The following is a 57671-nucleotide window of genomic DNA, read 5'->3' on the forward strand; positions in this document are numbered from 1 at the left end:
GACCCCGTCTACGGCTACCAGGTCACCAACGTCGAGGCCTCCATGTCCTCCCCGTCCAGCCTCCTGCACTGGACCCGCCGCATGATCGAGATCCGTAAACAGAACCCCGCCTTCGGACTCGGCTCCTACACCGAACTCCAGTCCTCCAACCCGGCGGTGATCGCGTTCCTACGGGAGTACGAGGACGACCTGGTCCTGTGTGTGCACAACTTCTCCCGCTTCGCACAGCCGACCGAACTCGACCTGCGGCGGTTCAACGGCAGGCACCCGGTCGAGCTGTTCGGCGGGGTGCGCTTCCCGGCGATCGGCGAACTGCCGTATCTGCTGACCCTGGCGGGGCACGGCTTCTACTGGTTCCGGCTCCGCAGGGAAACCGCATAGTCCACTCCCGGGTGGAGCGGTTTCCCCTGCCCCACCCGGGGCACCCATCAGTCACACCCCGACGCCCCGGGGAAAGGACGCGCCGCCATGGCGGAAACGGTCACACCTTCCGGCACGACAAGTCCCGGCCACCTCCTCGCGTCACTCGATCCACTGCTGCGCGAGTGGCTGCCGAGGCAGCGGTGGTTCGCGGGCAAGGGGCGCCCGGTCACCGGCTTCTCCCTGGTCTCGGCCACCGAACTGCTGCCCTCCGACGGCAGGCTGGGCCTGCACCATCTGCTCGTCCGTGCCCATCAGCCACCCGTCCTGGGCGCCGCGGTCCACCCCGGCGACTGCTACCAGCTCCTGATAGGCGTGCGCGAGGCGCTGCCGCCCCGGCTCGCGCCCGCGCTGATCGGACACGTGGAGGAAGGGCCGCTCGCCGGACGCACGGTGTACGACGCCCTGTACGACCCCCGGCCCGCCGAGGTGCTCCTGGAGGCCCTGCGCACCCAGGCCCGCATCGGCGGGCTGCGCTTCGAGCGGGACGGACGCCAGGAGATACGCGACGGCCTGGTGGCCCGCATGATGACCGCGGAACAGTCCAACTCCTCGGTCGTCTACGGCGATACGTTCATACTGAAGCTGCTGCGCCGGGTCGTCCCCGGCGACAACCCCGACCTGGAGATACCGCTGGTCCTGGCCCGCAAGGGCTGCGCCCGCGTGCCCGCGCCGACGGCATGGCTGATGGCCGACACCGGCGAGCCCGCCCAGGAGTCCTACGTCCTCGCCGTGCTCCAGCCGTTCGTTCGGGGCGCGACGGACGGCTGGGAGCTGGCGCTGCGCGAGCTGGCCAAGGGCGAGGACTTCACCGCCGAGGCCCGGGCGCTGGGCCGGGCCACCGCCGAGGTGCACACGGCACTCGCCCACGCGCTCCCCACGACCACCCTGGGCCATGTCCAGCTGCGGCGCCTGGTGGACGGCATGGTCGAGCGGCTGGAGGCGGCCGTACAGGCGGTGCCGACACTGGGCCCGTACGAGCCGGGGCTGCGCTCCGCCTACGAGGCCCTGGCCGAGCTGGCCGCCGAGGGCCGCATCTGGACCGCCCAGCGCATCCACGGCGATCTGCACCTCGGCCAGTGTCTGCGCTCGCCCTCCGGGCAGTGGTCGCTGATCGACTTCGAGGGCGAACCGGCCCGCCCGCTGGCCGAGCGGCGTATGCCGCAGCCGACGGTGCGGGACATCGCGGGGATGCTCCGCTCCTTCGACTACGCGGCACACTCGGCGACCCCGCCGGCCCCGGGCTGGGCGGCCGCGTGCCGGGCCGCGTACTGCTCCGGGTACGCCGAGGTCGCCGGGCGCGATCCGCGCACGGATCCCGTTCTGCTGCGGGCCTACGAGACCGACAAGGCGGTCTACGAGGTCGTCTACGAAGCCCGCCACCGCCCCGACTGGCTCCCCGTACCGATGTCGGCGGTACACCGCCTCGCCCTGTCCGACCAGCTCTGACCTCACCCTCGCCCAGGAGGCTCGTCCGTGACCCCCAGCCCCCCGTCCAGCGGTTCGGATCCGAAGAATCCAAAGAAGACGGCGGCCAAGAAGACAGCGAAGAAAACAGCCGAGACGTCGGCCGAGGCGGCCGGGAAGGCAACGGCCGGAAAGCCTGCGGCCGGAAAGGCAGCGGCCAAGAAGACGGCCGGCGCGAAGAAGGCGGCCACGAAGGCCATAGCCAAGAAGGCCGGGGTCAAGAAGGCCGCAGTCAAGGAAGCCCCGGCGAAGAAAGCCTCCGCCAAGAAGCCCTCCCCGAAGAAGGCGGTCACGAAGAAGGCGGTCACGAAGAAGGCGGTCACGAAGACGGCCCCCGCTCCCGCCGAAACCGCCGTGTCCCCCGCCCTGGACGCCGCCGACCGCGAGCGGCTGCTGCACGGCACGCACCACGACCCGCACTCCGTCCTCGGCGCCCACCCGGTGCCCGGCGGGATCGCCGTCCGGGCCCTGCGCCCGTACGCCCGGTCCGTCACGGTGGTGTCGGGCCGTCTGCGGGCCGAACTGCACGACGACGGCGACGGCTTCTTCTCCGGGCTGCTGCCCCTGATCGGGGTCCCGGAGTACCGGCTACTGGTGGCGTACGACGAGACGGTGCGGGAGACCGAGGACGCGTACCGCTTCCTGCCCACGCTCGGTGACCTCGATCTGCATCTGATCGGCGAGGGCCGGCACGAGCAGCTGTGGCAGGCGCTGGGCGCCGAGCCGATGACGCACCAGGGCGTGACCGGCACCCGCTTCACGGTGTGGGCGCCGAACGCGCGGGGCGTACGGCTGGCCGGTGGCTTCAACTTCTGGGACGGCACGGGCCACCCCATGCGGTCGCTGGGCTCCTCGGGGGTGTGGGAGCTGTTCGTGCCGGGCATCGGCGAGGGCGAGCTGTACAAGTTCGAGATCACCCGCCCGGACGGCTCCCGGACCCTGCGCGCCGACCCGCTGGCCCGTCGCACCGAGGCCCCGCCGAACACCTCCTCCATCGTGCACGCCTCGCAGTACGAGTGGGGCGACACGGAGTGGATGGCGCACCGAGCGGACACGCCGGTGCACGAGGCACCGTTCTCGGTGTACGAGATCCACCTCGCCTCCTGGCGCCCCGGCCTGACCTACCGCCAACTGGCCGAGCAGCTCCCCGGGTACGTCAAGGATCTCGGCTTCACCCACGTCGAGCTGATGCCGGTCGCCGAGCACCCCTTCGGCGGCTCCTGGGGCTACCAGGTCACCGGCTTCTACGCCCCCACCGCCCGGCTGGGCACCCCCGACGACTTCAAGTACCTGGTCGACGCCCTGCACCGGGCGGGCATCGGTGTGCTGATGGACTGGGTGCCGGCCCATTTCCCGCGGGACGACTGGGCGTTGGCGGAGTTCGACGGGCGTCCGCTGTACGAGCACGAGGACCCGTTGCGGGCCGCGCATCCCGACTGGGGCACGCTGGAGTTCGACTTCGGCCGGCGCGAGGTGCGCAACTTCCTGGTGGCGAACGCCGTGTTCTGGTGCGAGGAGTTCCACATAGACGGGCTGCGGGTGGACGCGGTCGCCTCGATGCTCTACCTCGACTACTCACGTGAGCCGGGCCAGTGGTCGCCGAACGAGCACGGGGGCCGGGAGAACCTGGACGCGGTGGCGTTCCTGCAGGAGATGAACGCCACCGTCTACCGCCGCAACCCGGGCGTGGTGACGATCGCGGAGGAGTCGACCGCCTGGGACGGCGTGACGCGCCCCACGCACCACAGGGGCCCGAGCGGCTTCGGTGGTCTGGGCTTCGGGCTGAAGTGGAACATGGGGTGGATGCACGACTCGCTGGAGTACATGCAGCACGAGCCGGTGCACCGCAAGTTCCACCACCACGAGATGACCTTCTCGATGGTGTACGCCTACAGCGAGAACTACGTCCTGCCCATCTCCCACGACGAGGTCGTCCACGGCAAGCGTTCACTGGTGTCGAAGATGCCGGGCGACTGGTGGCAGCAGCGGGCCAACCACCGTGCGTACCTGGGCTTCATGTGGGCCCACCCGGGCAAGCAACTCCTCTTCATGGGACAGGAGTTCGCCCAGGGCGCCGAATGGTCCGAGGCCCACGGCCCCGACTGGTGGCTGCTGGACCCGGCATACGGCGCCGAGTCCGACCACCGCGGCATCCGCGACCTGGTCCGCGACCTCAACGCCGTCTACCGTACGACCCCCGCCCTGTGGCAGCGGGACACCGACCCGGCCGGCTTCCAGTGGATCGTCGGCGACGCGGCGGACGACAACGTCTTCGCCTTCCTGAGACTGGACGCCGAGGGCAACCCCCTCCTGTCGGTCTCGAACCTCGCCCCGGTCGTCCGCCACGACTACCGCCTCGGCGTCCCCGAGGACGTCCCCGCCTGGCACGAGACCCTCAACACGGACATCGGGAGGTACGGCGGCGGCGACGTCACCAACCCCGACCCGGTCAAACCGGAGCCGCAAGGGGCACATGGCCGACCCGCGAGCATCCGGCTGACCCTGCCGCCACTGGCTACGGTGTGGCTGCGGCCTGCCTGAGCCCCTCGGGCAGCGCGCCCTTGTGCAGCACACCGAGCCGCTGTGTCGCTCGGGTCAGGGCCACGTACAGGTCGCTGGTTCCATAGCTGCCCGGCTCCACCACCAGGACGGAGTCGAACTCCAGGCCCTTGGCCTGACGCGGATCGAGAAGGACGACGGTCCGCGTCAGGTCGGGCTCGGCGCCCGCCGTCACCCCGTCCAGCCGTGCGGCCAGCTTGCGGTGCAGATGGCGCGGGGCGATGACGGCGAGCCGGCCCTCGTCGGGGGTCAGCTCCTTCACCGCCTCGGCCACGGCGCCCGGCAGGTCGTCGGTCGCGCGCACCCACGGCCGTACGCCCGTCGACCGCACCGAACTCGGCGGCTCGAAGCCGGGGTCCTCGGCGCGCACCACGGCCGCCGCGACGTCCATGATCTCTGCCGGGGTCCGGTAGTTGACGCCCAGGCGGGTGTGCTCCCAGCGGTCCTCGACGTACGGGGAGAGGATGTCCGCCCACGAGCCGACGCCCGCCGCCTCCGCGGTCTGCACCGGGTCGCCGACCAGGGTCATCGAGCGGGTCGGGCTGCGTCGCATCAGCAGCCGCCATGCCATCGGCGACAGCTCCTGCGCCTCGTCGACGATGATGTGCCCGAACGCCCAGGTCCGGTCGGCCGCCGCGCGCTCGGCGGCGCTGCGGTGGTCCTCCTCCTCATGGCGCTCGGCGAACCGTTCGGCGTCGATGATGTCGTGCGCGGACAGGACCTCCGAGCCGTCGGGATCACTGTCCTCCTTGTCCTCGAACTCGTACGTCCGCGAGGCGTACGAGACGTCGAGGACGCCCTGGGCATAGGCCACCTGGGTCTCCCGTTCCCGCTCCGCCCGCGCCCGCGCCAACCGCTCGTCGACCCCGAGCAGTTCGGCGGCCTCGTCGAGCAGCGGTACGTCCGCCACCGTCCACGCCCGTGTGGTCGGGCGGCGGACCGCGGCCGCGTCCTCGTCCGAGAGGTGACCCACGGGGTCGGCGAGGAAGTCCGCGACCAGGCGCTGCGGCGTCAGGCGCGGCCACAACTGGTCGACGGCGGCCCACACCTCGGGGTTCTCGGCGAGTTCGTCGCGGATCTGGGTGATGTCGCTGGGGTCGAGCAGATTCGTGCCGTCGTACGGGTCGGTGCCGATGCGTTCGGCCACCATGTCGGTGAGCGTGTTGAGGATGTGACCCTCGAAGTGCTCGCGGGCGACGTTGTGCGGCAGCCGGGCGGCACGGGTGCGCTCACGGGCCACCTTCACCAGGCCGTCGTCGAGCATCAGGATCTCGCGGTCGTGCTCGATCGCGATCACCGGGTCCGGCAGCGACTGCCAGTCCCGTACGACCTCGGCGAGCACGTCCGCCATATCGGCACGGCCCTTGATCGCGGCCGCCTCGCGGCTGTCGGTCGCCGTCGCCTTCACGCCCGGGAAGAGTTCGCCGACCGTGGCCAGCAGCACGCCGGTCTCGCCGAGCGAGGGCAGCACCTCGCCGATGTAGCCGAGGAACGCCGGGTTGGGGCCGACGATCAGGACGGCCCGCTTGGCGAGCAGTTCCCGGTGCTCGTAGAGGAGATACGCGGCGCGGTGCAGCGCGACCGCCGTCTTGCCGGTGCCGGGTCCGCCCTCCACCACCAGCACCCCGCGGTGCGGCGCCCGGATGATCTCGTCCTGCTCGGCCTGGATGGTCTGCACGATGTCGTTCATCCGGCCGGTGCGCGCGGAGTTGAGCGCGGCGAGCAGCACGGCGTCCCCGGTGGGGTCCTCGTGACCGGTGCGGGTGGCGTCGCCGAGGTCGAGGATCTCGTCGTGCAGGGAGGTGACGCGGCGCCCGTCGGTGGCGATGTGCCGGCGCCGGCGCAGCCCCAGCGGGGTGTGCCCGGTGGCCAGATAGAAGGGGCGGGCGACATCGGCCCGCCAGTCGATGAGGACGGGGGTGCGCTCGGCGTCGTCGGTGCGCAGGCCGATACGGCCGATGTGGTGGCTGGTACCGGATGGGAGTCCCCCCTGCTCGAACGAAGTTGAGAGCTTGGGGGACAGGTCGATGCGGCCGAAGCAGAGCGAGCCGTCCACGGCGTTCAGCGCGGCGAGCAGCCCGGAGCGCTCGGCGACCAGGATGTCCCGCTCCAGCCGGGCCTGCATGGGCTTGTCACCCTGCGCGAGGGCGTCCGCGACGGAGACCTCGGTGTCGCCGCGGAGGGCATCGACGTGCGCGTACAGTCCGTCGATGAATTCCTGCTCGTGTCGCAATTCATCGTCCGGAAATTCGGTGTTTGACAATTCCGCTCCCGCCCGGATATACTGTGCTCACTGAACTTCACCGCGCCTCAATTCACTTGAAGTCGCGAACCATTGAATATACGCACAGAAATCCCCCGAGCGCAATTGCTCGGGGGATTTTTTGCGGGCCCGTCGCTTTACCAGACGTCGGAAAGCTCCTCCAGAAGCCTGCGCCTGGGGCGCGCCCCGACCATCGCCTTCACGGGTTCACCGGCGCGGAACACCATGAACGTCGGCATCGACAGCACCTTGTACGCGTTGGTGGTCAACGGATTGGTGTCCACGTCCAGCTGCACGACCTTCAGCCGCTCGCTCGTCTCTTGGGCCAGCGCCGTGAGCACCGGCCCCATCTGCCGGCACGGCGGGCACCAGTCGGCGGTGAACTCCACCAGTACGGGCAGCTCCGAGCCGAGCACCTCCGCCGCGAAGTCCGCGTCCGTCACCTCGGTCACACCGTCCGCCTTGATCAACGCTCCTGCCCTCCCAGTTCGCACAGCGGCTCCGGACCTCCCGGAACCAGCGCTTCGGCGGCCAGTTCGGCCCGCGCCCGCTCGGCCCGGACCAACTGCCCGGCGACCGTCTCCCGCACCGCCCGCAGCTCCCCGATGAGCGCGTCCAGCTCGTCCAGCTTGCGCCGGTAGACCGCGAGCGAGGCGGGGCACGAGTCGCCCTCCGGGTGCCCGGCCCGCAGACACTCCACGAACGGCCGCGTCTCCTCCAGGTCGAACCCGAAGTCCCGCAGCGTCCGTATCTGGGTGAGCAGCCGCAGGTCGGCCTCGTCGTACGACCGGTGCCCCTTGTCGTCGCGCCGCGCGGGCAGCAGCCCCCGCGACTCGTAGTACCGCAGCGCCCGCGTGGTGGTTCCGGCCCGTGCTGCCAGCTCGCCGATTCGCATGGGTACGACCGTAGGCGTTGACGTCGGCGTCAGGGCAAGGCCGGCGGGAGCAGCGGTTTGCGCGGCACCGGTCGGCGTTCCTCGTCCTCGTCGCCGTCCCGCACCCCGAGCAGCCGGCGGGTCAGGTGGTCGCGGTCGGAGAGGAGCTCGTCGAGGGCCTCGCGGACGTCGTCCGGCTCGGTGCGGGGCGACTCGCGCTCCGCCGCGATCAGCACGGACCGCCGTACCAGCTCCTTGGTGAAGGAGGCTGTCGTGCCCTCCGTACGGGCCACCACCTCGTCGGCGATGTCCTTGCCGAGGCCGAGTCCCGCGCCGTACAGGCCGAGCAGGGCCGCGCGGCCCTCCGCGTCCGGCAGCGGGATCTCCACGGCGAGGTCGACGCGGCCGGGGCGCTGCACGAGGGCCGGTTCCAGCAGGTCGGCACGGTTGGTGGTGAGCAGGAAGGCGACGTCGGCGTCGTCGCCGAGGCCGTCCATCTCGTTCAGCACCTGGAAGAGCAGGGGTTGTTCGCCGCCGCCGTAGTCGCGGGACTCGGCGATCAGGTCGCAGTCCTCCAGGACGACGAGCGCGGGCTGGAGCATCCGGGCCAGGGCGCACGCCGGGCCGATGGCCTGAATGCTCTCGCCGGACAGGATCACGACCGTGAACTGCGGGAGGTGGGACAGGAGATAGCGGATCGTATGGGTCTTGCCGGTGCCGGGCGGGCCGTACAGCAGGAGGCCCCGGCGCAGATGCTGGCCCGCCGCGCGCAGCTGCTCACGGCGCCGGGCCACGCCCACGACCTGGCGTTCCACCCGATCCAGGAGTCCGGCCGGCAGCACGACGTCGTCGCGGGTCAGGCCGGGGCGGCGGTGGAAGCGGAACGGGCCGAGACCGTGCCCGAACTCGGAGCCCTCGAAGGAGAGCACCTGCCCGCGGAAGACGTTGTTCTCGCGCATGAGCGCGTCGATCCCGGCGAGCAGCCGGTCCGCGAACTCCTTGTCCCCGGCGAGGACTTCGACCTCGACCTTGTTGCGCCCGTACTCGTCCTGCGGGCCGCGCAGGAGTACGGCGAACCGCTCGTCGCCCTCCGCCCCGAGGTAGAACCCGCAGGAGACGCAGGCCAGTTCCTCGTCGGGTGAGATCGGCAGATGGGCGTAGTCGACGGCGCCGACCACGAAGCGGTCGTAGCGGTCGGCGGCGTCGATGATGTCGCCGAGGGTGAGGTCGCCGTGGTGCTGGGCGCCACGCATACCGATCAGTTCGTACGAGCGGCCGTCCGCGGCGAACCAGCGCTCCAGGGCGAGGTGGACGTTGGGCAGGTCGAAGGAGGCGTAGGCGGCCTTCACCACCGGGCGGTCCGTCGGCGCCGACCCCAGGTGGTCGCGCAGCCGCTTGGCGAGGTCGCGGCTGCCGTCGGTGTCCGGACGCTTGGGGCGGGCGACCGCCATGAGGAACTCGGAGAACAACTCGTTGACCTGCTCCAACGAGAGCGGTGACGGCTCCCTCTCCGGTCCGTATCGGGCCTCGTACTCCTGCGAGCTGACGATCTCCACCCTGCCCGGCTCCCCCATGTCCACCTCCGTGCGTCGCGTGCGCTGCGAGGCCTTCAAGCCTGGGCCGAACGGGTGGGCGCGTCAAAGGATTTGGCGCGGGATCAGACAGCCACCCCCGCCGACTCCTCCACCTCCATCAGCGAAGCGCTGTGCCGCTCCTCGTCGAAGGCCTTCCGTCCGCCCCGCAGCCCGAACAGCCGCTTGGTGATGGCGATGTAGAGGACCGCGAGGATGTTGAGGACGAGGGTTGAGATCTTCAACCAGCTGATGTGCTCGGTGAGTTCGTAGATCTCCAGCGGGAGGAACGCTGCGGTGGCGACCACCGTGAGGTACTCGGCCCAGCGCTTGGCGTACCAGAGGCCGACCGCCTCGACGAGTTCGATCACCGCGTAGGCCAGCAGCAGGGCCGCCACCAGCAGCAGCGTGGAGTGCTTGTAGCCGAAGACCTTCTGGATGGAGCCGACGACCGGTGAGTGGTCGAGGTCGTAGTGGAAGTGCCTGAAGACAGGGCGGAAGACGTCGAGGTTCTCGTTGAAGAGCCGCCGTACCGCGTCCTGGCTGTTGCTGAACTTCCACACCGCCACCGCGACCAGCACGATGAACACGCCCCGCACGGCCCGCTCGATCGACAGGAACCGCAGGATGAACAGGTCCCGCAGCACCTTCCCGCGCGGCACCAGCGGCGCGTCGTCGGCCGGCCCCGAGCCGTGCGGCTCGCCGAGCACGAAGTCGCCGCAGCGCAGACAGCGCCACACGTCCCCGAGCGCGGTCTCGGCGTGCAGCCGCACCCGGAGCCTCGGGTCGTCCGGCGCGTAGGTCACATGCCCCTTGCGCGCGCAGTGCCGACGGTCCCAGTCGATCTTCATCCCCCGTGCCTCCATACGTACTCACGGACACGCGCGAAAGCAAACGTGCCGTTCCGGTTGATCCGGCACGGCACGTTAGCGGATGCGGGTGAGAAGGGGTCGAGACGGGTCAGCGGACGCCGCTGTCCACCAGCTCTTTCTCCTCCGCGGGTTCCTCCGGTTCCGGTGTGGCGGCCGCGCGGCCCGGCAGCAGCAGTGCCACCAGGAGCGTGCCGATACCCAGGACCACCGCGCCGACCAGGCTCGTGTGGGCCACCGCGTCCGAGAAGGCGGAGCCGACCGCGTCGGCCATCTGGCGTGCTCCCGTGGCCAGTTGGGCCGACTGTTCCTTGAGCTTCGCGGCCTGTTGCGGGTCCGTCGTCCGGGCCGCCTGCGCCCCGAGTTGGCGCGCCTTCTCCCCGATGCCCTGCGCGACCGCGTAGCCGGCGCCGACCGAGTCCTGCGCGGTGGTCAGGGCGTCCGCCGGGAGCTTGCTGCCCGCGGTGGCGTCGGTGAGGTGGTTGCCGTACGACGTCGACAGCAGCGAGCCGAGGATCGCGATGCCGAGCGAGCCGCCGAGCTCCAGCGAGGTGTCGTTCACCGCGCCGCCGACGCCGAGTTCGGACTCCGGGAAGGCGCCCATGATCGCGTCCGTGCAGGGCGAGAGGGCGAGCCCGATGGCCAGGCCGAGGACGATGAGCGGGGCGACGAAATCGCCGTACGACGAAGCCGCGTCCACCCGGGTCAGCAGGGCCAGCGCGGTCGTGCCGCCGACCATGCCCGCGGTCACCGTCCACTTCATGCCGACGCGCGGGGTGAGCCAGCCGGTGAGCGCCGAGCCGACGAAGACGGCGCCCGCGAGCGGGAGCATGCGCAGACCGGTGCCGAGCGCGTCGTATCCGAGCACGAACTGGAGGTGCTGGGTGAGGTAGTAGAACGCGCCGAAGACGGCCAGGAAGAACAGGGCGACCGCGAGGTTGGAGCCCGCGAACCGGCGGTCGGCGAAGCGGCGCACGTCCAGCACCGGACGCGGGTGGCGCAGCTCCCACAGGACGAAGGCCACCAGGCCGACGCCCGCGACGACCGCGGCGCTCACGGCCTTCACGCCCCAGCCGAAGTGCGGCCCCTCGATGATCATGTAGACCAGCGAGCCGATCCACAGCACCGACAGCAGCCCGCCGACGTAGTCGATCCGGTCGTGGTGACCGGCCTTGGACGGCGGCACGAGGACGAAGGCACCGACGATCGCGACCGCGGCGACGGGCACATTGATCAGGAACGTCGACGACCAGCCGTGGTCGCGCAGCAGCGCGCCCGCGACGACCGGACCGGCCGCGATGGCGAGTCCCGCGGTCGCCGTCCACAGGGTGATGGCCTTGGCCCGCTCGGCGCGCGGGAAGGTCGCGGCGAGCAAAGAGAGCGTGGCGGGCATGATCAGCGCGGCGCCGACGCCCATGACCGCACGGGCCGCGATGACGGCGGTGGCGCTGTCGGCGAGGTAACCGGAGACGGCCCCGCCCCCGAAGACCACGAGCCCGAGGACCAGCGCGCCGCGCCGGCTGTACTTGTCGCCGATCGCGCCGAGCAGCAGCATCAGCGCGGCGTACGGGACCGTGTAGCCGTCGATCACCCACTGCAGGTCGGCGCTGGACAGACCGAGGTCCTCGGTCATGTCGGGGGCCGCGACCGTGAGGGCGGTGTTGGCCATCACGATGATCAGCAGGCTCAGGCAGAGCACCAGCAGGGCCCACCAGCGCCGGGCGTAGGGGCGGTCCGTCCTTTCGACCGGTTCGTTCATGACGAGTCGCATGGGCAGGGGTCGCCTTCCTCACAGATGCACACGACGGGGCAGATGCACACCACCGAACTTGCACAGTGGCGTGCAATTGCACAACGATGTGCAATGTACGACTACTGCACAGTGCTGTGCAAATGAAGGAGGTGAAGCCCATGCGGAAGGACCGTGAGGCCCTCCACGGGGCAGGCAGAATGGCAGCCATGACCACGGGTAACAGCTCTCGCGCGGACGCCAACCGGCGCCGCATCCTCGACATCGCCCTCGCCGAGCTGCTGCGCGACCCCGACGCCTCCATGGACCAGATCGCGCGCGCCGCGGGGGTCGTACGGCGGACGGTGTACGGGCACTTCCCCAGCCGTGAGGCGTTGATCGGCACGCTGATCGACGAAGCGGTGGAGGCGCTGGCGGCCGCGCACGCGGCGGGACGCGAGGGGGTCGACGACCCGGCGGAGGCGGTGGCCCGGTCGGTGCTCGCGGTCTGGGAGATCGCCGACCGCTACCGGCTGCTGGTCGCGCTGGCCCAGCGCACGGTCACCGTGCAGGGCATCCGCGAGCGCCTCACGCCGGTCCGCGAAGCCTGCGCCGAGGTGCTGCGACAGGGCCTGGAACAGGGGACGTTCAGCTCGCCGCTGCCGGCTCCGGCACTGGCGTACGTGCATGAACAGATGCTGTTCGCGGTGATGGAGGCGGTGAACGACGACCTGCTGGCAGCACCGGAGGCGGGCCGCTCCGCCGCGGCCGCCGTGCTGGCCGCGTCGGGCGTGCCCGCCTCCCTGGCCACCGCGCTGGTGGCGAAGCTGAGCGAGTAGAGGCCGGAGAGGGCGAGTAGACACCGGAATGGGCAGACAGAAGCCGGGCGGCTGAGCTTCGGGGGGAGGCTCAGCCGCCCGGGGCGGTGGACCGGGCGCCCGGCCCGGGTTCAGGCAGGGCCGGGCGCCCGGCCCGGGTTCAGGCAGGGCCGGGCGCCCGGCGGTCAAAAGGGGCGTTGGAAGGGGCCCCGATCAGGCCTTCGCGAGTTCCTTCTCGCCGTCCTCGGTCGGCTCGGGGGCCACGGCGGCCTCGCCCTCGTCCAGCAGGGTCGTCTCGTCGAACGGCAGCTCGCCGGCGAGCACCTGCTTGACGCGGTCCTTGTCGATCTCCTTGGTCCACGTGCCGATCAGCACCGTCGCGACGGAGTTGCCCGCGAAGTTCGTCAGGGCGCGGGCCTCGCTCATGAAGCGGTCGATGCCGACGATCAGGCCCACGCCGTCGACCAGTGCGGGCTTGTGCGACTGCAGACCACCGGCCAGGGTCGCAAGCCCCGCGCCGCTGACGCCCGCCGCGCCCTTGGAGGCGAGGAGCAGGAAGAGCAGCAGCGGGATCTGCTCGCCGATCGACATCGGCGTACCGAGCGCGTCGGCGATGTAGAGCGACGCCATGGTCATGTAGATCATGGTGCCGTCGAGGTTGAAGGAGTAGCCGGTCGGCACGGTGATGCCGACGACGGCCTTGCTGACGCCCAGGTGCTCCATCTTCGCGATGAGCCGCGGCAGCGCGGACTCGGAGGAGGAGGTGGACAGGATCAGCAGGAACTCCCGGCCCAGGTACTTGAACAGCGAGAAGATGTTCAGCCCGGAGACGGCACGCAGCAGCGCGGCCAGCACGATGAAGACGAACAGGAAGCAGGTCACGTAGAAGCCGAGCATCAGCACGGCGAGGCTCTTGAGCGCGTCCAGACCGGCGGAGCCGACCACCGCCGCGATGGCACCGAAGGCACCGATCGGGGCGGCCCACATCACCATGGCGAGGATGCGGAACACGAGCCGCTGGATGTGCTCGATACCGCGCAGCACCGGCTGGCCGACCGGGCCCATGGCCTGCAGCGCGAACCCGGTGAGCAGCGCCACGAGCAGGGTCTGCAGGACCTGGCCCTCGGTGAACGCCGAGACGAAGGTCACCGGGATGATCGACAGCACGAACTCGACGGGCGGCAGCGCGTCCGCGGACACCTGGTCGTGCCCGGTCGCCTTGAGCGCGTCGGTCAGATGCAGCCCGTCGCCCGGGTGCAGCACGTTGCCGACGACGAGCCCGATGCTCAGCGCGACCAGCGACATGACGAGGAAGTAGCCGAGGGCGATACCGCCGACGGCGCCGACCTTGGCGGCCTTGCGGACGGACCCGATCCCGAGCACGATCGTGCAGAAGATGATCGGCGAGATCATCATCTTGATCAGGTTCACAAAGCCCGTACCGAGGGGCTTGAGCTCGACCCCGAGGTCGGGCCAGATGAGCCCCACGGCGATACCGAGCGCGACCGCCGCGATGACGGCGATGTACAGATAGTGGGTACGGTCCCGCTTCACAGCGGGTGCGGCTGGAGCCGTATCGGGGGTACTGGCGGCCACGGCTGCCCTCCTTGACGTCTTCGTCGGCAACACACCGGCGTGCGGCTCACGTCCGGGGGTTATGGGGAATGCCGTGACTATCTCCCGCCCTGTGAGGGCGGTCACCCTTCCGTTCATTTAGTTCACGCTTAACCGCAGAGGCACACTGACGACATGCGCTTCCCGTCCGTCGCCCGTCCCCGCAGCCTGGCCGGCCAGCTCTTCGCCATGCAGGCCGTGCTGATAGCGGTGCTCGTGGCCGGGTACGCGCTGTTCACCTACGTCAGCGACCAGCGGCAGGCCGAGGACGCGGCGGCCCGTCACGCCACCGCCGTGGCCCGCTCGATCGCGGACTCCCCCTCGGTCCGCTCGGCCATCCACACCGCCGACCCCACCCTCCGGCTGCAGCCCTACGCCCTCCAGGTGATGCGGGACGCGGACGTCGACTTCGTGACGATCATGAACCCCTCCGGCATCCGCTGGACGCATCCCGAGGAAAAGCAGATCGGCAGGCACTTCCTCGGCCGTATCGGCCCCGCCCAGCACGGCCACACCTTCACCGAGACGTACACCGGCACACTCGGCCCGTCCGTCCGCGCGGTCACGCCCGTGGAGGAGAACGGCCGCGTCATCGGCCTGGTCAGCGCCGGCATCAAGGTCGAGGCGATCAGCAAGCGGGTGCAGGGCCAGGTCACGGCGCTGCTCGCGGTGGCCGGCGGCGCCCTGCTGCTGGGCGCGGTCGGTACGTACGTCGTCAACGCCCGGCTGCGCCGCCACACCCACGGCATGAACGCAACCGAGCTGAGCCAGGTGCACGACTACCACGAGGCCACGCTGCACGCGGTGCGCGAGGGGCTGCTGATGCTGGACGGCCAGTACCGGGTGGCGCTGATCAACGACGGCGGCCGGGAACTGCTGGGCGTGCCGGCCGAGGCGGACGTGATCGGCACGTCGGTGGCGGGACTCGGCCTGCCCGCCCCGCTGACGGGTGCCCTGCTCGCCTCCGAACCCCGGGTGGACGAGGTCCATCTGACGGCGGACCGGGTGCTGGTCGTGAACACCTCGCCGGTGTCGGGCGGCGAGCGCCGCGGAACGGTCGTGACGCTCCGGGACGTGACCGAACTCCAGTCCCTGATGGGCGAGCTGGACTCCGAGCGCGGTTTCACGCAGGCGCTGCGCTCGCAGGCGCACGAGGCGGCGAACCGTCTGCACACGGTCGTCTCGCTGATCGAACTGGGCCGCGCTCAGGAGGCGGTCGACTTCGCCACGGCGGAACTGGAACTGGCGCAGGCGCTGACGGACCAGGTGGTGGCGGCGGTGAGCGAGCCGGTCCTGGCCGCCCTGCTGCTCGGCAAGACGGCGCAGTCGAACGAGCGGGGCGTGGAGCTGATCCTCTCCGAGGACAGCCGACTGGACGACGGGGTCCTCCCACCCGGCCTCCCGGCCCGCGATCTGGTGACCATCCTGGGCAATCTGATCGACAACGCGGTGGACGCGGCGCAGGGCAGCGTCGGGGCGCGGGTGACGGTGACCGCATACGCGGAAGGCGGGGCGGGCGCGGAAGGCGGGAAGGGCGGGGAACTCGTCCTGCGGGTGGCGGACACCGGCAGCGGTGTGGATCCGGCCCATGCGGAACTGGTATTCCAGCGGGGGTTCACCACCAAGCCGGCGGGACCGGGCGGGCGCGGGCTCGGCCTGGCCCTGGTCCGGCAGGCCGTACACCGTCAGCAGGGGACGTTGACGGTGGCGGAGGCCGACGGTGGTGGGGCGGAGTTCGAGGTGCGGTTGCCGTTGCACACGGCGGTCGGGCCGTCCCCGGTGTCTGGAGGCGACGTATGACGAACGAGCAGTCCATCCGCGTGCTGGTGGTGGAGGACGACCCGGTGGCGGCGGACGCGCATGTGATGTACGTCGGCCGGGTACCGGGGTTCGTCGCCGTGGGCAAGGCGCACACGGGGGCGGAGGCACGGCGCCTCCTGGACCGTACGCCGGTGGACCTGCTGCTGCTCGATCTGCATCTGCCGGATGTGCACGGCCTGCAGTTCGCGCGCTCCCTGCGGGCGGCCGGGCATCACGCCGATGTCATCGCGGTGACCTCGGCGCGGGATCTGACCGTGGTCCGGGAAGGGGTCTCGCTCGGAGTCGTGCAGTACGTCCTGAAGCCGTTCACGTTCGCGACGTTGCGGGACCGGCTGGTGCGGTACGCCGAGTTCCGTGCGGCGGTGGGCGAGGCGAGCGGTCAGGACGAGGTGGACCGGGCACTGGCCCAACTCCGGGCGCCCGGGCCCGCGGCACTGCCGAAGGGGCTGAGCGGGCCGACGCTGGAGCGGGTCACGGTGACCCTGCGGGACTGCGCGGAGGGTCTCACGGCCGCCGGTGTCGCCGAGGCGGTCGGCATCTCCCGCATCACGGCCCGCCGCTATCTGGAGCACCTGGTGGACGCGGGGCGGGCGGCGCGCAGTCCGCAGTACGGGACCGTGGGGCGGCCGGAGTTGCAGTACCGGTGGGTCAGGGGGCAGTGAGCCGCCCCGTCACCCGGAGGTGTTCGCCCCGGCGTACGACACGACCTGCGCGCCGAGACCGACCACGGCCAGGGCTTCCACGACGGACACCACGAGGAGGCCGCCGCTGCCCTGCCCGCCGGTCCAGTAGACGGTGAGCCCGGCGAGCGGCACGAGGCAGAAGGCGAGCAGGTCGATGACGCACTGCACGGCCTTGCGCGACCGGCGACGCCGGTCGCCGCGATGAGCACGCTCCCACACAAAGACCTCCTCGACCTCGCCGGCCTCTTCGGTCCGGGCGAGCCGCGCGAGCCGGGGACCCAGGTCCTCGCGAACGTACCGGCCGATCGCCGAGATCTTCTGGTCGTTGACGAGATAGGTCCAGCCGAGGACCACACAGACCGGCGGGAGCGCGAGCAGCATGGCGGGCTGTCCGGCCTGCGCCGACGCCGCGATGACGGCGGCGACGACGGTGAGCGTGACATAGAGGAGGTTGTCCCGGAACCCGATCCTCGTCTTCTGCTCGTCCTTGACGGTCTGGTACTCGATGAGCAGCAACCGCCCCACGGTGACGTCTCGTTCCGGCACTACGACCCCTTCCCCCGGCAGTACCTTGAGAGTGTGCCGGAGACACAGCCCACCGTTCTGGTCCTGACCGCACTCGCTCTGGAGTACTCCGCCGTCCGCGCCCATGTCGAGGACCGGCAGGATCTCGTCCACCCCGGCAATGGCACCCGGCTCGAACGCGGACGGCTGCCCGGCACCCCCTGGCACGTGGCGATCGGCGAGCTGGGCGAGGGCGCCAGGGCCACCGCGGCGCTCACCGCGTCACTCATCGACTGGCTCCGTCCGCGGGCGGTCCTCTTCGTCGGTGTCGCGGGCGGCCTCAAGGACGACATCGGCATCGGCGACGTCGTCGTGGGAACCAAGGTGTACGGCATCCACGGCGGCAAGCAGACCGCCGAGGGCCTGCTCGTCCGCCCGGAGGCCTGGTACGGCTCCAACGCACTGGTGCAGGCCGCGCGTTCGGCCGTACGGGACATGACGGACGTACGGGCCCACTTCAAGCCGATCGCCACCGGTGACGTCGTCCTGGCCGACGCCGGGTCCGAGATCGCCCGTCACCTGCGGGAGCACTACAACGACGCGGCCGCGGTCGAGATGGAGGGGTCCGGCGCGGCCCACGCGGCGCAGCTGAGCGGGCAGGTTGACGCCCTGGTCGTCCGGGGCATCAGCGACCGCGCCGACGCGCGGAAGTCCGAGGCGGACGCCGGGGGTTCACAGCAGCGGGCGGCCACGCGGGCGGCATCGGTGGCGATGGCGGTACTGCGCAAGCACCGGCCCGGAGGCGACGATGCTTCCGCGCACTCCGAGGAAGGGCCCCGAGCCGTCTACGGGGGCGACCACATCGACTTCCGGGGCGGGACCTTCTACGGACCCGTGACCGGGAAGCAAGGCGAACGGCGGTAGGGGCAGCACCCCCACGGCCCGGTCCCGCGCGCGAGTGCCACGCCGCGTCCCGCCCTTCGAGGGGCGTGAAGTGAAGGCCTTCAACTGGTTCGCGACAGACGAAGCCGACGGCTCAGCAGCGTGCTTGACGGACAGGCCAACGTGGTCGGGCATCACCTCAAGCGCCACGATCTCCCACCTCCGTTCGTTGACCTTCTGGCGGATCGTCCAGGCGCGACCCCGCCACGGAGGACCGGACGGCGGACACTTCGGGCACCACGCCACGTGCAACCCGACACGCCGCCGGGGAACCGGCACACCTTGCCGGGAGCACCGGCTACGCCGGAACCATACGTTCCTACAATCCGTGATCCTGGCCGAACAGACCGTAGTCATCGCCCCCGCGCACCCGTACGTTGTCCGCTGTGCGCCGACCACCAGACCCACGGAACCAGCCAGGTCCCCCCTTCAACGCCCCCGCCGCCCGCAAACTCCGTGCCGCTCTCGGCATGACACCCGAACACGTCGCCCACGGCATGCGTGCCTCGTACGGGTTGCCGTACGTCACCGCTGACCTGGTCGCCACCTGGGAGCGGGGCCTCGCCACGCCCAGCAGTCCCGAACTCACCGCTCTCGCCGGGGTGTTGTGGTGTTCGCCGGGGGAGCTGATCGGGCGGCCGCGCAGTCTGCGCGAGCACCGCGTCGCCCGTGGGCTGGCGGCGGAGGACGTCGCCCTCGCCGTCGGGGTCGAACTCCTCGCCTATCTGCGGATGGAGGAGCACGACGAGTGGCGCGGCACCGAGCGGCAGTCCGCCGCCCTCGCCGAGCTGCTCGCGTTGTCCCTGCCCGACTTCGTGACCGTCAGCGGCCGCGACGGGAAGCTGGCCGAGTTGCTGCGCAGTGCGGTCACCACGCGGTGGCGGGCCTATGTGCGACCGGTGGGCCGGATGGTGCCGCTGGACCGCCGACTCCTGGAGGGCGCCCTCCAGGAGCTGCACCAGGACTACCAGGGGCAGATGGTGGCCACGCTGAGCTGGGGCGGCACCAGTGCCGCGGAGGACTCCAGCGGCAACGGCCGTGACTTCCTCGACCGGATCGTGGAGCACTTCTGGTCGAGGGTGGAGGCCAGTACGGCCTGATACCAACAGGGCCTGGCAGGAACCAGTAAGACCCGGCAGGACCGCGCAGCGCCTGGACGGTCCTAGAAGACCGACTCCGTCTCGTCCATCCGGTCCTTCGGGACCGTCTTCAGCTCGGTGACCGCCTCCGCGAGCGGCACCATCACGATGTCGGTGCCGCGCAGCGCCGTCATCCGGCCGAACTCGCCCCGGTGCGCGGCCTCCACCGCGTGCCAGCCGAAGCGGGTGGCGAGGATGCGGTCGTACGCGGTCGGGGTGCCGCCGCGCTGGACGTGGCCGAGGATGACGGGCTTGGCCTCCTTGCCGAGGCGCCGCTCCAGCTCGTACGCCAGTGCCGTGCCGATGCCCTGGAAGCGCTCGTGACCGAACTGGTCGATCTCGCCCTTGCTGTAGTCCATGGTGCCCTCGGCGGGGTGGGCGCCCTCGGCGACGCAGATGACGGCGAACTTCTTGCCGCGGGAGAACCGCTCCTCGACCATCTTGACCAGGTCGGCCGGGGCGAAGGGGCGTTCGGGCAGGCAGATGCCGTGGGCGCCGCCGGCCATGCCGGACTCCAGGGCGATCCAGCCCGCGTGACGGCCCATGACCTCGACGACCATCACGCGCTGGTGGGACTCGGCGGTGGTCTTGAGGCGGTCCATGGCCTCCGTGGCCACGCCGACGGCGGTGTCGAAGCCGAAGGTGCGGTCCGTGGAGGAGATGTCGTTGTCGATCGTCTTCGGCACGCCCACGACCGGCAGCCCGGCGTCGGAGAGCATCCGGGCGGCGGTCAGCGTGCCTTCGCCGCCGATCGGGATCAGCGCGTCGATGCCGAACTCGCCGACCATGTCGGTGGCCCGCTCACAGGCCTCGCGCAGCCGGTCGCGCTCCAGTCGGGAGGAGCCGAGGATGGTGCCGCCGCGGGCCAGGATGCCGCTGACCGCGTCCAGGTCGAGGGTGCGGTAGTGGCCGTCGAGCAGTCCCCGGTAGCCGTCCTCGAAGCCGATGACCTCGTCGCCGTACTGCGCCACGGCCCGGTGCACGACAGACCGGATCACTGCGTTCAGGCCGGGGCAGTCGCCGCCTGCGGTGAGAACTCCGATGCGCATCGTGCTGTGTCTCCTGGTCGCTGTTGGTACCGGTGAGCAAGTCCGATTGTTTCACGTCCGTCAGGGGGCCGATGCCCTGACGGGCGCCTTATCTAGCGCCAGGGGTATTGTCAAGAGGGATCTGCTCACCTTGGTGGGCGATTTTTATGCGGAGACGTGAGAGACGAAACGGAGTGCCCACGTGACGCGCAGCGTGTACGTGACCGGGATCGACCGCGGCGACGGCCGCCAGGTCGTCGAGCTGGGAGTCATGGAGTTGCTGACCCGGCAGGTCGACCGGGTGGGGGTGTTCCGGCCGCTCGTCCACCACAGCCCCGATCGCCTGTTCGAGCTACTGCGCGCCCGGTACCGGCTGTCCCAGGACCCGGCGACCGTCTACGGCATGGACTACCACGAGGCGTCCGCGCTGCAGGCCGAACAGGGAACGGACGAACTGGTGTCCACCCTCGTCGACCGGTTCCACCTGGTCGCGCGGGACTACGACGTCGTCCTGGTCCTCGGCACCGACTTCGCCGACACCCAGCTCCCGGACGAGCTGTCCCTGAACGCCCGGCTCGCCAATGAGTTCGCCGCGTCCGTGATCCCGGTCGTGGGCGGCCGCCGGCAGACCGCCGAGTCCGTGCGCGCCGAGACGCGCAACGCGTTCCGGGCGTACGACAGTCTCGGCTGCGACGTCCTCGCCATGGTCGCCAACCGGGTGGCCCGCGAGGACCGCGACGAGATCGCCGAGCGGCTCGGAAACCGGCTGCCGGTCCCCTGCTGGGTGCTGCCCGACGAGCCAGCGCTGTCCGCGCCGACGGTCTCCCAGATCACCCAGGCCCTGGGCGGCACCGTGCTGCTCGGGGACGACTCGGGGCTGGCCCGGGACGCGCTCGGCTTCGTCTTCGGCGGCGCCATGCTGCCGAACCTGCTCAGCGCCCTGACCCCCGGCTGCCTGGTGGTGACCCCGGGCGACCGCGCCGACCTGGTGATCGGCTCGCTCGCCGCGCACAGCGCCGGCACCCCGCCGATAGCCGGCCTGCTGCTCACCCTGAACGAGCGGCCCTCCGAGGAGATCCTCACCCTCGCCGCCCGGCTCGCCCCGGGCACCCCGGTGGTCTCGGTGCCCGGCAACAGCTTCCCCACCGCCGAGCAGCTGTTCTCCCTGGAGGGCAAGCTGAGCGCGGTCACCCCGCGCAAGGCGGAGACCGCGCTCGGTCTGTTCGAGCGGTACGTCGACACCAGCGATCTGCTCAAGCGGGTCTCCGCGCCGAGCAGTGACCGGGTCACCCCGATGATGTTCGAGCACAAGCTGCTCGAACAGGCCCGCTCCGACAAGCGCCGTGTCGTCCTGCCGGAGGGCTCCGAGGAGCGTGTGCTGCACGCCGCCGAGGTGCTGCTGCGCCGGGGCGTGTGCGAGCTGACCCTGCTCGGTCCCGTCGACCTGATCCGCAAGAAGGCCGCCGACCTCGGCATCGACCTCGGCGACGCCCAGCTGATCGACCCGGCCGCCTCCGAGCTGCGCGACGCCTTCGCCCAGACGTACGCCGGGCTGCGGGCCCACCGGGGCGTGACGGTGGAGCTGGCCTACGACGTCGTCTCCGACGTGAACTACTTCGGCACCCTGATGGTCCAGGAGGGTCTCGCCGACGGCATGGTCTCCGGGTCCGTGCACTCCACGGCCGCCACCATCCGGCCCGCCTTCGAGATCATCAAGACCACCCCGGAGTCGTCCATCGTCTCCTCCGTGTTCTTCATGTGCCTGGCCGACAAGGTGCTGGTCTACGGCGACTGCGCGGTCAACCCGGACCCGAACGCCGAGCAACTGGCCGACATCGCCATCCAGTCGGCCGCCACCGCGCAGCAGTTCGGCGTGGAGCCGCGGATCGCGATGCTGTCGTACTCCACGGGTACGTCCGGTTCGGGCGCCGACGTCGACAAGGTGCGCGAGGCGACCAAGCTGGCGCGCTCACGGCGGCCCGACCTGAAGATCGAGGGGCCGATCCAGTACGACGCGGCCGTGGAGCCGTCGGTCGCGGCCACCAAGCTGCCCGGCTCCGAGGTCGCCGGACAGGCCAGCGTGCTGATCTTCCCCGACCTCAACACCGGCAACAACACGTACAAGGCCGTGCAGCGCTCGGCCGGCGCGATCGCCGTCGGCCCGGTCCTGCAGGGTCTGCGCAAGCCGGTCAACGACCTGTCCCGGGGCGCCCTGGTCCAGGACATCGTCAACACCGTCGCCATCACGGCCATCCAGGCCCAGACCTCCAGCGAGAAGGCAACCGCCCAGTGACCGCCACCCGCGTCCTCGTCCTCAACTCCGGTTCCTCGTCGGTGAAGTACCAGCTGCTGGACATGCGCGACAGCAGCCGGCTGGCGGCGGGTCTCGTCGAGCGCATCGGCGAGCAGACCTCCCGGCTGAAGCACACCTGTCTCGCCTCGGGCGCCACCCGTGAGGAGAACGGGCCGATCGCCGACCACGACGCCGCCCTCAAGGCCGTGGCCGAGGAGCTGGCCAAGGACGGTCTCGGCCTGGACTCGCCGGAACTGGCCGCGATCGGGCACCGTGTGGTGCACGGCGGCATGTTCTTCACCGAGCCGACCGTCATCGACGACGCCGTGCTCACCGAGATCGAGCGGCTGATCCCCGTCGCGCCGCTGCACAACCCGGCCAACCTCACCGGCATCCGCACGGCCCTGGCGCTGCGCCCCGACCTGCCCCAGGTCGCGGTCTTCGACACGGCGTTCCACACGACCATGCCGGAGTCCGCGGCGCGCTACGCGATCGACCCGAAGCTGGCGGACCGGTACCGCATCCGGCGCTACGGCTTCCACGGGACCTCGCACGCCTACGTCTCCCGGGCGACCGCGAAGCTGCTCGGGAAGGCGCCGGAGGAGGTCAATGTCATCGTGCTGCACCTGGGCAACGGGGCGTCCGCCTCCGCGGTGCGCGGAGGCCGGTGCGTGGACACCTCGATGGGGCTCACCCCGCTGGAGGGGCTTGTGATGGGGACGCGCTCCGGCGACCTGGATCCGGCCGTCATCTTCCATTTGCAGCGTGTTGGCGGAATGTCCATGGACGAGATCGACACTCTTCTCAACAAGAGAAGCGGTCTGTTCGGGCTGTGCGGTGACAACGACATGCGGGAGATCCGCCGTCGGATCGACGAGGGCGACGAACGGGCGCGTCTCGCCTTCGACATCTACATTCACCGCCTGAAGAAGTACATAGGCGCCTATTACGCGGTGCTCGGACGGGTGGACGCGGTCGCTTTCACAGCGGGAGTCGGGGAAAACGCGAGTCCCGTGCGAGAGGCTGCCGTGGCGGGCCTGGAGGAGCTGGGCCTGGCGGTGGACGGCGAGCTGAACGCCGTACGCGGCGACGGGCCACGGCTGATCTCGCCCGAGCACGCGAGGGTGGCCGTCGCCGTGGTGCCCACCGACGAGGAACTGGAGATCGCCACACAGACCTACGCACTGGTCGGAAAGAACAGCTGAGCGAACAGCTGAGCATTTAGGCGAACAGCTGAGCAATTACACGGCGGTAACACGACTGAGCGCACGTCCGCCCATTTGCATCTTCCACCAGACGGAATATTCCGTAGCGAAACAAACCGATAGGATCGCCCCATGCGCCGTTCGAAAATCGTCTGTACTCTCGGCCCCGCGGTCGACTCCCACGAGATGCTCGTCTCCATGATCGAGGCCGGCATGAATGTGGCTCGGTTCAACTTCAGCCACGGCACCCACTCCGAGCACCAGGCGCGGTACGACCGCGTCCGGGCCGCCTCCAAGGAGACCGGCCGCGCCATCGGCGTCCTCGCCGATCTGCAGGGCCCCAAGATCCGTCTGGAGACCTTCGCCGAGGGGCCGGTCGAACTGGAGCGTGGTGACGAGTTCGTCATCACGACCGAGGACGTGCCGGGTGACAAGCAGATCTGCGGCACGACGTACAAGGGCCTGACGGGCGATGTCGCACGGGGCGACCAGATCCTGATCAACGACGGCAACGTCGAGCTGAAGGTGGTGGACGTCGAGGGCCCGCGGGTGCGGACGATCGTCATCGAGGGCGGTGTCGTCTCCGACCACAAGGGCATCAACCTGCCCGGCGCGGCCGTCAACGTGCCCGCGCTGAGCAACAAGGACATCGAGGACCTGCGGTTCGCGCTGCGCATGGGCTGCGACATGGTCGCGCTGTCCTTCGTGCGGGACGCCAAGGACGTCAACGACGTCCACCGGGTGATGGACGAGGAGGGCCGCCGGGTCCCCGTCATCGCCAAGGTGGAGAAGCCGCAGGCGGTCGACAACATGGAGGGCGTCGTGCTGGCGTTCGACGCCGTGATGGTCGCCCGTGGCGACCTCGCCGTCGAGTACCCGCTCGAGAAGGTCCCCATGGTGCAGAAGCGCCTGATCGAGCTGTGCCGGCGCAACGCCAAGCCGGTGATCGTGGCTACCCAGATGATGGAGTCGATGATCACCAACTCCCGCCCGACCCGCGCCGAGGCCTCCGACGTGGCCAACGCCATCCTGGACGGCGCCGACGCGGTCATGCTGTCGGCCGAGTCGAGCGTGGGCGCGTATCCGGTCGAGACGGTCAAGACGATGTCAAAGATCGTCACCGCGGCCGAGGGGGAGCTGCTCTCCAAGGGCCTGCAGCCGCTCGTCCCCGGCAAGAAGCCCCGGACGCAGGGTGGTTCGGTCGCACGTGCCGCGTGCGAGATCGCGGACTTCCTGGGCGGCAAGGGCCTGATCGCCTTCACCAAGTCCGGTGACACCGCCCGCAGGCTGTCCCGCTACCGCGCGGCCCAGCCGATCCTGGCCTTCACCACGGACGAGGGCACCCGCAACCAGCTGACGCTCAGCTGGGGTGTGGAGTCGCACATCGTTCCGTTCGTGAACAGCACGGACGAAATGGTCGACATGGTCGACCAGGAGCTGGCCAAGCTCAACCGCTTCACCCCGGGCGACACGGTCATCATCACCGCCGGCTCGCCCCCCGGCGTCCCCGGCACCACCAACATGGTCCGTGTCCACCACGTCGGCGGCGACGGCAAGTGACGCCCCACTGAAGGGCCTTGTACGACGCTGAGGGCGCCCCCTGTGGCAGGGGGCGCCCTCAGGCGTTTCACGCCGGGTCAGTCGACGGTTCCCGACTCCACGGGGAAGTCCGGGGGCCAGGGCTGGGAGGCGTCGTACAGGGCCTCGCGGTCGCCCATCAGCTCGTACTCGGCCTCGCGCCAGCTCGGCCTTCCACCGATCACGAAGCTGTCACCGTCGGGGTCCAGCATCCAGGTGTACCCGGCGTCGCCCGGGTCGAGCTTGTGCCGATCCCGCAGCACGGCGAACTCCTCGGGAGTGGCCCGTCGGATGTGCAGACCGTCGCGGTAGTACGGCTTGAGCAGCATGAGTTCCACGTGGCCGAAGTAGACCTCGACGTGCGTGGTGGTACGGTCCACGGCGAGTGCCTCGCTGGCAAGGAACAACTGCCGGTGCGAGGGGTTGAATCCGACCACCCGGAACAGCCGTCCTTGACGGATGAAATCTGCCATCTGCGTATCCTCTCCCTAATCCGGCACCGGCTCGCCGTTGGGGAATGTGAAGCGCTTGGGGAAGGCCGGCTTGCCGGCCCAGTACCAGTCGATCGACTTCCAGCCCCGGTCTCCCAACCGGACCGACTTCCGGAGCTGGGTCATCTCCCAGGCAGTGCCGTACCCGTTGCCTCGCACGGTCTCCCAGTCGCCAGGTTTGATCGTCTCCCCTCGCTTCAAGAGCCATTCGAGAGCCTCGTCCGCCGTTTTGGCACCTTCGACTCCGTCCAGCGACACGGACAGTGTGACGTTCGGGTTCTTGACGGCCCGTTCCACGCCGACCGTCCAGACCGGTCGCACGCCCATCCCCATCGCCTCGGGCAGTTCGTCGGCGAACGCCCTGCCGTTGAACGTACGACCGCCCAGGCTCTTGGCGAGGTCGTCACTGAAGGGATTCATCCCGAGGATGATGTGATCTCCGTCGTTCGCCAGGTCCTTGAGGATCGCCTCGATGCATTCGTTGTGCACCAGGACCGGCTGCGAACCCGCGTACACGTAGTACGTGTGGTTCTTCTCGACCTCGAAGTTGAAGACCCGGACGGGTCCCTCGACCACAGAAGTGCCGAGGACCTGCGTGGAACCGCCGTCCCGGGTCTCGAAGGTGTCTCCGGCGCGCAGCTCACCCGCCTCGACCCAGCCGCGCTCGCGTACCCAGAAGCGGTGGGTGCCGGTTGCCTTGACTTCGCCATCGGCGGTTCTGATCCGGACCAGGGACGCCACGGTCCGGTGGAACAGCTTCAGCACCCGCTGCAGGGACTTCTTGCCGGTCGCCTGGTCCTGGGACCAGACACGATCACCGACCTTGATGTCCTCGATGGGTTTGGGTCCTTCGGCCGTCGCGACCTTGGTCCCCGCGGGGAAGCACTTGGACAGCAGGGCCTTGCCGCCGAGCTTCTCCAGTTGGGCGATCGCGGACGCGGCCAGTCCCGAGCCGCGCAGCCCCCACAGTGCCGTACTGATCCGGGTGCCGTCCCGCAGTGCCATGCGCACCGCAAGCGCCGCCTCGACAGCCTTCCCAAGCAGGCTGGGCAGCACGATGCTCCCCGCGAGCCACAGGCAACTGCTGATCCTGCCCTTCCAGCAGCCGGTGATGTCGCTGACCGCGGCCATGGCCACGGACTTGAGGATCTCCGCGGTGAGCTTGTAGCCGTTGATGTGGACTTTCTTCTCTTCGAACTTCACATCGAGCGGCACGCTCGTCAGGTAGTCCCGCTTGAGACCGGCGCCGCACTTGCTGCGGTCGACCCCGGGCAGCGAGCAGGTCTCCAGATAGAAGTCCATCTCGCCGTAGACGTGGTACTTGAGGTCGATGTCGCAACCCGCGTCGGGACCCGATCCGGTGCCCACGCAGTCGCTCTGGGGATCGATGTCGACCAGCGTGTCGCCGCTGGGCCGCATCACGACCCCTTCGATGCCGGTGCCGCCGCCGTCGGCCGTACGACCCCGCTCCTCCGAGTCCTCGAAGTTGGCCTGCTGGGTGCGGATGGCGTCCTGGGCGGCCTCGACGGCGAGCTCGCGGGCCTTCGCTGCCGCCGCCTCCGCGGTGGCCGCGTCCTTCTCCGCCTTGTCGGCGACGTCCCGCGCACTGGCGGCGTCGCCCTCCGCGGCACTCGCCGCACTGCGCGCGCTCGCCGCGTCCCGCTCGGCGTCGTCGGCCTCGGAGTCGGCCTGGGTGGCGTATTCGTCGGCCGAGGTCGCGGCCTTCTGTGCCGCCTCCGCGTCCTCCTTGGCTTGTTTGTCGTACTCGACGGTGTTGGCCTCGGACAGCTTCGCCGCCTTCGCGGACGCGTCCGCAGCGTCCGCCGACGCCTGGGCGTCCGCCGCGGAGTCTGCGGCCTTCGCCGCGTAGTCGGCCGCGTTCGCCGCGGCCTCCGCCGCCGCCTTGGCGTCGGCGTCCGCCTTCGCGGCCTGCGCCTTGGCCTCTGCCGCCGCCTTGGCCGCCTGCGCCGCCTTGGCCTTGGCCAGCGCCGCCTGCTGCTGCGCGGCCGTCTTCGCGGCCTGACCCGTCAGCACGGCGAGGCCCGCCGAGGAGTCGGTCTCCGCGTACGGGGAGCCGAGTTCGATGGCGTCGTTGGCGGGCTTGACCACCTGGGCCGCGGAGTCGCGGGCTGCCGCCGCGGCCTGCGCGGTGGCGTAGGCGTGGCCTGCGGCCCGGATCGAGTCGGCACCTGCCAGGTTGGCCTCGGAGCGGGCCACCGTGGCGTCGCCCTTGGCCTTGGTGGCCGCCTTCTGCGCGGTCTCCGCCTCCGCCTTGGCGGCGATGGCGTTCCACTTGGCGGCGGCGGAGGCGGCGATGGCGTCGGCGGCGGCCGCGTGGGCCTTCTTCACCGATGCCTCGGTCACCTTGACGTCTGCCTTGGCGTCGTCCGCCGCGGCCTGGGCGCGCTTGGCCGCGCCCTCGGCCTTGGTGGCCGCTTCCCGTGCGTTGGTGGCGGCGTCCGTGGCATCGTTCGCCGCGCTGCGGGCCTCCGTCGCGGCGGTGGTGGCGTCGTCCGCCGCCTTACGGGCCTTGGTGGCCGCGTTGCGCGCCTCGATGGAGTCCTCGGTGCTGTCCACGGCGGCCAGCAGGGACTCCGCGGCCTCCGCCTTCGCCAGCAGGCTGTCCCGCCGCTGCTCCGCCTGCCGAGCCCCGGCCCGGGCGGAGGCGGCCCTGCCCTCGGCGGCGACGGCCGCGTCCTTCTTGTCCGCCGCAGTCTTGCCCGCCGCCTGCGCGTCGGAGAGCTTGTCGGCCGCGACGGTGCGCTGCGACTTGGCCCGCTCGTCGGCGTCCTTCGCCTTCTGGCGTTCCGCGGCCGCCAGGTCCTTCTGCGCCTTGGCGTAGTCCCGTTCGGCCTCGGCCTTCTTCCGCTTGGCGTCGGCGTCGGCGGCCGCGTCCTTCGCGGTCTGCTCGGCGGCCTTGGCCTTGTTCTCGGCCGCCTTGGCGTCGGACGCGTGCTGAGCCGCCTCCTTGGCCTGTGCCGCGGCACCCTCGGAGGCGGCCTTCGCCTGGGCCTCGGCCTCCTGAGCGGCCTTGCGCCGGAACTCCGCCTTGGTCGCGTGCGCCTGGGCGTTGGCCAGATCGTTCAGCGTCTTGCTGTCGCCGGCCGAGGCACGGGTGGCCTGGAAGGCGGTCTCGGTCGCCTTCGCCGCCGCCTGGGCCGCCGCCGCAGACGCCTTGGCGATCTGGGCAGCCTGCTGGCTGTACATCAGGCCCCGGCCGCGCGGCAGCCCGGCCTCGTCGGCGATGGCGTACGCCTCGTCCTGCGCCTTGGTGACCTCGGCTGCGGCCTTCTTGGCGTCGAGCGCGGCGCGGGAGACCACGAAGAGACGGCCGGAAGCGCGTCCCTGCGCGTCCGTGATCCACTTCTTGACCTTGTCGAACTCCGCCTTCGACGGGTAGTCGTTGGGGTGGTCGGCCGGCTTCTGCTTGGTCCAGTACGCCTGCCAGTCGGTGAGGCGGCCGGCGATCAGCGACTGACCGAGCGACTCACCGAGGGCCTGCGAGGCTGCCTTCAGATCTGTGGACGCTCGTGCCTCCGCCACCAGGATGGCGTTGCGCTGGGTCTTCTGCCCATCCAGCTCGCTCTGCCATTCGGTGGCCGCGGTGCCCAGCTCCTCGGTCAGCGCACTGTGTGGGTCCGCCGGGTTGCTCCAGGTGCAGGAGGCGAATCGGGCCTTGAGGTTCTCCACGTCGATCCGGAACTCCATGGAGTCCGGGTCGGGCGCGGTGGTCGGGAAGCCGCCGTATTGGAGGAACAGACGTGCGTCGTCGGCGTACAGGCCGTGCATGTGCTGCAGGAAGTACCAGGCCTCACGGTCGTCGTAGTCGTCATGACTGTCTGGCGAGTAGCGGGCGTTGTAGACAGCCGTGGCCGCGTCCACGGAGTCCTTGCCGGCCTTCGCCTGGACGTCGACGTAGAAGTCGTCCTCCTGCTTCCAGTACTGGTCGCCGATCCAGCCGCTGAGGCCGATCTTTTGGAACGGCGTGGGGGGCTCCACCCACTGGAAACCTGTGCGCGTGTAGCCCGGAGGCGGATCCGTGACCGCGAGGGACTTCTCCCACACGTCGGCGCGGCTGCCCAGTTCGGCCGACTTCGCCTCCGAGGCGGCCCGATCCTTGTCGAAGGCGACGGAGAGCGGGGTGTCGGTCCAGTACTCCCTGTTCGCTGCCGTGTGCAGTTGCTCCGGCGTGCCGGCGAGGCCGGTACGTGCCACCTCCTTCATCGCCGGACCGCCCTTGCGCAGGACGTAGTTGAGGCGGCATTGGTCCTCGCGGAGCTGCTCGGCCTGCTTGAGTTCGGCGGGCGTGCCCGGGGTGTCCGCGGTGGCCGCGACGGGCCTGGTGATGTCGGGGAGGTGGCCGCCGGTGACCGCGATGACGGCGGCGGTGCCGAACGCGGTGGCGGTGGTGAGCAGCCCGCTCCAAATGCCTGGAGACCGGGCTCCGTTCCGGCGTCTGCGCCGGTCTGGAGACGCGTGTGAGCGCATGCGAAAATCAGCCGTTCTGCTGAAAAAGGAAGGGGGAAGGAGAGAAAGGGGTGACGGACGCTCAGAAGAGCAGGTCGTACCCGGACCAGATGATCGAGCCGATCTCGGTGCGCGCGGCGAAGGGGGCCGAGGACTTCCCGGTGCCCTTGTAGAGCCACAGCGTGCCCGCGTTGTCCACTGCGATCAGGTCCGGCTTGCCGTCACCGTCGTTGTCGCCCACGGAGACCAGGTCGGAGTAGCTCTTCCACCCTTTGCCGCCGATGGTCGCGACCGTGACACGGGTACCGAACACGGCGTCCGCGGTGGCGTTTCCGGTGCCCGGATAGAGGTAGAGCGCGCCGGCGGTGCTGCGCGCGAGGATGTCGGCCTTGCCGTCGCCGGTGTAGTCGCCACGGCCGGTGATCTCGTTCATCTCGTCCCAACCGGACGCGCTCGCACGGACCTTGGCGGCCAGAGTGCCGTCGACCTTGCCCTGGTAGAGCCAGAGCGCGCCGTCCTTGTCACGGGCCAGCAGATCGGGCTGGGCGGTGCCGGCCAGGTTGTCGGCGGAGACGAGCAGGTTGTAGGCGCCCCAGCCGGTGCCGAGCACCTTGGTGTCGTTGCCGCGCTCGGCCGTGTAGTAGAGCGTGCCGTCGATGACGGCGTACAGGTCGGTGCCGGTGAGGTTGCGGGAGATGTTGGCCTGGGCCAGGGCGGTGGCGTCGGTGTAGCCGCCGCCGAGGTCGAACCTGGGCTCGAAACCGCCGTCGCCGGTGGGCTCGTAGTCGTAGAGGCGGCCGTCCTTGTTACGGGCGAGGAGCGGGAACATCCCGGCGCCTTCGCCTGCGGCCTGCTGGAGGAGCGGCGCCCGCTCGGGGCGCGTGACATGCGCTGCTGCTTCGGGTCCGGAAGGCGAGGTCGGTGCGACGTTCGCGGTCGTCATTGCGAGGACGGCGGTCACGGCGAGTCCCGCTGCGACCGAGGCCGCCCGGCGCACCGGACGGCTGATGTGACTGAACATGGAGCGCGAGATCCCCCTCATCAGGTCATCGGGGGAATTGCGCACCTGCACGGCAGAACTTCACGACACGACTGTCATGGCTTCGGCATGGTGCCCCCCGCACCGGGGCTGGTCATGCCCACGGCAAGTACACGCTATGAGGCAGGTGTGAAACTTGTAAAGGCCCACTAATGGCCGTGGCCTGGCCCCCATGAGAGGAGGGCCAGGCCACGGCATTGCGGCTCCCGAACGGGCTTGAACGGCCGCTCAGTCGGTCGTGTACACGCGCATCCCGGGTACGTGAAGGGTTCCGCCGAACTGAGCGGCCTGCGTCACCTTCACCTTGGTGAAGTAGATCAGGGGGATGTTGAGCGGCGGCGGGCTGTCCGGGCTGAACGTCACGGGGATCAGGCCGAACAGGTTGCCGGAGATGCTCTCCGTGTACATCACCGTGTCACCGTCGCGGATCGTGGACGTCGAGCCGGAGGCCGCCTGCACGTGGTAGGTCTTGCCCGACTGCTTGTCGTTCACCGTCTGGTGCAGGTCTCCGATGTCGGTTCCGCCGGAGATGACGTACTTCAGCACCTTCTTCGTGGTGCCGTTGGCCGTCTTCACCTCGACGATGCCCTGGTAGTCGGCGCCCTTGAGCAGCAGCGAGCTGGCGTTGAGGTACCAGGGGTCGTCCGCCACCGGCACCTTGTTGTCGACACCGCTCGTGTCGTCGGTGGCGGCCGGGCAGTTGTCCGCGGCCGTGGTGGAGCTCGCCGACGGGCTCGGACTTGCGGTGGCCGTCGCGGCCGCGTCGGCGGCGCTCTGGGCCGCCGTGGTCGCCGTGTCGGTGGCCGTCTTGACGGTGTCGCCGACCGTCTTGGTGGCCGTGCCGACCGTGTCCTTGACGGTGTCGGTGGCGGTGCTGCCGGACGCCTTGCTGTCGCTCGACGAAGACGAGGAGGACGACGAAGGCGACGGCGTGGCCGTGGAGGCCGACGGCGTGGGGCTCGCGGTGGCGGTCGAGTCGCCGCTGCCCCCGGTGAAGACGTCCTTGATCGCGTCACCGATCGTGTCGAGCAGGTTCCCGCTGGTCGCGGACGGCGACGGGGTCGCGGTCGCCGTGTCGCCGCCACCGGACGACGACGTGTCCGACGAACCCGACGAGGGCGTGGCGGACGGCGCGGGCGTGGCCTTGTCGGCGGAACCCGAGTCCGACGAAGAGGTCTTGCCCGAGGACGAGTCCTGCGCCGCGGCGGACGCCGTGGGGGTCGGCGTGGCCGTGTCCGTGGGGCCCGTCGACTCGCTCGCCGACGCGGAGGGCGTCGGTGTGGCCGAGGGGCTCTGGGACGCGTCCAGGGCCTTGACACAGTCCTTGTACTCGTCGGCGGTCAGGCTCTTCGACGACGGCGGCGTCGTCGAGTTGCCGTCGGCGAGGGCGAGGCTCGATGTGAACCCCATGCCCATGAGCACCGCGGTCGGCATCGCCACCGTGGCTATCGCCTTGCCTGCCGGCATGTGGAACCTGGTGAACAGCGGCTTCTTGGGTGCCGCATGCCGCGGCCCGGTTCTCACACGGGACTCGTCCACATCAGTCCCGTGGGTCACCTCGTCAGCCGGCACTGTGCCTCCCGTTCGCCCCGTTCGCCGGGCTCGTTCCTGACAGGTCGTTCAACTCGCCCGCGCCGCCCATGTCCTTGTCGAGCGCAACCTCGGGTGCGGCCTCGGGCGCGCCACCCTCGCCGGTGGTGGCCCCCTCGGCCGGCTCCGGCTGCGGAGGCACTCCCGGCGCCCACGCCACGGCCATCGCTCCGCCGACGAGGGCGAGCAGGAAGCCCATGAGGAAGCCGCCGAAGTTGGAGACGGGGAGGGACACCAGCCCCAGCAGGATCGCCGCGACACCCGCGAAGGTGCGCACGTGCTTCTGGAACCAGAGGCTGACGCCCAGTACGACGAGCAGCACGCCGATGATCAGGGAACCGGCCCCGGCGGTGGTCGCCATGGCCAGCGTCAGATGTCCGACCTGGAGGTTGAAGTACGGGAAGTACATGATCGGAAGACCGCTGAGCAGGACAAACAGACCGGCCCAGAACGGACGAGTGCCCCGCCAGGCGCGGAACTGCAGCCTCCGGCGGGTGAACTGGCCGGGTACGACGGCAGGAATCTCGGCGCTCATGGAAAACAGCTCCCTGGTGCGGCGTTGCTGTGGTGGTGATGTGTGCCGCGCGTGAAGACGCGGTCATAAGGGGGAACGGGCGGGGGCGCCATCGGCTCCCCCGCCCGTCAGCGAGCGATTAGTAGCACTCGATTCCTGCGCCGCTGCCCTTGTGCAGCGACATGTGCAGACCGCTGAGCTTGAAGGTTCCGGCGGTGGTCGCCCACGCCGTCTGCTTCACGTTGCTCAGGTCCGCCGAGTCCGCCTGCTGGGCGAAGCCGAACGGGTTGGCCTGCTCACCGTTGCCCTTCATGCCCGGACCCTTGCTGGCGTCCTTGGCGGCCACACCGATGTCGATGTTGTGGAAGGTGGCGTCGGCGTCGAGGGTGTCGACGTCGATGTACAGGTTCTCCGCCTGGACCTGCTTGGCCTCGTCGGAGCTGTCACCCGCCTCGAGGCGCAGCGTGACATCCCCGAGGATCGGGATGTCCGGGGTGACGACCGACTGGCACATCTTCTGGATCGTGGCCGACTTGAAGGCCGAGACCGCGACGGGGTGAGCCGTCTTGCCGCCGGACATCGTGTAGCCCTGGTCGATCGCCCCGTACTGCGCGAAGCCCTTGCCGTGGAGCTCCTGCGCCGTCACCTTGAACGACTGACCCGAAACGCTGAACGACGCGGCCAGAGCGCCCTGCGCGAGGGCGACACCTATACACGCCGTGGCGGCGACGCTGGGCACCATGACCACAGCGAACCGCTTCCATCTGGTCCCGCCACGCACCTGGGACTCCATATTTCCTCCTTCTCGGACGTACATCTCCTGGCCCTGACTAGTCACCAGTCGGCGGCTCAGCCGGGCAGGGATGGGAGAAGTGCTACGTCCTCGGGAAGGGGAGCGCCCGTACTCAGAGGCGCGAACCGCGCCCGAATCACCGGCGATCACCCCCGAGCGACAACCACTGGTCGCGCCTGACACGCATCACGCACAACCTGCTGGACAGGCTTCGCCGTGATGGCGAAGACCCCCCTGTCCAAGAGCCGGCGCCACTGCCGCCGACTCTGCTCGGTGGGGACCCAGTTGAACCCGTGCACCCGACCGGCTGTCGGGGTGGGGGAATGGACCGAGCGTGGCCGATCGTGGTGCATTCTCGCCGCCCGCACAAGGGGGTTCGTTACTCACTAGTAACGGCCGGATAACCGAACAACGACCCGGCGGTCTCAGAGGGACACCCTCAGTGGCATCCAGGGGCAGAGCAAACCCGTTCACTCTTGGACAGAACCAGACAGAACTACGTCCTGGATTTACTCCGAGTAACAGCGGCCGCGATTACCAAGATTTGGTAAAGCGCGGCCGCACTGACGCCTCGTAGGCAAATCTTTCACTCGGGCATCACACGACGTGACGTTTAGCAACTGGTCAGAACCGGCCCGCCGCCCCGCTCGGGATCCCGGTCAGAACAGCGCCCGGGCCAAGGCCCGGCGTGCCCCGATCACTCTCGGATCCTCTGCACCGACGAGCTCGAAGAGCTCCAGGAGCCGACGACGTACGGCATCCCGGTCGTCACCCGCCGTGCGCGCCACCGTCTCGATGAGCCGCCCGAAGGCGTCCTCCACATGGCCCCCGACCAGATCCAGATCGGCGGCGGCGATCTGCGCCTGCGCGTCCGCCGGCTTCTCGGCCGCGCCCCTGCGCACCTGCTGCGGGTCGACGCCCTGCACCCGCTCCAGCAACTCGGCCTGTGCCAGACCCAGTCTGGCCTCGGAGTTGCCCGGGTCCTCGCTCAGCACGTTCTTGTACGCCTGGATCGCCCCGCCCAGGTCACCCGCGTCCAGGGCCTGTACGGCGGCTTCCAGGACCGCGTCGTGCGGCCCGGCCGGCGCCGCGGGGGCCGCACGACCGCCCGGCTCGGCGTCGGGGTCGACGGTCAGGCCGGTCAGCCCGAAGCGCTGCTCGGCGACCTGCACCAGTTGGTCGAGGGTCTCCCGGATCTGCTGCTCGTCGGCCGCCCCCTGGAAGAGCGGCAGGGCCTGGCCCGCGACGACGGCGAAGACGGCCGGGATGCCCTGCACCCCGAACTGCTGCATCAGCATCTGGTTGGCGTCGACGTCGATCTTCGCGAGCAGAAAGCGCCCGTTGTACTCGACGGCGAGCCGCTCCAGGACGGGGCTCAGCTGCTTGCAGGGCTGACACCACTCGGCCCAGAAGTCGATGACGACCGGTACCTCTGCGGAGCGCTGCAGTACGTCGAGTTCGAAGGTGGCCTCGTCGACGTCGATGACGAGTTCGGCCGGGGAGACGGCCCCCGCCCCGCCCCGCCGGGCGGCGTCGGCGCGCGCCTGCTCCGCCTTGGCCTTGGCCTCCTGGGCCGCCTTCACCGCGGCGAGGTCGACGACGCCGCTCATGGACATGTTCCGTGGCTGCATGCGTCTATCCTCCCCCGTTCCCGCGCGTGAGTGAAAAACGATGTGAAAGCGCCGGGTCCCCACCCCACGCCACTGGTCCGTCGTGCGTGTGCGCCGCCCGCGCACGTCCAGCGCGAGCTTTCGCTACGACTCGTAGCGTAATCCAATCGAGGGTCTCCGCGACACCACGCCCCGGTGATCTCCCTCACGACTGCACAAGAACGGCCGGTTATGGTCGTGGGATGCAGAGCCGCACTCCCGCCACCCGCGCCACCGGTCGCCCGCGCAACGCCGCCGCGGACACCGCGATCCTGGCGGCGACCCGGCAGGCGCTGGTCGAACTGGGCTGGTCCAAGCTCACTCTGGGAGACGTGGCCACGCGGGCCGGGGTTGCAAAGACGACGCTCTACCGTCGCTGGTCGGGCAAGAACGAGCTCGTGGTCGACGCGGTCGCCGAGCTCTTCGACGAACTCGTCCTTCCCGACCGCGGCTCCCTGGCGGCCGACATCGAGGGCGTGGTGCTCCAGTTCGCCGCGATCCTGGCCCGTCCGGAGGCGAAAAGTGGCTTGATGGCGGTGGTCACGGAGTCGACCCGGGACGACGCGCTGCGCGCGCGCATCCGCGACTCCATCGTGGACCGCCAGAAGTGCCTGGTCCTGGAGGGCCGCGCACGGGCCCAGAGGCGCGGCGAGCTGCCCCCGGAGTCCGATCCGCAGGAGGCGGCCCGCACGGTGGACCTCATCTTCGACATGGTGGCGGGCGCGGTGGTGCACCGCACGCTCGTGAGCGCGGAGCCGGCGGACGAGGAGTGGGTACGGAGCTTCACGCGGGTACTACTGCTGGGCCTGACGGGCGCCGACGCGGACTGAGCCGGCTCACGCGGACGGCGGGCGCGTCGAGTGGCTGACGAACATGGCCCACTCGGGCTCCCACACCTCGGCGACCGCCGTCACCGGGCCGCGGACGCCGTCCGGGCCCAGGCGTGCCACGGTTGCCGATCTGCGAAACCCCCGTGCGGCCGGCGCACGTGACATCGAGGTGCACCTCCGGGTTCCGGCAGACGATCGTCAGCCGGACCCCGTGGTCCCCGCCCGCGTCGGAGGCGCGGCCGAACCGCTCCAACTCCGCCGCGTCGGGCCGCAGCGGCCAGGACTCCGGCGGCCTGCTCTCGTCGTCCCCGACCAGCGCGTACCACTCCCCCAGGCTGGGATGCGGGGCCGCCGGCCGCTCGGCCGGCCCGGAAGCGGACTCGGGCCTGTCGCCCCAGCGGGGAGCCGGCATGACGCGCCGCCCAGCATGCCCTCGGGGCGGTGGGCGGCGCGGTGGCGTGTGCTCGTCAGAAGCCCGCGGGCTCCGTGTACACACCCCACTCGTCCCGCAGCACCCCGCAGATCTCGCCCAGGGTCGCCTCGGCGCGTACGGCGTCCAGCATGGGCTCGATCATGTTGGAGCCGTCGCGTGCGGCGGCGAGCATCGCGTCCAGGGCCGTACGGACCCGGGCCTCGTCACGCGTGGTCCTGCGGGCGCCCAGCACCCGCACCTGCTCCCGCTCCACCTCGTGGCTGACCCGCAGGATCTCCAGGTCACCGGTGACGGAGCCGGTGTTGACATTGACGCCGACGACCCGCTTGTCTCCCTTCTCCAGGGACTGCTGGTAGCGGAACGCGGACTCCGCGATCTCGCCGGTGAACCAGCCGTCCTCGATCCCGCGCAGGATGCCGGAGGTGATCGGACCGATCGGGTGCCGCCCGTCGGGGTGGGCGCGCAGCCCCCGCTCCTTGATCTGGTCGAAGATCTTCTCCGCGTCGGCCTCGATCCGGTCCGTCAGCTGCTCGACGTACCAGGAACCGCCCAGCGGATCCGCCACGTTGGCGACCCCGGTCTCCTCCATCAGCACCTGCTGCGTGCGCAGGGCGATCTCGGCGGCCTGCTCGCTCGGCAGCGCGAGGGTCTCGTCCAGGGCGTTGGTGTGCAGCGAGTTGGTCCCGCCGAGCACGGCCGCGAGCGCCTCCACGGCCGTGCGCACCACGTTGTTGTACGGCTGCTGGGCGGTCAGCGAGACACCGGCGGTCTGGGTGTGGAAGCGCAGCCACTGGGCCTTGTCGGTCTTCGCGCCGTACACGTCCCGCATCCAGCGGGCCCAGATCCGGCGCGCCGCGCGGAACTTGGCGATCTCCTCGAAGAAGTCGACATGGGCGTCGAAGAAGAAGGACAGGCCGGGGGCGAAGACGTCCACGTCCAGGCCGCGGGACAGGCCCAGTTCCACGTAACCGAAGCCGTCCGCCAGCGTGTACGCCAGCTCCTGCGCGGCCGTCGCACCGGCCTCGCGGATGTGGTAACCGGAGACCGACAGCGGCTTGTAGGCGGGGATGCCGGCCGCGCAGTGCTCCATCAGGTCGCCGATCAGCCGCAGATGGGGCTCCGGCTGGAAGAGCCACTCCTTCTGGGCGATGTACTCCTTGAAGATGTCCGTCTGGAGCGTGCCGTTGAGGACGGACGGGTCGACGCCCTGGCGTTCGGCCGCGACCAGGTACATGCAGAAGACGGGGACCGCGGGTCCGCTGATCGTCATCGAGGTCGTGACATCACCCAGCGGGATGTCCTTGAACAGGACCTCCATGTCCGCCGCCGAGTCGATCGCCACTCCGCAGTGCCCGACCTCGCCCAGCGAGCGCGGGTCGTCGGAGTCGCGTCCCATGAGCGTGGGCATGTCGAACGCCACGGACAGACCGCCGCCGCCGGCGGCCAGGATCATCTTGTACCGCTCGTTGGTCTGCTCGGCGTTCCCGAACCCGGCGAACTGGCGGATCGTCCAGGTGCGGCCGCGGTAGCCGGTCGGATACAGCCCGCGGGTGAAGGGGTACTCCCCGGGCCAGCCGATCCGCTCGAAGCCCTCGTAGGTGTCCCCCGGTCGGGGTCCGTAGACCGGCTCCACGGGGTCCCCGGAGAGCGTGGTGAAGTCAGCGTCGCGCTTGCGTGCGGCGTCGTACCGGGCCTGCCAGCGGGTGCGGCCCTCATCGATGGCGTCAGCGTCCATACCATCGAATTTACTAGGACGTCCTAGTAAATGTCGATGGCAAACCGCCACGCGGTACTCGCGCGGCGGTGGAGCCTACGCCTTGGCGACGGCCGGGACCTGGTCGGCGACCTTGGCCTCCAGCTCGTGGGTGACCTTCCGCTCGACGAAGAACGCGGCGGTCGGGACGGTCCCCGCGAGCAGCACCCACAGCTGCTTGCCGACCGGCCACTTCGCCTTGGAGCCCAGGTCGAAGGCGAAGACGAGGTACACGACGTACAGCCAGCCGTGGGCGATGGCCACGACCCGGGTGAAGTCCGCCGCGCCGTCCATGTCCAGCCCGTACTTGGCGATCATGCTCAGGCACAGCAGCACGAGCAGCACACCGGTGACATAGGCCAGGACGCGGTAGCGGGTCAGCACGCTTTTCTTCATGCCGACGAGCGTAACCGCCCGTTCCGGGAGATCTTGTCCCGGGTCACCGCACGTCGACGTCGTGCCGGGTCACTGCTCGTCGAAGTCGTGTGCCGCGACCCGCAGCGGCCGCAGCATCGCGAAGATCTCCCCGCACTCCTCCGCGTCGTACGCCCCGAGCCCGAAGTCCATCGCCATCAGGTCCCGGGTGGCCGCCTCGACCACCTCGCGGCCCTTGTCCGTGATGACGGCGAGCGTGCCGCGCCCGTCGTTGGGGTTGGGCCGCTTGGCCACCAGACCCGACCTCACCAGCCGGTCCACGGTGTTCGTCACGGAGGTGGGATGCACCATGAGCCGCTCACCGATCTTCGACATCGGCAGCTCGCCGGCCTTGGAGAAGGTGAGCAGCACCAGCGCCTCGTAGCGCGCGAAGGTCAGTCCGTACGGCTTCACCACCGCGTCGACCTCGCCGAGCAGGATCTGGTGCGCACGCATGATCGAGGTGATCGCGGCCATCGACGGCACGTTTCCCCAGCGCTGCTTCCAGAGGTCGTCGGCACGGGCGATGGGGTCGAAGGGAAGACTGAGAGGCTTCGGCACGGCACCGACCCTACCGGCCGGTCATTTCGGGTTCAGCTCTGTCTCGGCCTTCGGTCGCCCGGAGCTTCCGTACGCCGGACCACGGCCGCCAGCGCACAGCAGCACACCGCGCCCAGCGCCCCGGCGCCCGCGACGGTCGCGGCCACGCCGACGAACTCGGCCGCCGCGCCCGCCAGGGCCATGCCCACGCCCTGGATCGTCATCATCCCCGCGCTGAGCACGGTCATCGCCCGGCCGCGCAGCTCCTGCGGCACGTCCCGCACGAACCACTGGTCCAGGCCCAGGGTGTACGCCGATCCGGCGCCGGAGAGCAGCAGCAGGAGCAGCGCGGCCGGCAGGCCGGGGTGCAGGGCGTAGCCGAGGTAGGGCAGCAGCAGCAGGCAGACCAGTGGCAGCGCGATCCGCTCGCGGGTCACGGGCCGCAGCCGGGAGCCCGCGAACACCTCTCCCGCGACCGTCCCCACGGGCAGGGCGCACATCAGCAGGCCGAGGCCGGTGGATCCGGCGCCGAGATCGTCGGCGTACGGCGCGGCCAGCGCCTCCGGGGCCACGGAGAACATGGGCGGCACCCAGGACAGGAGCAGCAGGACCAGCACCCGCCGGTCGGCGAACACCTGCCGGGTGCCCTGGCGATCCCCGGCCTCCCTGACCCGGGCGGGGCGCCGCCGGGTGCCGAGGCGCAGCAGCGCGGCCGAGGCCAGGAAGGTGCCCACGGTGATCAGCAGCGCGTGCCGGGGCACCACGACGGTGAGCAGCAGCCCGCCCAGCCCGTACCCGACCAGCAGCGAGCTCTGCGCGACGATCCGCAGCAGGGACCGGCCCAGCACGAACAGGTCGCCGTCGCCCAGGATGTCCGCGAGGGTCGCCATGCGCGTCCCCGCGAACACCGGCGAAACGACCGCGAGGCCGCAGCGCAGCGCGAGCAGGACGGCGATGTCCGCCCCCGGCAGCGCCATCAGCGCGACGCACCCCGCGCACACCAGATCGCACACCACCAGCACCCGCCGGGCCGGGAAGCGGTCGGCGACGCCCGAGAGCAGGGTGCCGCCGACGAGATACGGCAGAAAGCCGAGCGCGAAGGCGAGCGCGCTCATCAGCGGCGAGCCGGTGAGGTCGTACACGAGCACGGACAGCGCGATCTCGCTGACGATCACGCCGAGCATGGACAGCGTGTGAGCGGCGAAGACGACCCGGAACTCCGGCACGGCGAAGACACGGACATAGCCGGTGGGCCGCGCCACCGGTCTCTGTTGCACGACGGACATGAACGGCAGCGTGCAGGCGCCGGGGGCCCGCCCAGTAGAGATTCGGCGTGGGCCGAATACCCAGAAGCTCAGCTCCCGGTCCGCACCTCCACGACGGTGACCGATAGTTGTACGAAAGGAAGAGGGCTTCCTCGTCGGGCAGGGGGTCCTCTTCGGTTCTCATGTCGTCGTTCCGGGGAGGTCCGCCGTGCCGTCGCGCCTGCATTTCGAGGACGGGGACTTTCTCAGGTGCCGGTTCGCGGTGTCGCCGCTGTGGGAGACGCAGGACGCGGTGCGCACGCTCAAGCGCCCGGACCGGCACGGGTACCACGCGCCCTGGCTGCGCCGGATCCGCCGGGCGGCCGCCGGGCTCGATCTGGCCCCGCTGTGGCTGCTGATGCCGCGCCGCGGCCACTCCCCCGACTGGCTCGGCCCGCCCCCGCTCGGTCCCGCGGCCACCTTCGAGGAGGAGATCGCGGCCGTGCGCGCGGCCGATCCGCAGGCGGCCCGCGCGGACACGGCCCGGTCGCTCGCGGACACCCCCGGCGCGCTGGAGTCGCCGTACGGCCGGGCCTGGCTGGCCGACCCGGAGCGGATGGTGCGGGAACTGGCGGACGCGATGGAACAGGCCTGGCACGTCCTCGTCGAACCGGACTGGCCCCGGCTGCGCGCCCTGCTGGAGGCCGATGTCGCCTTCCACTCCCGGCGGCTGGCCGAGGTCGGCCTGGGCGGCCTGCTGCCGGAGCTCAGCCGGCGCTTCGGCTGGCACGCCGGAACGCTGACCGTCGAGTCGGCGGGCGAGTACGAGCGGCACCTCGGCGGGCAGGGCCTGGTGCTGATGCCGAGCGTGTTCAGCTGGCCGGACGTGGTCACCGGCTTCGAGCCGCCCTGGCAGCCCGCCCTGGTCTATCCGGCCCGCGGCATCGGCGGGCTGTGGTCCGAGCCCGCGGACCGCGCCCCGGACACGCTGGTACGGCTCCTGGGCCGTGGCCGGGCCGCCGTGCTCACGGCTCTGGACGAACCGTCGACCACCACCGCCCTCGCCCACCGCCTCGGGCTCGCCGCGTCCTCGGTGTCCGCGCATCTGACGGTGCTTCGGGACTCGGGCCTGCTCACCTCGCGACGCTATGGGCACCAGGTGCTGTACGAGCGGACACCGCTGGGGATCATGCTGGCGTCGGGCGAGTAGGGCGCCCCGCGAGGGGCCGTCAGCGGCGGCCGGCGCGACGCAGGTGGTGGCGGACCGCGCGCTGGGCGACGGGGCCCAGTTCCTCCAACGCGGCCACGAGGGCGCCGAGTTGCTCCAGGGCGTCGAGGGCGGCGTGGGCGCCGGTCTCGTCCACTCCCTCGTACAGCTCGATGCCGACGAACGAGGCGGCGAGGGCGCGCGCCAGGCCCGCCGGGTCGGTGAACTCACCGAAGGGGGTGTCGGCGAGCACCCGCCTGAGCACCTGCTCGATCTCGGTGATCCACAGGTCGAGGCCCGCGGCGGTGGCCGGACGGAGGATCTCGTGGGTCTGGGCACCGGCGAGCAGCTGGCCGAGGAGGGCCACATGCCCCCCCGCCCGCTCCTGTCCGTGTATCTCGCGGCCGACGGCGAGGAGTTCGGACAGGGAGGTGACGGTGGCGAGGCGGCCACGGTACCGGGCGACCGCCTTCTCGGCGCCGTAGCGGCAGGCGGCGGCGAGGAGTTCGTCCACGGATCCGAAGTGGTAGAAGACGAGCGCCTGATTGACTCCGGCGGCCGCCGCGACCGTACGGGCCGAGGTCTTGGCGATGCCCTGTTCGGTGAGCGTCCGCAGCGCGCCCTCCAGGAGTTTGGTCTTGGTCTCCTGGGACTTCACCGTCTCCGGGCTCATGCGCGGAACTCCTCGCGCACCGGGCGCAGACCGGGACGTACGCCGCAGGTCCGGATGTCCGTGTACGACACCGTGAACGAACCCTCGTAGCCGAAGAGCGGGCCGAAGTACTTGTTCACCACCCGCACGCGGATGCGGAAGCGGCCCGCCGCGTCGTCGTAGGACTCCCGCACCTCGGCCGTGGCGCCGATGAGTTCGGGCACCCGGACGTCGACCGCGCCCTCCCGGAAGCGGTGTTCGCCGGAGCGGATGAGCAAAGAGCCGTCGGGCTCGGCGCGGAAGTGCAGCTCGCTGGCGAGGTGCTGGTGGGTGCCGAGGTAGTCGAGGATGCGGTCCCCCTTGGGGCTCAGCACCATCTGGGCGTCGAAGCGGCGGGAGCGTCCGGGCAGGTCGAAGGTGCGCACGAACGTCACCGTCTCACGCCCGAAGGTGTCCGCGTAGGGCACATTCTCGATCTTGAAAGGAATGTTCCTGCCCGCGCGCGGGACCAGGATGTTGCGGGTGGTGCCGAGGGCCAGGAACGGCTTCACGAAGGCCCCGCCGTGCCAGATGCGGTCCATCACGCCCCGGCCGGTGCAGGCCTCGCCGCTCGCCAGGCCCACCGAGAACCGGCGCCTCAGCTGCGGGTGGAGGCGGTCGAAGTCCGGGCCCATGACGGTGCGGAACATCGAGCTCATGACGGGTTCTCCAGGGTGCACAGAAGCCGGGGGGCGCGCACGCGCGAGGGCGGGGTGCGCAGACAGCGGCGGGCGGCCGGGGTGCCCGAGCGGGGTGCCATGAAGAGGGCCAGGGAGATCGCGACGAGGAGGAGGAGCGGGCACAGGAAGGCCACGGCGGGCGCGAGCGCGCCGAGCAGGCCGACGAGGGAGCCGAGGCCGAGGCCGGCGCAGCCGGCGGCGAGCACGAGCGCGCGGACCGCCAGCTCGGCGAGCCAGTTCAGCAGCGCCCGCTCGGGGGTGATCCCGCGCTCCAGCCACAGCCGCAGCCGGTCGAAGGACCACGCGGTCGCCCAGCCCATCAGCGGGCGGAACAGCAGCCGGTCCGCGAGCGCCCCGAAGGCGCCCCAGCGGGGGCGGTAGTCGTAGCCGGTGAGGAAGCGCACGCCGTCGGCCTCGGGGACGTAGCGCCAGTAGCCGCTGCCCTCGGCGATCAGCGAGAGCGGGTGCGGGGAGGTGAAGCGCAGGGCGGAGGTGCGGGTGCCGTCGGGGCGCTCCTTCTCGCCGGCGGAGACCCCGGTGCCGGAGACGGTGAGGAACGGCAGGAGGCGCGTGGCGTACCGGAAGCGCTGTGGCTCGCCCTCCGCGCGCGGGAGGAGGTCGATCTCGGTGAACCGGAGGTCCCAGCGCTGATGCCGGGCGGGGTCCTGGGTACGGGTCCACAGCTCTTCGAGGTCGGCGCGTATACGCGCCTCGATATAGAGCGCCTTGCTTGCCATTCGGTGTTCCCCCATGCCGGCCAGGTTTTTGAGCGACTGCTCAAACTATCCGACCAGGAAAATACACCTCTTTGAGCGATCGCTCAAAGAGTGGGTACGAGAAAACCCCGGCCCTGGGGACCGGGGTTTCGCGCGGGACTCCGGTCCGGCTATCCGGCCAGATGGCGCTCGACCGTCTCCACCTTGGAGGTGAGGCCGTCGGTCACACCGGGACGGATGTCGGCCTTGAGGACGAGCGACACGCGCGGCGTGCGCTCCTCCACGGCGGCGACGGCACGCTTCACCACGGCCATGACCTCGTCCCACTCCCCTTCGATGGAGGTGAACATGGCGTCGGTGCGGTTGGGCAGCCCCGACTCGCGGACGACACGCACGGCGTCGGCGACGTACTCCCCCACGTCCTCGCCGACGCCCAGGGGCGTCACGGAGAAGGCGACGATCATGCGTTCACGATCCCTTCTTTGCGGGCGCGGGCGGCGATGACCGCGTCCTCGGCCTCGCGGCGGAGCCTTCGCTCGGCGATGAAGCCGCCGCCGGGGATGATCGAGTACGCGAAGTAGAGGGCGGCCGTCTTCCGGTCCCACTTGGCGCGCTTCAAGGCGTCCAGCCAGAAGATCACGTACAGGATGAACAGCACACCGTGGATCGGCCCGAGCCACCGGGCGACGTCGACGCTGGAGGTCACCGTGTACTTGATGACCGTGCAGGTGGCGAGCACGATCCAGGAGATGCCCTCCGGTACGGAGACCAGGCGCAGGCGGCGGATGGCGGTGGCGGTCTTGATGTCCACGGATCACCTTCGGTGGGAGGGGAGGTCGACGGTTCGTGCGGCGCGGTTTGTGAACGCAAGCACAAACGTTTGCCCATTGTGGCAAACGCCCCACCGGTCCCGGGGAGAGGGGTCTGTCCGTCATCGGTCGTCCGCCGCTACCTTCGCTGCGTGGCGATGTTCCGACTTCAAGGAAGCAAGGTTCTCGCCGTCGACATGACCGGGGATGCCGTGAAGGCGAAGAACGGCTCGATGGTCGCGTACGACGGGCAGATGGCCTTCAAGAAGCTGAGCGGCGGCGGTGAGGGGCTCCGGGGGATGGTGACCCGGCGGCTCACCGGCGAGCAGATGACCGTGATGGAGGTGAAGGGACACGGGACGTGCTGGTTCGCGGACCGTGCGTCCGAGATCAACCTCGTGAATCTCCAGGGGGACAAGCTCTACGTGGAGTCGAGCAATCTGCTCGCCACCGACGCCGGGCTGCGCACGGGGACGACCTTCACCGGGCTGCGGGGGGCCTCCCAGGGCAACGGGCTGTTCACGACCACGGTCGAGGGGCACGGGCAGGCGGCCATCACCTCCGACGGGCCGGCCGTCGTGCTGCGGGTCAGCTCCCAGTACCCGCTGATCGTCGACCCGGGGGCCTACATCGCCCACCAGGGGAACGTACGGCAGTCCGTCCAGTCCGGTGTGACGTTCCGCACGTTCTTCGGCGAGGGCGGCGGCGAGGCCTTCCAGATCCGGTTCGAGGGGGACGGCCTGGTGTACGTGCAGCCGAGCGAGCGGAACACGATCGCGGGGGACGTGTGAGATGGCCCTTCGGGAGATCAATTCCAAGATGGTCGAGGCCACGGTGCTGCCCGGCCAGCGGTTGTTCAGTCAGCGCGGGGCCATGCTCGCATACAAGGGCGACGTCTCCTTCACACCCAACATCCAGGGCGGCCAGGGCGGGATCATGTCGATGATCGGCCGCCGGGTGGCGGGCGAGGCCACCCCGCTGATGACCGTGGAGGGCAGCGGCACCGTCTTCTTCGGGCACGGCGGCCACCACGTACAGGTCATCAACCTCTCCGGCGACACCCTCTACGTGGAGGCCGACCGGCTGCTCGCCTTCGAGGGCACGCTCCAGCAGGGCACGATGTTCATGGGCTCGCAGGGCGGGGTCATGGGGATGGTCCGGGGGCAGGTGACGGGGCAGGGGCTGTTCACGACCACCCTCAAGGGGCACGGGGCCGTCGCCGTGATGGCGCACGGGGGCGTGTTCGAGATTCCCATCACTCCACAGCGCCCGGTCCATGTCGATCCGCAGGCCTACGTCGCCCACCACGGCGACGTGCGCAACAAGCTGTCGACCGCGCTGGGCTGGCGCGACATGGTGGGGCGCGGCTCCGGCGAGGCGTTCCAGCTGGAGCTGAGCGGAAGCGGCACGGTGTACGTCCAGGCCTCGGAGGAGAAGCTGTGACCACGTATCCGGGGGGCGGGGCGGCCGGCCCCGTGATCCACGACCCCATGACGCTGCCCGTCGACGACAACGTCAACAAGTACACGTTCTGCGTGGAGCTCAAGAGCGGGCAGTGGTTCCTGCAGAAGGGGAAGATGATCGCCTACTACGGGGCGATCGAGTTCAACGGCGTCGGGCACGGTCGACTCGACCGACTTGTCCGTACGTCGTTCCATTCGCCTCTGCACGCGAGCGACTGGGTCGTGGCGGAGGGCTCGGGCAAGATGCTCCTCGCCGACCGGGCCTTCGACGTGAATTCGTATGACTTGGACGACGGCAACCTGACCATTCGCTCGGGCAACCTGCTCGCTTTTCAGCCAAGTCTTGCGCTCAAACAGTCGATCGTGCCGGGTTTTCTGACCCTTATCGGAACCGGCAAGTTCGTGGCCGCGTCTAACGGCCCGGTGGTGTTCATGGAACCTCCGATCCGGGTGGACCCTCAGGCGCTGGTCGGGTGGGCCGACTGCCCCTCGCCGTGCCACCACTACGACCACGGTTACCTGACCGGCGTAATGGGCGGTCTACGTGCAATGACGGGTCTTGGCGGGGCCTCCGGGGAGGAGCACCAGTTCGAGTTCGTGGGGGCGGGTACCGTCCTGCTCCAGTCGACCGAAACCCTCATGGCCGAGCAGGCCGCGGGAGCGGTTCCGCACGAGCCCGGAGTACCCGGTGGCAGCGGGGTACCCGGAGGTCACGGACAGCCTCCGGGCGCACCGCGCCTTCCCGGACAGCTGGGGGACCTCCAGCGTCGCTTCGGGCTGTGAGCGGTAGTCTGCGGAGTGTGACGTCGAACGCGTGCGCACTGTCACACCACCCTCACTAGTTCATCTTTCAACTTCTTAGGTAGACTTCATTCATGGAGACCGACACGGCCACGCGCTGGCTGACCGATGCGGAGCAGTGCGCCTGGCGCACCCACCTGGAGGTCAACAGGCTGTTGACGTACCAGCTCGAAAAGGATCTGCAGCCGTTCGGCCTGACAATGAACGACTACGAGATCCTGGTGAATCTGTCCGAGTCGGAGGACGTACGGATGCGGATGAGCGACCTCGCGTCCGCCACCCTCCAGTCCAAGAGTCGTCTCTCGCACCAGATCACACGCATGGAGAACGCGAACCTCGTGCGGCGCGAGAACTGCGAGTCCGACCGCCGCGGGCTCTATGCGGTGCTCACCGAGCACGGCATGGAGACGATGCAGAAGGTCGCGCCGCATCATGTGGCGTCCGTGCGGAGGCATTTCATCGATCTGCTGTCGACGGATGCGCTGGCGGAGCTGGACAAGGCGCTGAAGCCGATCGCCGAGCATCTGCGGGGGCAGCGGGGGCGTCCCTGACGGCGGTCCGAGCGAAGCGGCAGCCTGGCGGCAGGCGGGGTGGTTCAGGTCCCGTCTGCCGTTTGCTGTCCGGCGGTGAGGCCGGCCCGGGTGGGCGCGGCGGGGCGGCAGGCCGACGCCGTCACCACGGCCACCGCGCCCGCCAGCACGAAGCACGCCCACAGCGGGACTCGGCCGATCAGCAGGCCGGCCGTCACCGAGCCGGTCGAACTGCCCGCGTTCACCGCCGCGTTCACCCAGGCCCCCGCCCGGGTCCGGGTCGTCTCCTGCGCCGTCTCCTCCGCGAGGAGGTACGCCGTCGTCAGGGTCGGGGCCACGAAGGCGCCCGCGCAGGTCATGGCGGCGGCGAGGGTCCATGGCCCCGGCGCGAGGCCCGCCAGGGAGAGGGTCACGCCCGCGCCCGCCATGAACCACGGCAGGCGTTCCCGCGCCGGGGCGCGCCAGGCGATCGCCCCGTTCAGCAGGCCGCCCGCCGCGCTGCCCGCGGAGAGGGCACCGAGGATCCAGGGGACCACCGCGTCGTCGTACGACCGCTGCCGCGCGTAGGCCGTCACCAGCAGCTCCACAGCGCTCAGGGCGAGGCCCAGGCCCGCCGCCGCGGCCATGGGTTGAAGCAGTCCCGGTGGGAATCCGCGCCCCCGGCGTACGCCCCCCGGCTTCGGGCCCCCGGTGCCGTGCACCGCCGGTGACGTCACGAACGCGCAGGTCCCGGTCACCATCAGCGCGGCGCTGAGCAGCAGCCCCACGGGCGGCGGACCGAAGCGCAGCAGGACGCCCACCAGGGCCGGCCCGGAGACGAACAGCAGTTCCTCCGCCACGCCGTCCAGGCTGTAGGCGCGCTGCAGAAGCCGCCGGTCACCGACGAGTTCGGCCCACACCGCGCGCATGGTGGGGCCGAGCGGGGGCGCGCAGGCGCCGGTGAGGGCGGTGACAGCGGCGAGCGTTGCCGGGGATGCTCCGGGACGCCAGGTCAGGGCCGCCAGTGCGCAGAGCAGGGCGCTGTGGGCCACCGCCATGGGGAGCAGGGAGCGGCGCGGGCCGTAACGATCGACGAGCGCCGCCCGCACGGGCATCAGCAGGACCGCCGAGGCGCCGAAGACGGCCATCACGGCGCCCGAAGCGGCGTACGAGCCGGTGGCCCGGGTCACCGACAGCAGCACGGACAGCGCGACCGTGCCGTAGGAGAGGCGGGCCGCCAGGGCGGCGGCGAAGGTGCGGCGCGCGTGCGGGACGCGCAGGACGGCGGCGTACGAGGGCCGCCGTGAGGTGGGGGCGGGGCATGGCGAAGCGGGCGCGGACATGCGTGCGGTTCCTCGGAAGGAGACGGAGCGGGGACACCTGACCGTCCTCGACAACATGCGGTCGTCGCGGCGCGGTGTGCGCTCTACGCCAAGGAGAGGAACATGCGGATCAAATTAGCAGCCGCGCCTCGGGGTTGGCGACCGTCAGCGCTCCGTCAGGCTTTCCACCAGTTCGTCCGCCGCACGGTACGGGTCCAGCTCCCCCGCCACGATGCGCTCCGCCAGCGCACCGAGGTGGCGGTCGCCGTGCAGGTCGCCGATGCGCTCGCGCAGGGCCGTGACCGCGATCGTCTCGACCTCACGGGAGGCGCGGGCCAGCCGGCGCTCGGCCAGGACGCCCCGCTCCTCCATCCACGCCCGGTGCTTCTCCAAGGCTTCCACGACCTCGTCGACGCCCTCGGCGCGGGCCGCGACCGTCTTGACGATCGGCGGGCGCCAGTCGCCGGGGCCGCGGGACTCGCCCAGACCGAGCATGTGGTTCAGTTCGCGGGCCGTGGCGTCGGCGCCGTCGCGGTCTGCCTTGTTGACCACGTACACATCGCCGATCTCCAGGATTCCGGCCTTGGCCGCCTGAATGCCGTCGCCCATCCCGGGCGCGAGGAGGACGACGCAGGTGTCGGCCTGGGAGGCGATCTCCACCTCCGACTGGCCCACGCCGACCGTCTCGACCAGGATCACGTCGCAGCCTGCCGCGTCCAGGACGCGGATCGCCTGCGGCGCCGACCAGGCAAGGCCCCCCAGATGGCCGCGGGTGGCCATGGAACGGATGTAGACGCCGGAGTCGGAGGCGTGCTCCGACATCCGGACGCGGTCACCGAGCAGGGCTCCGCCCGAGAAGGGGGACGACGGGTCGACGGCCAGGACACCGACCCGTTTGCCCTGTTTGCGGTACGCGGTCACCAGCGCCGAGGTGGACGTCGACTTGCCGACGCCCGGGGAGCCGGTGAGACCGACCACATAGGCGTTGCCGGTCAGCGGCGCGAGCGTCGCCATGACCTCCCTGAGCTGCGGGGACGCCCCCTCCACCAGGGAGATCAGCCGGGCCACGGCCCGCGGCCGGCCTTCCCTGGCCTGGGCCACCAGAGAGGAGACGTCCTGCATCACAGCTCCGTTCGCTTACGAGACGTACCGCTTGCTTGTCGTACGGGGACTCAGGCCTTGGGTACCCGGACGATCAGCGCGTCACCCTGACCGCCGCCACCGCACAGCGCGGCCGCGCCGACCCCGCCGCCGCGCCGCTTCAGCTCCAGCGCCAGGTGCAGCACGAGACGGGCACCGGACATACCGATCGGGTGACCCAGGGCGATGGCGCCGCCATTGACATTCACCTTTTCGGTGGAGACGCCAAGGTCCTTCATTGACTGGACCGTGACCGCGGCGAACGCCTCGTTGATCTCGACGAGGTCCAGGTCGGAGACCTCCAGGCCGTCCTTCTTGAGGGCGTGCAGGATGGCGTTGGAGGGCTGGGACTGGAGCGAGTTGTCCGGGCCGGCCACGTTGCCGTGGGCGCCGATCTCCGCGATCCACTCCAGGCCGAGCTCCTGGGCCTTGGCCTTGCTCATCACGACCACGGCCGCCGCACCGTCCGAGATCTGCGAGGAGGTGCCGGCGGTGATCGTGCCGTCCCGGGTGAACGCCGGGCGCAGCTTGCCCAGGGACTCCGCGGTCGTGTCGCCGCGGATGCCCTCGTCCTTGCTGAAGACGACCGGCTCGCCCTTGCGCTGCGGGATCTCGATCGGGGTGATCTCGGCCTCGAAGATGCCGTTCTTCTGCGCTGCGGCGGCGCGCTGGTGCGACAGCGCGGCGATCTCGTCCTGCTCGGGACGCTGGATGCCCAGACGCGTGTTGTGCTTCTCCGTGGACTCGCCCATGGCGATTCCCTCGAAGGAGTCGGTCAGACCGTCGTGCGCCATGCAGTCGAGCATCTCGATCGCCCCGTACTTGAAGCCCTCGCGGGACTTCGGCAGCAGGTGGGGCGCGTTGGTCATGGACTCCTGGCCGCCGGCGACCACGATGTCGAACTCGCCGGCGCGGATCAGCTGGTCGGCCAGCGCGATCGCGTCGAGGCCGGACAGACACACCTTGTTGACGGTGAGCGCCGGGACGCTCATCGGGATGCCGGCCTTGACCGCGGCCTGGCGCGCCGGGATCTGCCCCGCCCCGGCCTGCAGCACCTGACCCATGATCACGTACTGCACCTGGTCGCCGCCGATCCCCGCACGGTCGAGGGCTGCCTTGATCGCGAAACCGCCGAGGTCGGCCCCGCTGAATGACTTGAGCGAGCCGAGCAACCGCCCCATCGGAGTGCGGGCACCCGCGACGATGACGGAGGTCGTGCTGTTCGTTCCTGACATGAGGTGCGATCCCCTTCCAGCTGCACAAAGCTGAGGAGTGAACGAGGGTTTACTTCGAATGTACTGAGCGGTACTGCACCCCGTCATCGGGCCGTCGGTGTGATCGCGCGCACGTTGCGTAACCACCTTCGGAGCGCTGCACTGAATCCATGCTGACGCGAATCGACCACATCGGGATCGCCTGTCATGACCTCGACGCGACCGTCGAGTTCTACCGGGCCACGTACGGCTTCGAGGTTTTCCACTCCGAGGTCAATGAGGAGCAGGGCGTACGCGAGGCCATGCTCAAGATCAACGATACGTCCGACGGCGGGGCTTCGTACCTCCAGCTGCTCGAACCGACCCGGGAGGACTCCACGGTCGCGAAGTGGCTGGCGAAGAACGGCGAGGGCGTCCACCACATCGCCTTCGGTACGGCGGATGTCGACGCCGACGCCGCGGACATCCGTGACAAGGGCGTACGCGTTCTGTACGAGGAGCCACGGCGCGGTTCCATGGGGTCGCGGATCACTTTCCTGCATCCCAAGGATTGTCACGGTGTCCTGACAGAACTGGTCACTTCGGCGCCTGTTGAGTCACCTGAGCACTGACCCTCGTACATAGGGGCCGGTAGGGTTGGGGGCGGTCGTCGCCACCACGCGGGCGGCCGCATGCCGGGGTCCGGGTTTCGGGGGGCGAGCGTCGGGCAGCAGAGCCCGTGCACCGCCGTTGATCTGACACCATTCCCCGGGGGCCCCGTTCGGCGGATGGACGGAGCTCGTTTGGACAGGCCTGCTACCAGGGGACGGATGGGACCGCGCAGTGCGGGGCTACGAGAGCCAGGAGCGAGAGCCGGCGGCTGACGTCGACCACCTCTCTCGGTTCGAGGCCGAGATGAAGCGGCTGAAGACCGAGCGGGAAAAGGCGATCCAGCACGCCGAGGACCTCGGCTACCAGGTCGAGGTGCTGCGCGCCAAGCTGCACGAGGCACGGCGCACCATCATGTCCCGGCCCGCTTTCGACGGCGGTGACATCGGCTATCAGGCCGAGCAGCTGCTGCGGAACGCGCAGATGCAGGCCGACCAGCTGCGCATGGACGCCGAGCGCGAGCTGAGCCAGGCCCGCGCGCAGACCCAGCGCATCCTCCAGGAGCACGCCGAGCAGGCCGCCCGCCTGCAGGCCGAGCTGCACGCCGAGGCCGTGGCCCGCCGCCAGCAGCTGGACCAGGAGCTGGCCGAGCGCCGGCAGACCGTCGAGTCGCACGTCAACGAGAACGTGGCGTGGGCGGAGCAGCTGCGGGCCCGTACGGAGTCCCAGGCCCGCCGGCTGCTCGACGAGTCCCGTGCGGAGGCCGAGCAGGCCATGGCGGCCGCGCGTGCCGAGGCCGAGCGGCTGACCGACGAGGCCCGGCAGCGGCTGACGAGCGACGCCGAGTCTGCGCGCGCGGAGGCCGAGCAGCTGCTGCGCCGGGCCCGGACCGACGCCGAGCGCCTGCTGAACGCCGCGTCCACCCAGGCCCAGGAAGCCACCGACCACGCCGAGCAGCTGCGCAGCTCCACCGCGACGGAGTCGGACACCGCCCGCCGCCAGGCGAGCGAGCTGAGCCGGGCCGCCGAGCAGCGCATCGCGCAGGCCGACGAGGCGGTGCGCAAGGCGCAGGCCGAGGCCGAGAAGCTGGTCACCGAGGCCAAGGAGGCCGCCGCCAAGGCGCTGACCAGCGCGGAGTCGGCCAACGAGCAGCGTACGCGCACGGCCAAGGAGCAGGTCGCCCGGCTGGTCAGCGAGGCCACGAAGGAGGCCGAGGCCACCAAGGCGGACGCCGAGCAGATCGTCGCGGACGCCCGCGCCGAGGCGGAGAAGATCCTCGCCGAGGCCGGCGAGAAGGCCCGCAGCGTCACCGCCGAGGAGACCGCCTCCCAGCTGGGCAAGGCCGCGAAGACCGCCGAGGACGTCCTCGACAAGGCCTCGGAGGAGGCCCGGAAGACCACCAAGGCGGCCGGCGAGGAGGCCGAGCGGATCCGCCGTGAGGCGGAGGCCGAGGCGGACCGGCTGCGCGCCGAGGCGCACGACCTCGCCGAGCAGCTCAAGGGCGCGGCGAAGGACGACACCAAGGAGTACCGCGCCAAGACGGTCGAGCTGCAGGAGGAGGCGCGCCGGCTGCGCGGCGAGGCCGAGCAGCTGCGTGCCGACGCGGTCGCCGAGGGCGAGAGCATCCGTGCCGAGGCCCGGCGCGAAGCCGTCCAGCAGATCGAGGAGGCGGCCAAGTCCGCCGAGGAGCTGCTGTCCAAGGCGAAGGCCGACGCGGACGAGCTGCGGCAGAGCGCCACGACGGACAGCGAGAAGGTCCGTACGGAGGCCATCGAGCGCGCCACCACGCTGCGCCGGCAGGCCGAGGAGACCCTGGAGCGCACCCGCAAGGAGGCCGAACGGCACCGCGCGGAGGTCGAGGAGCAGGCCGAGGCGCTCAAGGAGGAGGCCGAGCGGGCCGCGCGCGAGCTGCGGGAGGAGACCGAGCGCGCGGTGGAGGCCCGGCGACTGGAGGCGGCCGACGAGCTGACCCGGCTGCGCACCGAGGCCGAGGACCGGCTCACCTCCGCCGAGCAGGCGCTGTCCGACGCCCGCGACGAGGCCGCCCGCATCCGCCGGGAGGCCGCCGAGGAGACCGAGCGGCTGCGCGCCGAGGCCGCCGAGCGCATCCGTTCGCTCCAGCAGCAGGCGGAGACCGAGGCCGAGCGGCTGCGCACCGAAGCGGCGGCGGACGCGTCCGCGTCCCGCGCGGAGGGCGAGAACGTCGCCGTGCGCCTGCGCTCGGAGGCCGCGGCCGAGGCCGAGCGGCTGAAGTCGGAGGCTCAGGACACCGCCGACCGGGTACGGGCGGAGGCGCAGGCCGCCGCCGAGCGCCTCGGCACCGAGGCGTCCGAGACGCTGGCCGCCGCGCAGGAGGAGGCCGTCCGGCGCCGCCGCGAGGCCGAGGAACTGCTCGGTTCCGCCCGGCAGGAGGCCGACCAGGAGCGCGAACGGGCCCGCGAGCAGAGCGAGGAACTGCTGGCCTCCGCACGCAACCGGGTGGAGGAGGCGCAGGCCGAGGCCGTCCGGCTGGTCGAGGAGGCCGACCGGCGCGCCACCGAGATGGTGTCGGCGGCCGAGCAGCACGCCCAGCAGGTCCGGGACTCCGTCGTCGGTCTGCACGAGCAGGCACAGGATGAGATCACCGGCCTGCGTTCCGCCGCCGAGCACGCGGCGGACCGTACGCGCCGGGAGGCCGAGGAGGAGGCGGACCGCGTCCGCGCCGACGCCTACGCCGAGCGGGAGCGGGCAAGCGAGGACGCGACCCGCGTACGGCGCGAGGCGAACGAGGAGTCGGAGGCGGCCAAGAGCCTCGCCGAGCGCACGATGGCGGAGGCGATCGCCGAGTCCGAGCGGCTGCGTTCGGACGCGGCGGCGCACGCCCAGCGGGTGCGGACGGAGGCGTCCGACACCATCGCCCAGGCGGACCAGGACGCGGCGCGCACCCGGGCGGACGCCCGCGACGACGCCAACCGCATCCGCTCGGACGCGGCGATGCAGGCGGACACCCTCATCACCGAGGCGCGTTCCGAGGCGGAGCGGCTCCAGACCGAGACGATCGCGGAGGCCGACCGGGTCCGGGCGGAGGCCATCGCCAAGGCCGAGAAGCTGATCACGGACGCCACCGGGGACGCGGAGCGGCTGCGCGCCGAGGCCGCCGAGACGGTCGGCTCCGCACAGCAGCACGCCGAGCGGATCCGGAACGAGTCCGAGCGGCTCAGGGCGGACGCGGAGGCGGCGGCCGAGCGGCTGGTCTCGTCCGCGCGCAAGGAGGCCGAGCGGACGCTGGACGAGGCCCGCAAGGACGCCAACAAGCGGCGCTCCGAGGCGGCCGAGCAGGTCGACACACTCATCACGGAGACCACGGCCGAGGCCGACAAGCTGCTCACCGAGGCGCAGCAGCAGGCGCTGCAGACCACCGCGGACGCCGAGTCGCAGGCGGACACCATGGTCGGCGCCGCCCGCAGCGAGGCGGAGCGCCTCGTCTCCGAGGCGACGGTCGAGGGCAACGGGATGGTGGAGAAGGCCCGTACGGACGCGGACGAGCTGCTCGTCGGCGCCCGCCGGGACGCCACCGCCATAAGGGAGCGCGCGGAGGAGCTGCGCGACCGCATCACCAGCGAGATCGAGGGGCTGCACGAGCGGGCCCGCCGCGAGGCCGCCGAGACCATGAAGTCCACCGGCGACCGCTGTGACGCGCTCATCAAGTCCGCCGAGGAGCAGCACGCCAAGGCGCAGGCGAAGGCCAAGGAGATCGTGTCGGAGGCCAACTCCGAGGCGGGCAAGGTCCGGATCGCGGCCGTGAAGAAGGCCGAGACGCTGCTCAAGGAGGCCGAGCAGAAGAAGGCCACGCTCGTCCGGGAGGCCGAGGAGCTCAAGGCCGAGGCGATCCGCGAGGCCAAGAAGACGGTCGAGGAGGGCAAGCGCGAGCTGGAGATCCTGGTGCGCCGCCGCGAGGACATCAACGCGGAGATCTCCCGTGTCCAGACCGTGCTGGAGGCGTTGACCTCATTCGAGGCGCCGAGCACGGGCAAGGACGGCGGCGTCAAGGCGGGGGCAACGATCGGGACGCCTCGTTCGGGTGGCAAGTCTTCGGATGACTAGCCGAACCCGTCGATTCCGTTGCCTTCTGGGGCCTTTGTCCGAGTCGTTGGCAAGCGCTGCGCGGGTTGACCACTCAAAAGAGGTGTCATTCTCCAGATCAAACACGTATCCGCTCGATGACACACCGCTTCGGCCCCTAGGATTCCACCTATCACCTCACCGGTCTCATTCGACAGGAACCCCATGAGCGACACTTCCCCCTACGGCTTCGAGCTAGTGCGGCGTGGGTACGACCGCGCTCAGGTGGACGAACGGATCTCCAAGCTCGTCTCCGACCGTGACAGCGCTCTCGCCCGCATCACCGCTCTGGAAAAGCGCATCGAGGAGCTCCACCTCGAGACACAGAACGCCCAGGCCCAGGTGACCGACGCCGAGCCGTCGTACGCCGGTCTCGGTGCGCGTGTCGAGAAGATCCTCCGCCTCGCCGAGGAGGAGGCCAAGGATCTGCGCGACGAGGCCCGGCGCGCGGCCGAGCAGCACCGCGAGCTCGCCGAGTCGGCGGCCCAGCAGGTCCGCAACGACGCTGAGTCGTTCGCCGCGGAGCGCAAGGCCAAGGCCGAGGACGAGGGCGTCCGGATCGTCGAGAAGGCCAAGAGCGACGCCTCTCAGCTGCGCTCCGACGCCCAGAAGGACGCGCAGTCGAAGCGCGAGGAGGCCGACGCCCTCTTCGAGGAGACCCGCGCCAAGGCCGCCCAGGCCGCGGCCGACTTCGAGACGAACCTCGCCAAGCGCCGCGAGCAGTCCGAGCGCGACCTGGCCTCGCGTCAGGCCAAGGCCGAGAAGCGTCTCGCCGAGATCGAGCACCGCGCCGAGCAGCTGCGTCTGGAGGCGGAGAAGCTGCGCACCGACGCCGAGCGCCGTGCCCGCCAGACGGTCGAGACGGCCCAGCGCCAGGCCGAGGACATCGTCGCCGACGCCAACGCCAAGGCCGACCGCATCCGCTCGGAATCCGAGCGCGAGCTGGCCGCTCTCACCAACCGCCGCGACTCCATCAACGCCCAGCTGACGAACGTCCGCGAGATGCTCGCCACGCTCACGGGCGCCGCGGTGGCCGCCGCCGGCTCCCCGGCCGAGGACGAGCCGATCTCCCGGGGTGTTCCGGCCCAGCAGTCCCGGTAACACCTGGCGTACGCCGACAGAACACAGCGAAGCCCTCTGCCGCTCCGGTGGCAGGGGGCTTCGTCCCGTCTTAGCGTGTCCGCATGATCGAGCTGGCGGGGCTGACCAAGCGGTACGGCGAGAAGGTCGCGGTCAACAATCTGACCTTCGCCGTGCGGCCGGGCATCGTCACGGGGTTTCTCGGGCCCAACGGCG

Annotated in this window: 49 protein-coding genes (1 of these 49 running past the window's edge); 21 read left to right on the forward strand and 28 right to left on the reverse strand. The window is 70.6% G+C overall.

Annotated features, from left to right (window positions below):
- The 3 genes from ACZ4EG_RS40155 to glgB all read left to right on the forward strand — a co-directional run.
- On the forward strand, nt 1-381 hold a 381-nt coding region (locus ACZ4EG_RS40155), incomplete at its 5' end, for an alpha-glucosidase C-terminal domain-containing protein (protein ID WP_467794147.1).
- An 87-nt stretch (nt 382-468) separates the two neighbouring features.
- Nucleotides 469-1869, forward strand: a complete 1401-nt coding sequence (locus ACZ4EG_RS40160; protein WP_467794148.1) for a maltokinase N-terminal cap-like domain-containing protein — start codon at nt 469-471, stop codon at nt 1867-1869.
- 27 nt (nt 1870-1896) lie between these two features.
- Nucleotides 1897-4428 (forward strand): 1,4-alpha-glucan branching enzyme, encoded by a 2532-nt coding sequence (gene glgB, locus ACZ4EG_RS40165; protein WP_467794149.1) that lies wholly within the window; start codon nt 1897-1899, stop codon nt 4426-4428.
- Here glgB and ACZ4EG_RS40170 read toward each other — a convergent pair.
- From ACZ4EG_RS40170 to ACZ4EG_RS40195, 6 genes are all read right to left on the reverse strand, one after another.
- Nucleotides 4403-6679 carry a HelD family protein gene (locus ACZ4EG_RS40170; protein WP_467794150.1) on the reverse strand — a complete coding sequence of 759 codons (2277 nt, stop codon included), beginning with the start codon at nt 6677-6679 and terminating at the stop codon, nt 4403-4405. The genes glgB and ACZ4EG_RS40170 overlap by 26 nt on opposite strands.
- Nucleotides 6680-6846: 167 nt before the next feature.
- Complete coding sequence (locus ACZ4EG_RS40175; RefSeq protein WP_390708975.1) at nt 6847-7179, reverse strand: thioredoxin family protein; 333 nt, start codon at nt 7177-7179, stop codon at nt 6847-6849.
- The gene (locus tag ACZ4EG_RS40180; protein WP_390708974.1) at nt 7176-7604 is read right to left on the reverse strand and encodes a MerR family transcriptional regulator; all 429 of its coding nucleotides are present in this window, start codon (nt 7602-7604) and stop codon (nt 7176-7178) included. Before ACZ4EG_RS40180 ends, ACZ4EG_RS40175 begins: the two co-directional genes overlap by 4 nt.
- A 29-nt stretch (nt 7605-7633) precedes the next feature.
- Nucleotides 7634-9157, reverse strand: a complete 1524-nt coding sequence (locus ACZ4EG_RS40185) for an AAA family ATPase (RefSeq protein ID WP_453562199.1) — start codon at nt 9155-9157, stop codon at nt 7634-7636.
- Between the two features lie 83 nt (nt 9158-9240).
- On the reverse strand, nt 9241-10005 hold the full coding sequence (locus ACZ4EG_RS40190; protein WP_453562197.1) for a DUF2127 domain-containing protein: 765 nt from the start codon (nt 10003-10005) through the stop codon (nt 9241-9243).
- Nucleotides 10006-10114: 109 nt separating this feature from the next.
- Nucleotides 10115-11794 carry a DHA2 family efflux MFS transporter permease subunit gene (locus ACZ4EG_RS40195; protein WP_453562195.1) on the reverse strand — a complete coding sequence of 560 codons (1680 nt, stop codon included), beginning with the start codon at nt 11792-11794 and terminating at the stop codon, nt 10115-10117.
- 179 nt (nt 11795-11973) lie between these two features.
- Between ACZ4EG_RS40195 and ACZ4EG_RS40200 the strand changes: the two genes are divergently transcribed.
- Nucleotides 11974-12591: a TetR/AcrR family transcriptional regulator gene (locus tag ACZ4EG_RS40200; protein ID WP_467794198.1), complete on the forward strand. Its 618-nt coding sequence runs from the start codon at nt 11974-11976 to the stop codon at nt 12589-12591.
- Nucleotides 12592-12783: 192 nt separating this feature from the next.
- On the opposite strand, the gene ACZ4EG_RS40205 is transcribed toward ACZ4EG_RS40200, so the two are convergent.
- The gene (locus tag ACZ4EG_RS40205) at nt 12784-14166 is read right to left on the reverse strand and encodes a cation:dicarboxylate symporter family transporter (RefSeq protein WP_467794151.1); all 1383 of its coding nucleotides are present in this window, start codon (nt 14164-14166) and stop codon (nt 12784-12786) included.
- Between the two features lie 153 nt (nt 14167-14319).
- Between ACZ4EG_RS40205 and ACZ4EG_RS40210 the strand changes: the two genes are divergently transcribed.
- Nucleotides 14320-15984, forward strand: a complete 1665-nt coding sequence (locus ACZ4EG_RS40210; protein WP_467794152.1) for a sensor histidine kinase — start codon at nt 14320-14322, stop codon at nt 15982-15984.
- Nucleotides 15981-16667: a response regulator gene (locus ACZ4EG_RS40215; RefSeq protein ID WP_467794153.1), complete on the forward strand. Its 687-nt coding sequence runs from the start codon at nt 15981-15983 to the stop codon at nt 16665-16667. The genes ACZ4EG_RS40210 and ACZ4EG_RS40215 overlap by 4 nt, the downstream gene beginning before the upstream one ends.
- 9 nt (nt 16668-16676) lie before the next feature.
- On the opposite strand, the gene ACZ4EG_RS40220 is transcribed toward ACZ4EG_RS40215, so the two are convergent.
- Nucleotides 16677-17234: a hypothetical protein gene (locus tag ACZ4EG_RS40220; RefSeq protein WP_467794154.1), complete on the reverse strand. Its 558-nt coding sequence runs from the start codon at nt 17232-17234 to the stop codon at nt 16677-16679.
- A 33-nt stretch (nt 17235-17267) separates the two neighbouring features.
- Between ACZ4EG_RS40220 and ACZ4EG_RS40225 the strand changes: the two genes are divergently transcribed.
- The gene (locus ACZ4EG_RS40225; RefSeq protein ID WP_467794155.1) at nt 17268-18116 is read left to right on the forward strand and encodes a 5'-methylthioadenosine/S-adenosylhomocysteine nucleosidase family protein; all 849 of its coding nucleotides are present in this window, start codon (nt 17268-17270) and stop codon (nt 18114-18116) included.
- A gap of 488 nt (nt 18117-18604) precedes the next feature.
- Nucleotides 18605-19234 (forward strand): XRE family transcriptional regulator, encoded by a 630-nt coding sequence (locus ACZ4EG_RS40230; RefSeq protein WP_467794156.1) that lies wholly within the window; start codon nt 18605-18607, stop codon nt 19232-19234.
- 62 nt (nt 19235-19296) lie between these two features.
- On the opposite strand, the gene ACZ4EG_RS40235 is transcribed toward ACZ4EG_RS40230, so the two are convergent.
- Nucleotides 19297-20322, reverse strand: coding sequence for an ATP-dependent 6-phosphofructokinase (locus ACZ4EG_RS40235; RefSeq protein WP_453558958.1), 1026 nt, complete (start codon nt 20320-20322; stop codon nt 19297-19299).
- A 181-nt stretch (nt 20323-20503) separates the two neighbouring features.
- Between ACZ4EG_RS40235 and pta the strand changes: the two genes are divergently transcribed.
- The 3 genes from pta to pyk all read left to right on the forward strand — a co-directional run bounded on the left by pta (nt 20504) and on the right by pyk (nt 25359).
- A complete protein-coding gene (pta, locus tag ACZ4EG_RS40240) occupies nt 20504-22594 on the forward strand; it encodes a phosphate acetyltransferase (protein WP_467794157.1) in 2091 nt (696 codons plus the stop codon).
- A complete protein-coding gene (locus tag ACZ4EG_RS40245) occupies nt 22591-23799 on the forward strand; it encodes an acetate kinase (RefSeq protein WP_453558952.1) in 1209 nt (402 codons plus the stop codon). Before pta ends, ACZ4EG_RS40245 begins: the two co-directional genes overlap by 4 nt.
- A 132-nt stretch (nt 23800-23931) precedes the next feature.
- Nucleotides 23932-25359: a pyruvate kinase gene (pyk, locus tag ACZ4EG_RS40250; RefSeq protein ID WP_467794158.1), complete on the forward strand. Its 1428-nt coding sequence runs from the start codon at nt 23932-23934 to the stop codon at nt 25357-25359.
- A gap of 77 nt (nt 25360-25436) precedes the next feature.
- On the opposite strand, the gene ACZ4EG_RS40255 is transcribed toward pyk, so the two are convergent.
- The 7 genes from ACZ4EG_RS40255 to ACZ4EG_RS40285 form a co-directional block, all read right to left on the reverse strand.
- Nucleotides 25437-25850, reverse strand: coding sequence for a hypothetical protein (locus tag ACZ4EG_RS40255; protein ID WP_453558946.1), 414 nt, complete (start codon nt 25848-25850; stop codon nt 25437-25439).
- 15 nt (nt 25851-25865) lie between these two features.
- Nucleotides 25866-30356, reverse strand: coding sequence for a polymorphic toxin type 27 domain-containing protein (locus ACZ4EG_RS40260; protein WP_467794159.1), 4491 nt, complete (start codon nt 30354-30356; stop codon nt 25866-25868).
- A gap of 61 nt (nt 30357-30417) precedes the next feature.
- Nucleotides 30418-31356 carry an FG-GAP repeat domain-containing protein gene (locus tag ACZ4EG_RS40265; protein WP_453558940.1) on the reverse strand — a complete coding sequence of 313 codons (939 nt, stop codon included), beginning with the start codon at nt 31354-31356 and terminating at the stop codon, nt 30418-30420.
- 246 nt (nt 31357-31602) lie between these two features.
- Complete coding sequence (locus ACZ4EG_RS40270; RefSeq protein ID WP_453558937.1) at nt 31603-32946, reverse strand: hypothetical protein; 1344 nt, start codon at nt 32944-32946, stop codon at nt 31603-31605.
- Nucleotides 32936-33499, reverse strand: a complete 564-nt coding sequence (locus ACZ4EG_RS40275; RefSeq protein ID WP_453558934.1) for a DUF6114 domain-containing protein — start codon at nt 33497-33499, stop codon at nt 32936-32938. The genes ACZ4EG_RS40270 and ACZ4EG_RS40275 overlap by 11 nt, the downstream gene beginning before the upstream one ends.
- A 118-nt stretch (nt 33500-33617) precedes the next feature.
- On the reverse strand, nt 33618-34271 hold the full coding sequence (locus ACZ4EG_RS40280) for a DUF6230 family protein (protein WP_453558931.1): 654 nt from the start codon (nt 34269-34271) through the stop codon (nt 33618-33620).
- 659 nt (nt 34272-34930) lie between these two features.
- Nucleotides 34931-35902: a tetratricopeptide repeat protein gene (locus ACZ4EG_RS40285; RefSeq protein ID WP_467794160.1), complete on the reverse strand. Its 972-nt coding sequence runs from the start codon at nt 35900-35902 to the stop codon at nt 34931-34933.
- Nucleotides 35903-36123: 221 nt separating this feature from the next.
- Here ACZ4EG_RS40285 and ACZ4EG_RS40290 point away from each other — a divergent pair, with 221 nt between their 5' ends.
- Nucleotides 36124-36750: a TetR/AcrR family transcriptional regulator gene (locus ACZ4EG_RS40290; protein WP_467794161.1), complete on the forward strand. Its 627-nt coding sequence runs from the start codon at nt 36124-36126 to the stop codon at nt 36748-36750.
- Nucleotides 36751-37217: 467 nt separating this feature from the next.
- On the opposite strand, the gene ACZ4EG_RS40295 is transcribed toward ACZ4EG_RS40290, so the two are convergent.
- The 4 genes from ACZ4EG_RS40295 to ACZ4EG_RS40310 form a co-directional block, all read right to left on the reverse strand.
- Nucleotides 37218-38918, reverse strand: a complete 1701-nt coding sequence (locus ACZ4EG_RS40295) for an acyl-CoA mutase large subunit family protein (RefSeq protein ID WP_363294318.1) — start codon at nt 38916-38918, stop codon at nt 37218-37220.
- A 75-nt stretch (nt 38919-38993) separates the two neighbouring features.
- Entirely contained in the window at nt 38994-39332 is a 339-nt protein-coding gene (locus ACZ4EG_RS40300) for a DUF3817 domain-containing protein (RefSeq protein ID WP_453558917.1), read from the reverse strand.
- A gap of 69 nt (nt 39333-39401) precedes the next feature.
- Nucleotides 39402-39911: a MarR family winged helix-turn-helix transcriptional regulator gene (locus tag ACZ4EG_RS40305; protein ID WP_263212800.1), complete on the reverse strand. Its 510-nt coding sequence runs from the start codon at nt 39909-39911 to the stop codon at nt 39402-39404.
- A gap of 32 nt (nt 39912-39943) precedes the next feature.
- The gene (locus ACZ4EG_RS40310; RefSeq protein ID WP_467794162.1) at nt 39944-41176 is read right to left on the reverse strand and encodes an MFS transporter; all 1233 of its coding nucleotides are present in this window, start codon (nt 41174-41176) and stop codon (nt 39944-39946) included.
- A gap of 187 nt (nt 41177-41363) precedes the next feature.
- On the opposite strand from ACZ4EG_RS40310, the gene ACZ4EG_RS40315 reads away from it, so the two are divergent.
- Nucleotides 41364-42344, forward strand: coding sequence for an ArsR/SmtB family transcription factor (locus tag ACZ4EG_RS40315; protein ID WP_467794163.1), 981 nt, complete (start codon nt 41364-41366; stop codon nt 42342-42344).
- A gap of 19 nt (nt 42345-42363) precedes the next feature.
- Here ACZ4EG_RS40315 and ACZ4EG_RS40320 read toward each other — a convergent pair whose 3' ends face one another.
- The 5 genes from ACZ4EG_RS40320 to ACZ4EG_RS40340 form a co-directional block, all read right to left on the reverse strand.
- A complete protein-coding gene (locus ACZ4EG_RS40320; protein ID WP_467794164.1) occupies nt 42364-43014 on the reverse strand; it encodes a TetR/AcrR family transcriptional regulator in 651 nt (216 codons plus the stop codon).
- Nucleotides 43011-43691 (reverse strand): DUF4166 domain-containing protein, encoded by a 681-nt coding sequence (locus ACZ4EG_RS40325; protein ID WP_467794165.1) that lies wholly within the window; start codon nt 43689-43691, stop codon nt 43011-43013. Before ACZ4EG_RS40325 ends, ACZ4EG_RS40320 begins: the two co-directional genes overlap by 4 nt.
- Nucleotides 43688-44449, reverse strand: a complete 762-nt coding sequence (locus ACZ4EG_RS40330) for a hypothetical protein (RefSeq protein WP_453558903.1) — start codon at nt 44447-44449, stop codon at nt 43688-43690. Before ACZ4EG_RS40330 ends, ACZ4EG_RS40325 begins: the two co-directional genes overlap by 4 nt.
- 149 nt (nt 44450-44598) lie before the next feature.
- On the reverse strand, nt 44599-44892 hold the full coding sequence (locus ACZ4EG_RS40335; RefSeq protein ID WP_453558901.1) for an MTH1187 family thiamine-binding protein: 294 nt from the start codon (nt 44890-44892) through the stop codon (nt 44599-44601).
- Nucleotides 44889-45239, reverse strand: a complete 351-nt coding sequence (locus ACZ4EG_RS40340) for a DUF3817 domain-containing protein (protein WP_453558898.1) — start codon at nt 45237-45239, stop codon at nt 44889-44891. Before ACZ4EG_RS40340 ends, ACZ4EG_RS40335 begins: the two co-directional genes overlap by 4 nt.
- Nucleotides 45240-45395: 156 nt before the next feature.
- Between ACZ4EG_RS40340 and ACZ4EG_RS40345 the strand changes: the two genes are divergently transcribed.
- The 4 genes from ACZ4EG_RS40345 (at nt 45396) to ACZ4EG_RS40360 (ending at nt 48052) form a co-directional block, all read left to right on the forward strand.
- A complete protein-coding gene (locus tag ACZ4EG_RS40345) occupies nt 45396-46028 on the forward strand; it encodes an AIM24 family protein (protein ID WP_467794199.1) in 633 nt (210 codons plus the stop codon).
- Between the two features lies 1 nt (nt 46029).
- On the forward strand, nt 46030-46680 hold the full coding sequence (locus tag ACZ4EG_RS40350; RefSeq protein ID WP_453558895.1) for an AIM24 family protein: 651 nt from the start codon (nt 46030-46032) through the stop codon (nt 46678-46680).
- 47 nt (nt 46681-46727) lie between these two features.
- A complete protein-coding gene (locus tag ACZ4EG_RS40355; RefSeq protein ID WP_467794166.1) occupies nt 46728-47483 on the forward strand; it encodes an AIM24 family protein in 756 nt (251 codons plus the stop codon).
- Nucleotides 47484-47575: 92 nt separating this feature from the next.
- Nucleotides 47576-48052 (forward strand): MarR family winged helix-turn-helix transcriptional regulator, encoded by a 477-nt coding sequence (locus ACZ4EG_RS40360; RefSeq protein WP_363294306.1) that lies wholly within the window; start codon nt 47576-47578, stop codon nt 48050-48052.
- A gap of 44 nt (nt 48053-48096) precedes the next feature.
- Here the strand turns inward: ACZ4EG_RS40360 and ACZ4EG_RS40365 are convergent, their stop codons facing one another.
- From ACZ4EG_RS40365 to ACZ4EG_RS40375, 3 genes are all read right to left on the reverse strand, one after another.
- A complete protein-coding gene (locus ACZ4EG_RS40365) occupies nt 48097-49353 on the reverse strand; it encodes an MFS transporter (RefSeq protein WP_467794167.1) in 1257 nt (418 codons plus the stop codon).
- 144 nt (nt 49354-49497) lie between these two features.
- Nucleotides 49498-50454, reverse strand: a complete 957-nt coding sequence (meaB, locus tag ACZ4EG_RS40370; protein WP_467794168.1) for a methylmalonyl Co-A mutase-associated GTPase MeaB — start codon at nt 50452-50454, stop codon at nt 49498-49500.
- Between the two features lie 50 nt (nt 50455-50504).
- Complete coding sequence (locus ACZ4EG_RS40375; protein WP_453558882.1) at nt 50505-51707, reverse strand: acetyl-CoA C-acetyltransferase; 1203 nt, start codon at nt 51705-51707, stop codon at nt 50505-50507.
- Between the two features lie 149 nt (nt 51708-51856).
- Here ACZ4EG_RS40375 and mce point away from each other — a divergent pair, with 149 nt between their 5' ends.
- The 4 genes from mce to ACZ4EG_RS40395 form a co-directional block, all read left to right on the forward strand.
- Nucleotides 51857-52297: a methylmalonyl-CoA epimerase gene (gene mce / locus ACZ4EG_RS40380; protein ID WP_363294302.1), complete on the forward strand. Its 441-nt coding sequence runs from the start codon at nt 51857-51859 to the stop codon at nt 52295-52297.
- Between the two features lie 211 nt (nt 52298-52508).
- The gene (scy, locus tag ACZ4EG_RS40385; protein WP_467794169.1) at nt 52509-56357 is read left to right on the forward strand and encodes a polarized growth protein Scy; all 3849 of its coding nucleotides are present in this window, start codon (nt 52509-52511) and stop codon (nt 56355-56357) included.
- 183 nt (nt 56358-56540) lie between these two features.
- On the forward strand, nt 56541-57476 hold the full coding sequence (locus ACZ4EG_RS40390) for a coiled-coil domain-containing protein (RefSeq protein WP_363294300.1): 936 nt from the start codon (nt 56541-56543) through the stop codon (nt 57474-57476).
- Between the two features lie 83 nt (nt 57477-57559).
- On the forward strand, nt 57560-57671 hold the 5' portion of the coding sequence (locus ACZ4EG_RS40395) for an ABC transporter ATP-binding protein (protein ID WP_467794170.1). 842 nt of this gene lie beyond the right edge of the window; 112 of the gene's 954 nt are visible here — the first part of the coding sequence; its start codon is at nt 57560-57562; the stop codon falls past the right edge of the window.

It is taken from the genome of Streptomyces sp. NPDC025638, from assembly GCF_055558775.1.

Excerpts from the sequence above, each read along its gene's own strand:
- ACZ4EG_RS40160 (WP_467794148.1), top strand. The coding sequence starts at position 469 with ATGGCGGAAACGGTCACACCTTCCGGCACGACAAGTCCCGGCCACCTC.
- ACZ4EG_RS40180 (WP_390708974.1), bottom strand. The coding sequence starts at position 7,604 with ATGCGAATCGGCGAGCTGGCAGCACGGGCCGGAACCACCACGCGGGCG.
- ACZ4EG_RS40185 (WP_453562199.1), bottom strand. The coding sequence starts at position 9,157 with ATGGGGGAGCCGGGCAGGGTGGAGATCGTCAGCTCGCAGGAGTACGAG.
- ACZ4EG_RS40190 (WP_453562197.1), bottom strand. The coding sequence starts at position 10,005 with ATGAAGATCGACTGGGACCGTCGGCACTGCGCGCGCAAGGGGCATGTG.
- ACZ4EG_RS40195 (WP_453562195.1), bottom strand. The coding sequence starts at position 11,794 with ATGCGACTCGTCATGAACGAACCGGTCGAAAGGACGGACCGCCCCTAC.
- ACZ4EG_RS40200 (WP_467794198.1), top strand. The coding sequence starts at position 11,974 with ATGGCAGCCATGACCACGGGTAACAGCTCTCGCGCGGACGCCAACCGG.
- ACZ4EG_RS40210 (WP_467794152.1), top strand. The coding sequence starts at position 14,320 with ATGCGCTTCCCGTCCGTCGCCCGTCCCCGCAGCCTGGCCGGCCAGCTC.
- ACZ4EG_RS40215 (WP_467794153.1), top strand. The coding sequence starts at position 15,981 with ATGACGAACGAGCAGTCCATCCGCGTGCTGGTGGTGGAGGACGACCCG.
- ACZ4EG_RS40230 (WP_467794156.1), top strand. The coding sequence starts at position 18,605 with ATGACACCCGAACACGTCGCCCACGGCATGCGTGCCTCGTACGGGTTG.
- ACZ4EG_RS40235 (WP_453558958.1), bottom strand. The coding sequence starts at position 20,322 with ATGCGCATCGGAGTTCTCACCGCAGGCGGCGACTGCCCCGGCCTGAAC.
- pyk (WP_467794158.1), top strand. The coding sequence starts at position 23,932 with ATGCGCCGTTCGAAAATCGTCTGTACTCTCGGCCCCGCGGTCGACTCC.
- ACZ4EG_RS40255 (WP_453558946.1), bottom strand. The coding sequence starts at position 25,850 with ATGGCAGATTTCATCCGTCAAGGACGGCTGTTCCGGGTGGTCGGATTC.
- ACZ4EG_RS40260 (WP_467794159.1), bottom strand. The coding sequence starts at position 30,356 with ATGCGCTCACACGCGTCTCCAGACCGGCGCAGACGCCGGAACGGAGCC.
- ACZ4EG_RS40265 (WP_453558940.1), bottom strand. The coding sequence starts at position 31,356 with ATGTTCAGTCACATCAGCCGTCCGGTGCGCCGGGCGGCCTCGGTCGCA.
- ACZ4EG_RS40275 (WP_453558934.1), bottom strand. The coding sequence starts at position 33,499 with ATGAGCGCCGAGATTCCTGCCGTCGTACCCGGCCAGTTCACCCGCCGG.
- ACZ4EG_RS40280 (WP_453558931.1), bottom strand. The coding sequence starts at position 34,271 with ATGGAGTCCCAGGTGCGTGGCGGGACCAGATGGAAGCGGTTCGCTGTG.
- ACZ4EG_RS40285 (WP_467794160.1), bottom strand. The coding sequence starts at position 35,902 with ATGCAGCCACGGAACATGTCCATGAGCGGCGTCGTCGACCTCGCCGCG.
- ACZ4EG_RS40290 (WP_467794161.1), top strand. The coding sequence starts at position 36,124 with ATGCAGAGCCGCACTCCCGCCACCCGCGCCACCGGTCGCCCGCGCAAC.
- ACZ4EG_RS40295 (WP_363294318.1), bottom strand. The coding sequence starts at position 38,918 with ATGGACGCTGACGCCATCGATGAGGGCCGCACCCGCTGGCAGGCCCGG.
- ACZ4EG_RS40300 (WP_453558917.1), bottom strand. The coding sequence starts at position 39,332 with ATGAAGAAAAGCGTGCTGACCCGCTACCGCGTCCTGGCCTATGTCACC.
- ACZ4EG_RS40310 (WP_467794162.1), bottom strand. The coding sequence starts at position 41,176 with ATGTCCGTCGTGCAACAGAGACCGGTGGCGCGGCCCACCGGCTATGTC.
- ACZ4EG_RS40320 (WP_467794164.1), bottom strand. The coding sequence starts at position 43,014 with ATGAGCCCGGAGACGGTGAAGTCCCAGGAGACCAAGACCAAACTCCTG.
- ACZ4EG_RS40325 (WP_467794165.1), bottom strand. The coding sequence starts at position 43,691 with ATGAGCTCGATGTTCCGCACCGTCATGGGCCCGGACTTCGACCGCCTC.
- ACZ4EG_RS40330 (WP_453558903.1), bottom strand. The coding sequence starts at position 44,449 with ATGGCAAGCAAGGCGCTCTATATCGAGGCGCGTATACGCGCCGACCTC.
- ACZ4EG_RS40335 (WP_453558901.1), bottom strand. The coding sequence starts at position 44,892 with ATGATCGTCGCCTTCTCCGTGACGCCCCTGGGCGTCGGCGAGGACGTG.
- ACZ4EG_RS40345 (WP_467794199.1), top strand. The coding sequence starts at position 45,396 with ATGTTCCGACTTCAAGGAAGCAAGGTTCTCGCCGTCGACATGACCGGG.
- ACZ4EG_RS40350 (WP_453558895.1), top strand. The coding sequence starts at position 46,030 with ATGGCCCTTCGGGAGATCAATTCCAAGATGGTCGAGGCCACGGTGCTG.
- ACZ4EG_RS40355 (WP_467794166.1), top strand. The coding sequence starts at position 46,728 with ATGACGCTGCCCGTCGACGACAACGTCAACAAGTACACGTTCTGCGTG.
- ACZ4EG_RS40360 (WP_363294306.1), top strand. The coding sequence starts at position 47,576 with ATGGAGACCGACACGGCCACGCGCTGGCTGACCGATGCGGAGCAGTGC.
- ACZ4EG_RS40365 (WP_467794167.1), bottom strand. The coding sequence starts at position 49,353 with ATGTCCGCGCCCGCTTCGCCATGCCCCGCCCCCACCTCACGGCGGCCC.
- meaB (WP_467794168.1), bottom strand. The coding sequence starts at position 50,454 with ATGCAGGACGTCTCCTCTCTGGTGGCCCAGGCCAGGGAAGGCCGGCCG.
- ACZ4EG_RS40375 (WP_453558882.1), bottom strand. The coding sequence starts at position 51,707 with ATGTCAGGAACGAACAGCACGACCTCCGTCATCGTCGCGGGTGCCCGC.
- mce (WP_363294302.1), top strand. The coding sequence starts at position 51,857 with ATGCTGACGCGAATCGACCACATCGGGATCGCCTGTCATGACCTCGAC.
- ACZ4EG_RS40390 (WP_363294300.1), top strand. The coding sequence starts at position 56,541 with ATGAGCGACACTTCCCCCTACGGCTTCGAGCTAGTGCGGCGTGGGTAC.